At 67.5% G+C, this 57319-nt stretch carries 53 protein-coding genes and 3 pseudogenes (1 of these 56 cut by a window edge); 23 read left to right on the top strand and 33 right to left on the bottom strand.

The window, feature by feature from the left end:
* Positions 1–653: the 3' portion of an alpha/beta fold hydrolase gene (locus ABH935_RS30985; RefSeq protein ID WP_370381482.1), read on the top strand. 193 nt of this gene lie to the left of the window's left edge; only the last 653 of its 846 coding nucleotides appear in the window; its start codon lies beyond the left edge, outside the window; the stop codon is at positions 651–653.
* A gap of 115 nt (positions 654–768) precedes the next feature.
* Here the strand turns inward: ABH935_RS30985 and ABH935_RS30980 are convergent, their stop codons facing one another.
* From ABH935_RS30980 to ABH935_RS30965, 4 genes are all read right to left on the bottom strand, one after another.
* Positions 769–1335 (bottom strand): O-methyltransferase, encoded by a 567-nt coding sequence (locus ABH935_RS30980; protein WP_370381481.1) that lies wholly within the window; start codon positions 1333–1335, stop codon positions 769–771.
* Positions 1336–1344: 9 nt separating this feature from the next.
* Positions 1345–2553: a helix-turn-helix domain-containing protein gene (locus ABH935_RS30975; protein WP_370381480.1), complete on the bottom strand. Its 1209-nt coding sequence runs from the start codon at positions 2551–2553 to the stop codon at positions 1345–1347.
* Between the two features lie 122 nt (positions 2554–2675).
* Positions 2676–3491, bottom strand: coding sequence for a tRNA (guanosine(46)-N7)-methyltransferase TrmB (trmB, locus tag ABH935_RS30970; RefSeq protein ID WP_370381479.1), 816 nt, complete (start codon positions 3489–3491; stop codon positions 2676–2678).
* A gap of 55 nt (positions 3492–3546) precedes the next feature.
* Positions 3547–3981: a nitroreductase family deazaflavin-dependent oxidoreductase gene (locus ABH935_RS30965; RefSeq protein ID WP_370381478.1), complete on the bottom strand. Its 435-nt coding sequence runs from the start codon at positions 3979–3981 to the stop codon at positions 3547–3549.
* Between the two features lie 60 nt (positions 3982–4041).
* Here ABH935_RS30965 and ABH935_RS30960 point away from each other — a divergent pair, with 60 nt between their 5' ends.
* On the top strand, positions 4042–4548 hold the full coding sequence (locus ABH935_RS30960) for an NADAR family protein (protein ID WP_370381477.1): 507 nt from the start codon (positions 4042–4044) through the stop codon (positions 4546–4548).
* A 71-nt stretch (positions 4549–4619) separates the two neighbouring features.
* Here ABH935_RS30960 and ABH935_RS30955 read toward each other — a convergent pair whose 3' ends face one another.
* Genes ABH935_RS30955 through ABH935_RS30945 form a run of 3 tightly spaced genes read right to left on the bottom strand, consistent with a single transcriptional unit; the run spans position 4620 to position 7941 of the window.
* Complete coding sequence (locus tag ABH935_RS30955) at positions 4620–5399, bottom strand: ABC transporter permease (protein ID WP_370381476.1); 780 nt, start codon at positions 5397–5399, stop codon at positions 4620–4622.
* A complete protein-coding gene (locus ABH935_RS30950; RefSeq protein ID WP_370381475.1) occupies positions 5396–6991 on the bottom strand; it encodes an ABC transporter permease subunit in 1596 nt (531 codons plus the stop codon). Before ABH935_RS30950 ends, ABH935_RS30955 begins: the two co-directional genes overlap by 4 nt.
* Entirely contained in the window at positions 6991–7941 is a 951-nt protein-coding gene (locus ABH935_RS30945; RefSeq protein WP_370381594.1) for an ATP-binding cassette domain-containing protein, read from the bottom strand. Before ABH935_RS30945 ends, ABH935_RS30950 begins: the two co-directional genes overlap by 1 nt.
* A gap of 144 nt (positions 7942–8085) precedes the next feature.
* Between ABH935_RS30945 and ABH935_RS30940 the strand changes: the two genes are divergently transcribed.
* The 4 genes and pseudogenes from ABH935_RS30940 (at position 8086) to ABH935_RS30925 (ending at position 10610) form a co-directional block, all read left to right on the top strand.
* Entirely contained in the window at positions 8086–9339 is a 1254-nt protein-coding gene (locus ABH935_RS30940; protein WP_370381474.1) for a sensor histidine kinase, read from the top strand.
* 8 nt (positions 9340–9347) lie between these two features.
* A pseudogene (locus tag ABH935_RS30935) lies at positions 9348–9788 on the top strand (response regulator transcription factor); the annotation flags it as partial.
* A gap of 25 nt (positions 9789–9813) precedes the next feature.
* Entirely contained in the window at positions 9814–10503 is a 690-nt protein-coding gene (locus ABH935_RS30930; protein WP_370381599.1) for a hypothetical protein, read from the top strand.
* Positions 10404–10610 carry a response regulator transcription factor gene (locus ABH935_RS30925; protein WP_370381593.1) on the top strand — a complete coding sequence of 69 codons (207 nt, stop codon included), beginning with the start codon at positions 10404–10406 and terminating at the stop codon, positions 10608–10610. The genes ABH935_RS30930 and ABH935_RS30925 overlap by 100 nt, the downstream gene beginning before the upstream one ends.
* Here the strand turns inward: ABH935_RS30925 and ABH935_RS30920 are convergent.
* The 6 genes and pseudogenes from ABH935_RS30920 to ABH935_RS30895 all read right to left on the bottom strand — a co-directional run bounded on the left by ABH935_RS30920 (position 10583) and on the right by ABH935_RS30895 (position 15359).
* The gene (locus ABH935_RS30920) at positions 10583–11134 is read right to left on the bottom strand and encodes a YciI family protein (RefSeq protein WP_370381592.1); all 552 of its coding nucleotides are present in this window, start codon (positions 11132–11134) and stop codon (positions 10583–10585) included. The genes ABH935_RS30925 and ABH935_RS30920 overlap by 28 nt on opposite strands.
* Positions 11135–11208: 74 nt before the next feature.
* Positions 11209–11638: pseudogene (locus ABH935_RS30915) on the bottom strand (SDR family NAD(P)-dependent oxidoreductase); the annotation flags it as partial.
* A 259-nt stretch (positions 11639–11897) separates the two neighbouring features.
* Entirely contained in the window at positions 11898–12272 is a 375-nt protein-coding gene (locus ABH935_RS30910) for an ASCH domain-containing protein (protein WP_370381591.1), read from the bottom strand.
* 1094 nt (positions 12273–13366) lie between these two features.
* Complete coding sequence (locus tag ABH935_RS30905; protein WP_370381473.1) at positions 13367–13936, bottom strand: AAA family ATPase; 570 nt, start codon at positions 13934–13936, stop codon at positions 13367–13369.
* A complete protein-coding gene (locus ABH935_RS30900; protein ID WP_370381472.1) occupies positions 13933–14865 on the bottom strand; it encodes a hypothetical protein in 933 nt (310 codons plus the stop codon). Before ABH935_RS30900 ends, ABH935_RS30905 begins: the two co-directional genes overlap by 4 nt.
* A 77-nt stretch (positions 14866–14942) precedes the next feature.
* Positions 14943–15359, bottom strand: a complete 417-nt coding sequence (locus ABH935_RS30895; RefSeq protein WP_370381471.1) for a hypothetical protein — start codon at positions 15357–15359, stop codon at positions 14943–14945.
* A gap of 227 nt (positions 15360–15586) precedes the next feature.
* Here ABH935_RS30895 and ABH935_RS30890 point away from each other — a divergent pair, with 227 nt between their 5' ends.
* From ABH935_RS30890 to mobF, 3 genes are all read left to right on the top strand, one after another.
* Complete coding sequence (locus ABH935_RS30890; protein WP_370381470.1) at positions 15587–16132, top strand: hypothetical protein; 546 nt, start codon at positions 15587–15589, stop codon at positions 16130–16132.
* Positions 16133–16385: 253 nt separating this feature from the next.
* Positions 16386–16973 (top strand): helix-turn-helix domain-containing protein, encoded by a 588-nt coding sequence (locus tag ABH935_RS30885; RefSeq protein ID WP_370381469.1) that lies wholly within the window; start codon positions 16386–16388, stop codon positions 16971–16973.
* Positions 16974–17031: 58 nt separating this feature from the next.
* On the top strand, positions 17032–21714 hold the full coding sequence (gene mobF / locus ABH935_RS30880; protein ID WP_370381468.1) for a MobF family relaxase: 4683 nt from the start codon (positions 17032–17034) through the stop codon (positions 21712–21714).
* Between the two features lie 239 nt (positions 21715–21953).
* Here the strand turns inward: mobF and ABH935_RS30875 are convergent, their stop codons facing one another.
* Together ABH935_RS30875 and ABH935_RS30870 are read right to left on the bottom strand one after the other, a co-directional pair.
* The gene (locus ABH935_RS30875) at positions 21954–22856 is read right to left on the bottom strand and encodes a helix-turn-helix domain-containing protein (RefSeq protein ID WP_370381467.1); all 903 of its coding nucleotides are present in this window, start codon (positions 22854–22856) and stop codon (positions 21954–21956) included.
* Positions 22857–23080: 224 nt separating this feature from the next.
* Positions 23081–23635 (bottom strand): flavoprotein, encoded by a 555-nt coding sequence (locus tag ABH935_RS30870; RefSeq protein ID WP_370381466.1) that lies wholly within the window; start codon positions 23633–23635, stop codon positions 23081–23083.
* Between the two features lie 118 nt (positions 23636–23753).
* Between ABH935_RS30870 and ABH935_RS30865 the strand changes: the two genes are divergently transcribed.
* From ABH935_RS30865 to ABH935_RS30850, 4 genes are all read left to right on the top strand, one after another.
* On the top strand, positions 23754–24980 hold the full coding sequence (locus tag ABH935_RS30865) for a helix-turn-helix domain-containing protein (protein ID WP_370381465.1): 1227 nt from the start codon (positions 23754–23756) through the stop codon (positions 24978–24980).
* Between the two features lie 454 nt (positions 24981–25434).
* Positions 25435–25740: a hypothetical protein gene (locus ABH935_RS30860; protein WP_370381464.1), complete on the top strand. Its 306-nt coding sequence runs from the start codon at positions 25435–25437 to the stop codon at positions 25738–25740.
* Positions 25741–25743: 3 nt separating this feature from the next.
* On the top strand, positions 25744–26196 hold the full coding sequence (locus ABH935_RS30855) for an ATP-binding protein (RefSeq protein ID WP_370381463.1): 453 nt from the start codon (positions 25744–25746) through the stop codon (positions 26194–26196).
* Positions 26183–26818, top strand: a complete 636-nt coding sequence (locus ABH935_RS30850; RefSeq protein WP_370381462.1) for a helix-turn-helix domain-containing protein — start codon at positions 26183–26185, stop codon at positions 26816–26818. The genes ABH935_RS30855 and ABH935_RS30850 overlap by 14 nt, the downstream gene beginning before the upstream one ends.
* 322 nt (positions 26819–27140) lie before the next feature.
* On the opposite strand, the gene ABH935_RS30845 is transcribed toward ABH935_RS30850, so the two are convergent.
* The 10 genes from ABH935_RS30845 to ABH935_RS30800 form a co-directional block, all read right to left on the bottom strand.
* Complete coding sequence (locus ABH935_RS30845) at positions 27141–27590, bottom strand: hypothetical protein (protein ID WP_370381461.1); 450 nt, start codon at positions 27588–27590, stop codon at positions 27141–27143.
* A 205-nt stretch (positions 27591–27795) separates the two neighbouring features.
* A complete protein-coding gene (locus ABH935_RS30840; protein WP_370381460.1) occupies positions 27796–35154 on the bottom strand; it encodes a bifunctional DNA primase/polymerase in 7359 nt (2452 codons plus the stop codon).
* A gap of 54 nt (positions 35155–35208) precedes the next feature.
* The gene (locus ABH935_RS30835; RefSeq protein ID WP_370381459.1) at positions 35209–35661 is read right to left on the bottom strand and encodes a hypothetical protein; all 453 of its coding nucleotides are present in this window, start codon (positions 35659–35661) and stop codon (positions 35209–35211) included.
* A gap of 27 nt (positions 35662–35688) precedes the next feature.
* Positions 35689–36504, bottom strand: a complete 816-nt coding sequence (locus ABH935_RS30830) for a hypothetical protein (protein ID WP_370381458.1) — start codon at positions 36502–36504, stop codon at positions 35689–35691.
* Positions 36501–38333, bottom strand: coding sequence for a type IV secretory system conjugative DNA transfer family protein (locus ABH935_RS30825; protein ID WP_370381457.1), 1833 nt, complete (start codon positions 38331–38333; stop codon positions 36501–36503). The genes ABH935_RS30830 and ABH935_RS30825 overlap by 4 nt, the downstream gene beginning before the upstream one ends.
* Before the next feature lie 21 nt (positions 38334–38354).
* Entirely contained in the window at positions 38355–39494 is a 1140-nt protein-coding gene (locus tag ABH935_RS30820; protein WP_370381456.1) for a type VI secretion protein, read from the bottom strand.
* A gap of 380 nt (positions 39495–39874) precedes the next feature.
* Complete coding sequence (locus ABH935_RS30815; RefSeq protein ID WP_370381455.1) at positions 39875–41401, bottom strand: SCO6880 family protein; 1527 nt, start codon at positions 41399–41401, stop codon at positions 39875–39877.
* 5 nt (positions 41402–41406) lie between these two features.
* On the bottom strand, positions 41407–42558 hold the full coding sequence (locus ABH935_RS30810) for a hypothetical protein (RefSeq protein WP_370381454.1): 1152 nt from the start codon (positions 42556–42558) through the stop codon (positions 41407–41409).
* A 206-nt stretch (positions 42559–42764) separates the two neighbouring features.
* A complete protein-coding gene (locus tag ABH935_RS30805; protein WP_370381453.1) occupies positions 42765–43484 on the bottom strand; it encodes a hypothetical protein in 720 nt (239 codons plus the stop codon).
* A 44-nt stretch (positions 43485–43528) separates the two neighbouring features.
* Positions 43529–43843, bottom strand: coding sequence for a hypothetical protein (locus ABH935_RS30800; RefSeq protein WP_370381452.1), 315 nt, complete (start codon positions 43841–43843; stop codon positions 43529–43531).
* A gap of 200 nt (positions 43844–44043) precedes the next feature.
* Between ABH935_RS30800 and ABH935_RS30795 the strand changes: the two genes are divergently transcribed.
* From ABH935_RS30795 to ABH935_RS30775, 5 genes are all read left to right on the top strand, one after another.
* Positions 44044–44574, top strand: coding sequence for a helix-turn-helix domain-containing protein (locus ABH935_RS30795; RefSeq protein ID WP_370381451.1), 531 nt, complete (start codon positions 44044–44046; stop codon positions 44572–44574).
* Between the two features lie 64 nt (positions 44575–44638).
* Positions 44639–45163, top strand: a complete 525-nt coding sequence (locus tag ABH935_RS30790) for a hypothetical protein (RefSeq protein WP_370381450.1) — start codon at positions 44639–44641, stop codon at positions 45161–45163.
* The gene (locus ABH935_RS30785) at positions 45160–46398 is read left to right on the top strand and encodes an MAB_1171c family putative transporter (RefSeq protein ID WP_370381449.1); all 1239 of its coding nucleotides are present in this window, start codon (positions 45160–45162) and stop codon (positions 46396–46398) included. The genes ABH935_RS30790 and ABH935_RS30785 overlap by 4 nt, the downstream gene beginning before the upstream one ends.
* On the top strand, positions 46395–47621 hold the full coding sequence (locus tag ABH935_RS30780) for a cytochrome P450 (RefSeq protein ID WP_370381448.1): 1227 nt from the start codon (positions 46395–46397) through the stop codon (positions 47619–47621). The genes ABH935_RS30785 and ABH935_RS30780 overlap by 4 nt, the downstream gene beginning before the upstream one ends.
* A 13-nt stretch (positions 47622–47634) precedes the next feature.
* Positions 47635–48639 (top strand): C40 family peptidase, encoded by a 1005-nt coding sequence (locus tag ABH935_RS30775; protein WP_370381447.1) that lies wholly within the window; start codon positions 47635–47637, stop codon positions 48637–48639.
* A 15-nt stretch (positions 48640–48654) separates the two neighbouring features.
* Here ABH935_RS30775 and ABH935_RS30770 read toward each other — a convergent pair whose 3' ends face one another.
* From ABH935_RS30770 to ABH935_RS30755, 4 genes are all read right to left on the bottom strand, one after another.
* Positions 48655–49986, bottom strand: coding sequence for a hypothetical protein (locus ABH935_RS30770; RefSeq protein WP_370381446.1), 1332 nt, complete (start codon positions 49984–49986; stop codon positions 48655–48657).
* A 231-nt stretch (positions 49987–50217) separates the two neighbouring features.
* Positions 50218–50355, bottom strand: a complete 138-nt coding sequence (locus tag ABH935_RS30765; RefSeq protein WP_370381445.1) for a hypothetical protein — start codon at positions 50353–50355, stop codon at positions 50218–50220.
* A gap of 39 nt (positions 50356–50394) precedes the next feature.
* A complete protein-coding gene (locus ABH935_RS30760; protein ID WP_370381590.1) occupies positions 50395–51438 on the bottom strand; it encodes a HEPN/Toprim-associated domain-containing protein in 1044 nt (347 codons plus the stop codon).
* A 140-nt stretch (positions 51439–51578) separates the two neighbouring features.
* Entirely contained in the window at positions 51579–51935 is a 357-nt protein-coding gene (locus tag ABH935_RS30755) for a hypothetical protein (protein WP_370381589.1), read from the bottom strand.
* Between the two features lie 92 nt (positions 51936–52027).
* On the opposite strand from ABH935_RS30755, the gene ABH935_RS30750 reads away from it, so the two are divergent.
* The 4 genes from ABH935_RS30750 (at position 52028) to ABH935_RS30735 (ending at position 53919) form a co-directional block, all read left to right on the top strand.
* A complete protein-coding gene (locus ABH935_RS30750) occupies positions 52028–52411 on the top strand; it encodes a helix-turn-helix domain-containing protein (protein WP_370381444.1) in 384 nt (127 codons plus the stop codon).
* On the top strand, positions 52321–52593 hold the full coding sequence (locus tag ABH935_RS30745) for a winged helix-turn-helix domain-containing protein (RefSeq protein WP_370381443.1): 273 nt from the start codon (positions 52321–52323) through the stop codon (positions 52591–52593). The genes ABH935_RS30750 and ABH935_RS30745 overlap by 91 nt, the downstream gene beginning before the upstream one ends.
* A complete protein-coding gene (locus ABH935_RS30740; RefSeq protein ID WP_370381588.1) occupies positions 52485–53165 on the top strand; it encodes a transposase in 681 nt (226 codons plus the stop codon). The genes ABH935_RS30745 and ABH935_RS30740 overlap by 109 nt, the downstream gene beginning before the upstream one ends.
* A gap of 85 nt (positions 53166–53250) precedes the next feature.
* Positions 53251–53919: a hypothetical protein gene (locus ABH935_RS30735; RefSeq protein ID WP_370381442.1), complete on the top strand. Its 669-nt coding sequence runs from the start codon at positions 53251–53253 to the stop codon at positions 53917–53919.
* Positions 53920–54066: 147 nt separating this feature from the next.
* On the opposite strand, the gene ABH935_RS30730 is transcribed toward ABH935_RS30735, so the two are convergent.
* A complete protein-coding gene (locus ABH935_RS30730) occupies positions 54067–54717 on the bottom strand; it encodes a hypothetical protein (protein WP_370381441.1) in 651 nt (216 codons plus the stop codon).
* A gap of 429 nt (positions 54718–55146) precedes the next feature.
* A complete protein-coding gene (locus tag ABH935_RS30725) occupies positions 55147–55488 on the bottom strand; it encodes a hypothetical protein (protein WP_370381440.1) in 342 nt (113 codons plus the stop codon).
* Between the two features lie 701 nt (positions 55489–56189).
* Here ABH935_RS30725 and ABH935_RS30720 point away from each other — a divergent pair.
* On the top strand, positions 56190–56522 hold the full coding sequence (locus ABH935_RS30720) for a hypothetical protein (RefSeq protein WP_370381439.1): 333 nt from the start codon (positions 56190–56192) through the stop codon (positions 56520–56522).
* A 90-nt stretch (positions 56523–56612) separates the two neighbouring features.
* Here ABH935_RS30720 and ABH935_RS30715 read toward each other — a convergent pair.
* Both ABH935_RS30715 and ABH935_RS30710 read right to left on the bottom strand, forming a co-directional pair.
* A pseudogene (locus ABH935_RS30715) lies at positions 56613–56816 on the bottom strand (transposase); the annotation flags it as partial.
* Between the two features lie 83 nt (positions 56817–56899).
* Positions 56900–57319, bottom strand: a 420-nt coding sequence (locus ABH935_RS30710) for a ricin-type beta-trefoil lectin domain protein (RefSeq protein WP_370381438.1), incomplete at its 5' end; no start/stop codon positions are given.

Below are 57319 nucleotides of genomic sequence, written 5' to 3'. Positions count from 1 at the left end.
CGGCCAAGCCGCGCGGCGGCTACGACCCCGACACCCTGGCCGCGGACCTGCACATGCTGCTGGAGCACCTGGACCTGCGGGAGGCCACGCTCGTCGGCTTCTCCTCCGGGGCCTGCACCGCGGTGCGGTACCTGAGCCGGTTCGGGAACCAGCGGGTGACGCGGCTCGCGCTGGTCTCGGCCGCCGGGCCCTACCTGCGCCGCACCGACGCGCACCCCGAGGGTTTCCTGGAGGACGCCAAACTGCGCGAGTACCAGCGCTGCCTGACCGACGACCGAGTCAGCTTCCTGCACCGCTTCGCAACCAGGTTCTTCGAGGTCAGCCGCACCTCGGGGGCACGCCCGGTGATGCCGCAGCCGCTGCACACCCGCGTGGTCATGCTGGCCGCCGCGGCCTCGCACCGCGGCGCGATGGAGACCCTGGGCCAGGCGGCGACCACGGACTTCCGCAACGACCTGCGCGCCATCACCGTCCCGACACTGGTCGTGCACGGCGAGGCGGACGCCGTCCTGCCGGTGGAGGCCACCGGCGCACTCATCGCCGAGGCGGTCTCCGACTCCCGGCTGGTGCGGATGCAAGGTGCGCCGCACGGATTGATCGTCACCCGCGCCGCCGAGTTCAATCGCGAACTGTTGGCGTTCCTGGAGGGGTGACGGGAGCGGGCGGTCCGGTAGTGCCCACACCGGCCGCCCGCAGCCTCACCCTGTGTCTGGCCACAGAGCGGGACTCGGATGGCTCCGATCGCTCCGATCGCTCGGATCGCGCCGATCACCAGGAGACCCGCGCGGCGACGATGGCCACGCTGGTGGCGGTGGTCAGCACTTCGGTGGCCATCAGGCGCGGATGGCCGAGGTAGTGGCTGCGCAACGCGTCCACCTTGCCCTCGAAGAGCGGCGGCCAGCCGGTCGAGGGCGTGAAGTCGTCCATGATGAGCACACCCCCGGGCGCGAGCAGGTTCACGACGCGCTCGGGATCGTCGCGCTTGCCGCCGCCGTCGCAGAAGAACACGTCGAACGGAGCGTGCGCTTCCAGCAGACGCCAGTCGCCGGTCAGGACCGTGACGCGAGGGTCGTCGGCGAAGAGCGCGGCGGCGCGAGCGGCCCGGTCGGGATCACGCTCGACGGTGACCAGGCGGGCGTCCAGGCCGAGGCCGTTGTGCAGCCAGGCGGTACCGACGCCGGTGCCGGTACCGCTCTCGGCGATGACGCCGGCCGGTTTGGTCGCGGCGATGGCGCTCAGCAGGCGGCCCACTTCGGGGATGCAGGACTGGGTGAAGCCCACTTCGGCCGCTGAGCGCTCGGCCTCGGCGACGGTCAGCGGAACGGCTCGACGCATCACGGCCTCCTAACTCCCCGACCCCATCCCGGCGACCAACGCACAGTCGATCTCGTACGCCAGGCTCAGCTCCGCCACCGCCCGCGGGTTCGCCAGCAGCCGGCCGGTCCGCTCCTCCAGGCGCCGCAGGCGGTAGCGGACCGTGTTGGGGTGCACGAACAGGCGCTTCGCCGCCTCGGCCGCCGAGCCGTCGGAGTCCAGCCAGGCCCCGAAGGTGTGCAGCAGCAGGGTGCGGTCCTCGTCGGCGAGCCCGTCGAGGCCGCCGAGGACGGAGTCTGCGACCTGCGGCATGATGTCCGGCGCGCTCGCGGCGGCGGCGGAGAGGGGGTCGCGGCCGAAGACCACGACGGTGCGCCGTTCCTGCGCTCCGCGCATGGCGATGCGGGCCAGGCGCATGGCCTGGGAGGTGGACAGCAGGTGGTCGTAGGGCGGGCTGACGCCGACCCGGCCGGTGCCCTCCGCCGCCAGGGCGGTGACCATCTGGTCGAACTGGTCGGCGGCCCTCGGCAGGTGCGCGACGCCGACTTCGACGTCGTGCATCAGGCGCCAGGCGGAATCGATGCCCATGCCGCCGAGTTCGCGTTCGATGTGCGGCAGGCCGTATTCGCCGGCGTTGGCGACGCGGGCGGCGATGACGACGTAGGGGCCGACCGTCGGCAGCCGAAGCAGTTCGGCGGCCTCCCAGACGTTGGTGTCGTCCAGCCGGCCCTCCAGCAGCGCCTGCACCAGCGCCGCGCGCTGCTGTTCCTCGCGGCGGGCCTGGTAGCGCAGTTCCTCCTTGTACGCCGCGGAGCTCTCGCGGGTGAACGCGTCGAGGGTCTCCATCACCTCCGAGGCCGCGCGCAGCGCCGCCTTCGTGGACAGCCCGACGGAGTCCGCGGTAGACGCCAACTCGTTCCACAGCACGCCGAAGGCGATGCGGTAGCCGTCCATGATGACGGTCAGCGGGATGCCCTCCATCGCGCGGTCGCGGCCGGAGGCGGCAGCCGGACGGGAGTCCGGGGGCATGTAGCGGGTGATCGGCTCGAAGGCGAAGTGGATGTGGTCCTTGATCGTGATGTGGAGCGCGTCGGGCTCGATCATGCCGATGTAGAGCGGGAACTCCTCGGCGACCCGGTTGAGCACCAGGTCCGTCAACTCGTCGGTGCGGGCCAGCATGAGGCTCGCGAGGCGGGCTATCTCGGCGTCTACCGCGGTCCGGGAAGCGATCTGCTGCACACACTCAATGTAGCGAGGGGAACACGGACCGGAAGGGGAATCCGGGTCCTGATCCCCTTCGGCGGTGGTGTGGACGGCTCCTCAGCGCCTGCTCCCCGGCGCCCTTTCCGCAGTATCGACCCTCAGCTCCCGATCTTCTCGAACACCAGGTCGGCGATCGGGCGGCCGTCGCGCAGGCCGCGGCGCTCGTAGCCGGTGAGCGGACGGCCCACGGCCTCGCGCGGGGCGTAGCCGGCGTGGCGGTTGCGAAGGCCGGGGTCGGCCTGGAGGACCTCAAGCATCTGCTCGGCGTACTCGGCCCAGTCGGTCGCACAGTGCAGGACCCCGCCGACTTCCAGCCGGTCCCTGATCAGGGCGACGGTGTCGGGCTGGATGATGCGGCGCTTGCGGTGCTTGGCCTTGGGCCAGGGGTCGGGGAAGAAGACGTGCACGGCGGCCAGCGAACCGGGGGCGATCGAGTCGCGCAGCAGGAACAGCACGTCGCCGCGGGCCACCCGGACGTTCGTCAGGCCGCGCGCCTCGGCCAGCGCGATCAGGTTGCCCAGGCCCGGGGTGTGCACGTCGGCGCCGAGGTAGTCCCGGTCCGGGTCGGCGGCGGCCATCTCGGCGGTCGCCTCCCCCATGCCGCAGCCGATCTCCAGCACCAGCGGGGCGCCGCGGCCGAACAGCGCGGCGCGGTCGAAGGCGGCGTCCGGGGCCACTTCGGGGGTGTGGTAGTCGTGGTGCGGGTCCGGGATGGTGTAGCCGTAGACCGGCCAGAGCCTGGTCAGCGCGTCGGCCTGGGTGGTGCTGGCGCGGCCGCGGCGGGGGTGGAAGGTGCGTATCAAGCCGTGGCGGGCGTGGCGCTCGGGGGTGTGCGGGGCTTGCTCGGCCTGCTGAAGCTGCTGGGTCTGCGTTATCGCGTCCGTCATCACCGGGTCGCCGTGCACCTTGTCCACCCGCCCCAGCTTACCGGTGCGGCGGCCGCGACCTGCGCGGCCGCCGGAGCGGCGGTCAGCGCGGCGTGAGCACGAACAGCGGGATCTGCCGGTCGGTCTTGGTCTGGTAGGTGTCGTAGTCCGGCCAGGTCTGGGTGGCCCGGGCCCACCACTGGGCCTTCTCCTCGCCGGTGGCCTCGTGCGCGAGGTACTGCTTGCGCGTGGCGCCGTCCTGCAGCTCGACCTCGGGGTGCGCGACGATGTTGTGGTACCAGACCGGGTGCGTCGGAGCGCCGCCCATCGAGGCGACCACCGCGTAGGAGCCGTCGTGCTCGACGCGCATCAGCGGCGTCTTGCGGACCTTGCCGGTCTTGGCTCCGGTGGTGGTCAGGATGATGATCGGCCGGCCCTGCATGGTGTTGCCCTCGGCGCCGTCCGTGGACTCGTACAGGTCGACGGTCTCGCGGACGTAGTCACGGGGGCTGGGGGCGTAATCGGAGTCTGTTGCCATGATCCCCAGTGAACTCCAAACCCGGTGACTTGTCTCGGCGGCATGCGGGAGGATCAAGCCATGGCGACGAAGTATCTGTTCTTCTGGGGACACACACCGAAGAAGGCCGGGGTGGTGGGCGCGGAGTGCCTGAGCCAGTGGTACCCGGCGCCGTTCGAGGTGGACGGCGTGCGGTTCGCCACGGCCGAGCACTACATGATGTGGGGCAAGGCTCGGCTGTTCGGGGACGAGCAGGCCGCGGCGAAGATCGTGGCCGCCGGGCATCCGCAGGAGGTGAAGAACCTCGGACGGATGATCACCGGGTTCGACGAGGACGCGTGGGTCGCCGCCCGGCTGGCGATCGTGACGGCGGGGAACGTGGAGAAGTTCCGGCAGAACCCGGACCTGCTGGCGTTCCTGCTGGGGACGAGGGACCGGGTGCTGGTGGAGGCCAGTCCGGTGGACCGGATCTGGGGCATCGGGCTGGCGGCGACCGACGAGAAGGCGCAGGATCCGGCGACGTGGCGCGGGTTGAACCTGCTCGGCGAGGCTTTGATGGCGGCTCGGGAGACGTTGCGGGGCAAGTGATTGACATTGCTGGGTGAGGCTGCGGAGTGGGACGGCTGCGACAGCTGTCCCACTCCGCCGGACCACATCGACTAGGCGTCCCGCATCCGCAGCGTCAGCCCACCGAGCCCGAGCACGCCGAACGCCCACAGCGCCAGCACCCCCAGGCCCTGCCACGGAGACAGCGGCTGGCCGGCCACATCGATCGTGGCCTGCACGTCCAGCCCGGCCTGCATCGGCGCGAGCTGCAGGGCGTGGCGGTGCCAGTCCGGGTTGGAGATCACCTGCGCGAGCACCGGGAACAGGTACAGCAGTCCCAGCACCGCCCCGACGGCGGCCGCCGAATCCCGGAGCAGGGTCGTGACGCCCACGCCGAGCAGCGCGATCAGCACCAGGTAGAGCACGGAGCCGGCGGCGGCGCGCAGGGTCGCGGCGGTGGCCAGGTCGGCGTAGCCGTTGGCCGGGGTGAAGCCGTGGCCCGGGAGCAGCGCCAGGGCGACGAGCGCCGAGGCGAGCACTGCCAGCACCCCAGCCGCCGCGGTGACGGCCGCGACGACCGTGGCCTTGGCCGCCAGGACCACCTCGCGGCGGGGCATCGCGGCGAAGGTCACGCGGATCATCCCGGTGCCGTACTCCTCCCCCACCGCGAGCACCGCCAGCACCGCGACCACCGCCTGCCCGGCCATGACACCGAGCAGGCCGACCTTCGCCGGGTCCTCGCCGCAGCGGGTCCCGTCGCAGGTCACTGTGGCCGCCGAGACTGCGCTGAGCCCGACCGTCAGCAGGAAGGTCGTGGCGAGCAGCCAGGCGGTGCCGGCGACGGTGCGCAGTTTGGTCCATTCGGCGTGCAGCGCGTCGCGGAACGGGTTCACACGTCCCTCCGGCGCAGCTGCCGGTGTGCGACGGCATACGCGGCGGCCGCGTAGAGGCAGAGCACTGCCAGGCCGAGCCACGGCGAGAGCGGGTAGAACCCGTTCGTCGGTGTGTACGACGCCCTGACCTGCGGCCACGCGATCACCGTCTGCTGCACCGCGAAAGCCGCGGCCGGAGTGACGCGGGCCAGCCACTCGGCGGCGCCGGCCGGCAGGACCGAGGCGACGGCCAGCAGGTACGGCAGGATGATCACCACGATCACCGCCGCGACGGCCGCCGCCCCGCGCCGCACGATGGTGGCGACGGCCAGCGCGAACACCGCCGAGACGGCCAGCAGCGCCGCCGTGCCGATCACCATGCGGATCTCGGCCTGGGTCGAGGCGTAGTACACGTACATGCGCTTGCTGTGCTCCACGGCGCGCACCCCGGGGACCGCGATCGCGGCGGCCGCCAGGCCGACCACGAACGACACCCCGCCGAGCACCACGGCCTTGGCCGCGAGCAGCCGGCCGCGCCGCGGGCTGGCCGCCAGCGAGACGCGGATCAGGCCCCGCCGGTACTCCGAGGTCATGGTCAGCGCGGCGACCACGATCACCGCGATCAGCCCGCCGAAGGTGCCGGCCAGGGCGCTCTCGGGGGTCTTGCCCTGGCCCTCGTCCGGCACCGACGGGGCGATGTCGCCGGTTCCGGTGACGGTGAAGCCGCCGCCTGCGCTCGGCACCGCGCCGGCCACGGCCTCGGGTCCCCGTGCGGCGCCGGGACCCCCGTCGCCCGCGGCGGCGCTGCCGATCGCCGGGACGGTCCAGGCTCCGGAGCTCTGTCCGGTCACCGCGATCTGGTCGAAGGTGCCGGTGGCCAGGCTCGGGCCGGTGTTGGTCGCGGAGCCGCCGAAGGAGTTCTTGACGACCGCGAAGTCCGGCGACGTGGCGAACACGCCGACCTCGACGTTCCGCGGCAGGTTCGTCAGCCGCGCGGTGCCGATCTCGGTCCAGGTGGTGCCGTCGGCGGAGTCGTAGCCGGTGAGCGTGTCGCCGGCGCGGGTCAGGCGCAGCCAGCGCGGCGTGGCGGAGCCGACGGTCACGGCGGGACCCGCGGTGTCGTGGGTGTAGTCGTACTGCATCCGCACGCCGTGGGTGCCGGTGGCCAGCACCGCGGCGTAGGCGGAACCGAAGGTGGTTCCGTTCTTGACCAGGATCCCGGCCTTCGACCAGGGCTGGAGTCCGTCGGCCATCCCGGCGGTCGGGTCGGCGGTGGGGTCGGCGGGGCCGCCGCCGCTGGGGAAGTACTTCCCGCCGAACGCGGTCAGCCGGGCCGTGATGCTGCCGTCCCCGGTCAGCGTGCGGTGCACGAACGTGGACTCGTCGTCGACCTCCTGGCCGGTGGCGTCGTGCGGCGGCCCGGTCACGTGGCAGGCGCTGATCGCGGCGCCGTTGACGTGGTCGCAGGCGATCTGGCTGCCCAGCGGGCCGAGCATGCCGAGCCCGACGGTCAGGATCGCGGCCAGCGCCAGCCCGACCACCCAGCCGCGCACCGTGCGCAGCTTGGTCCACTCGGCGCGGACGAGATACAGGAAGCTGTCACGACCGGGCATCACGCCACCTCCCCCGCCGTCGCGGCGCGGAACTCGACCGAGTCGCGGGTCAGGTCCATGTAGGCCTCCTCCAGGGAGGCGCGGTGCGCGGAGACTTCGGCGAACGGCACGGCGCCGGCGCTCAGGACCCTGACGACCTCCTCGGCGGTCAGGCCGTCCACGGTCAGCGTGTCCGGCCCGGTGACCGCGACGGTCCCGCCGGCGTTCGCCAGCGCCGTCGTGGCCTCGGCGCGCGAGGCGGTCCGCAGCACCACGCGACCGCTGGAAGAGCGCGCGATCAGCTCGGCGACGCCGGTGTCGGCGATGACCTTCCCCCGCCCGACCACGACCAGGTGGTCCGCACAGCCCTCCAACTCGCTCATCAGGTGGCTGGACACCAGCACCGCGCGACCTTCGCCGGCCAGCGCCTTCAGGTAGCCGCGGATCCACAGGATGCCCTCGGGGTCCAGGCCGTTGAAGGGCTCGTCGAGCATGACCACCGGCGGGTCGCCGAGCATCGCGGCGGCGATGCCCAGGCGCTGACGCATGCCGAGCGAGTAGCCGCCGGCCTTCCGGCGGATCGCCGAGCCCAAGCCCGACTGCGCGACGACCTCCTCGACGCGCTTGGCGCCCAGGCCCTGCGAGTGCGCCAGCCACAGCAGGTGGCTGCGGGCGCTGCGGCCGGGCTGGAGCGCGGCGGCGTCGAGCAGGGCGCCGATGTGGCCCAGCGGCCTGCGCAGCTTGGCGTAGGGGACGCCGTTGACCAGCGCCCGGCCCTCGTCGGGGGTGTCCAGGCCGAGGACGACGCGCATCGTCGTGGTCTTGCCGGCGCCGTTGGGACCGACGAAGCCGGTGACCTTCCCGGCGGCGACGTCGAAGGACATCCCGTCGAGGGCCGCGGTGGCGCCGAAGCGCTTGCGGAGGGCCTGCACCGCTATGGCGGGCGGCGGGGCGGCGGTCCTGGTTGTCATCGCTGTCATGTCCTGAAGGCTAGAAAACCGGTGGTCAGGGAATCGTCCCGCGTGCGGGGGGTCTCGGGCGTCCCCCGCGTGGGGGACGTCGGTCCCCGGTGCGGGGGAGGTGCGCGGGGCGGGGAGTCGATCAGAATGGGCGGCGTGCTTCAGGAACGCGGTGGTAGGACCACTACAACGACGGCGGCGGTGCTCGCGGCCGCCGCGGTGGTCGAGACGCTGGTGCGCGGGATCGTCCAGCACCGGACCGAGACGTCGGGAGTGCTGCTGACGTCGCTGTTCCTGGCGTTGTGCGCGACGGCGCCTTTGGCGTTCCTGGGCCCGTTCGGAGCCGCCACGGCGGTGGTCGCGGCGTCGGTGCTGGCGTTGACGATCACCGGGGTGTTGCCGGCAGGGTCGGCGGCGGCGGTGGTCGTGGCGATGTTCCGGGTGGGATGGGCCGCGGGCACGTTCGGCCAGGCCCGTTCCCGGTGGTGGGCGGGGATCACGGCGGCGGGGTTGTCGGTGCCGTTCCCGGTGATCGCGCTGAGCATGTCGCAGGGCTCTGATGCCGGCGTGGTCGCGGTCCTGCTGACGGCGCTGGCTCCGGCGGCGGCGTTCGCGGGGAACGCGGCGCACGCGCGGTCCGAGGCGCGCGTCCACCAGGCGGCGCGGGAGGCGGTGGCACGTTCGCTGGTCGAGCACACGGCGCGCGGCGAGCGGGCCCGGATCGCCCGGGAGCTGCACGACGTCGTGGCGCACCACATCTCGATGATCGCGGTCCAGGCCGAGACCGCGCGGCTGGCCACCCCCGGGATGCCGGCGGCCGGAGCCGAGCGGCTGCTGGCGATCGGCGACACGGCGCGCGCCGGGCTGACCGAGATGCGGCGGCTGCTGGGGGTGCTGCGGGAGGACGCGGGCCCGGCGGAGCAGGAGCCGGAGCGGCATCCGCAGCCGGGGCTGGACCAGCTGCTGATGCTGGTGGACGCGGCGCGGCTGACGTCGGGGGCGACGACGCGGCTGATCGTGTCCGGGGCGCCGACCGCGCTGGATCCGGGGGTGGAGTTGGCGGCGTACCGGATCACGCAGGAGGCGCTGACGAACGCCCGGCGGCACGCTCCGGGGGCGCCGGTGGATGTGGAGTTGCGGTTCACGGCGGAGGCGCTGCGGTTGCGGATTCGGGACAGCGGGCCGGGGCCGGAGGTGGTGCCGGCGGTGGTGCCGGAGGTGGTGCCGGGGCGTGCGCAGGTGGGGGGTCAGGTCGCTGATCCGGGAGTAGCTACGGGAGGTCACGGGGTGGCGGGGATGCGGGAGCGGGCAGCGGCTGTCGGAGGGCGGCTTGCGGCAGGGCCCTCGCCGACCGGCGGGTTTCTGGTCGAGGCGGAGTTGCCTGCGGGTCCTGACAGGAGAGCGCTGTGAGCGAGGCGCTGATTCGGATCGTGATCGCCGACGACCACCTGGTGGTACGGACGGGGTTCGCCGCGCTGCTGGCGACACAGGCGGACTTCGAGGTCGTGGGCACCGCCGCCGACGGCGAGGAGACGGTGCGGCTGTGCCGGGAGGCGGAGCCGGACGTGGTGCTGATGGACGTGCGCATGCCAGGGACCGACGGGATCGAGGCGACACGGCAGGTGGTCGCGCAGGCTGCGGAACGGGGCGTGTTGGGGCCGCGGATCCTGATTCTCACGACGTTCGACCTCGACAGCTACGTCTACGACGCACTGTCGGCCGGCGCCAGCGGGTTCCTGCTGAAGGACGCGACGGCGGAGCGGCTCTTCGAGGCGGTGCGGGTGGTGGCGGCCGGGGAGGCTTTGCTGGCGCCGGGGGTGACGCGGCGGTTGATCAGCGAGTTCGCTCGACTGCGGCCTGGGAGCGGGGGCGGCGCGGGCGGAGGTGCTGGCGGCGGCAGTGCTCGCGGCGCCGGCGGAGCTGATGGCGCCGGCGGCGGTGGTGGTGCTGGCGGTGGTGGTGGTGGTGCTGGTGGTGCTGGCGGTGGTGGTGCTGGCGGTGGTGGTGCTGGCGGTGGGGTTGGTGGCGCTGCTGGTGCTGGTGCCGGTGGTGCTGGTGCCGGTGGTGCTGGTGCCGGTGGTGCTGGTGGTGCTGGTGGTGCTGGCGGTGGCGCCAGAGGTGGTGGTGGTGGTGGTGCTGGCGGTGTTCGCGGTGGGGTTGGCGGTGCTGGTGCCGGTGCTGGCGATGGGGTTGGCGGCGCTGCTGGTGCTGGTGCTGGTGCCGGTGGTGGTGCCGCTGGTGGTGGCGCTGGTGGTGCTGGCGCTGGTGGCGGTGCTGGTAGTGCTGGTGGTGCTGGTGCTGGTGCTGGTGCTGCTGGTGCTGGCGGTGCTGGCGGAGGGATGGAGAGATCAGGTCGAGGCGCGACCCCGGTCTCGGGCACTGCCTCTGGTGCCGGTCCCGGTGTCGCATCACGAAGTTCGTCTGCCGGGTTGCCCGGCCAGGGCCTCGCCGCCCTCACCCCGCGCGAGACCGAAGTGCTCCTGCTCCTCTCACGCGGGCTGTCGAACCCGGAGATCGCGGCCGAGCTGGTCGTCACCGATGAGACCGTCAAGACGCACGTCAGCAGGATCCTGACCAAGCTCGGGCTGCGCGACCGGACGCAGGCCGTGGTCGCGGCATACGAGTCAGGCCTGGTGGTGCCCGGCGGCGAGGGTCAGGAGCGTCCGCCGAACCGCCACTGATGGACGTTGACCTCGGCGTACCCGGTGCCGGGGAGCGCGGCGCGGGCGTCGTCGGCGCTCGCCGCGCGCAGCATGGCGATCGTGCCGAGCCAGGCGTCGCCGTCGTCCGACAGCAGCGGGCCGTAGGCGATCAGGCCCGCGACGTCCGGCGCGGCCGGCGCGTCGCCGACCGGACGCGGCTCGCCGAGGGCCAGCACCAGGTAGCCGTCGCCCTCCGGCGCGCCGCCGGGGAACTGCCACATGGTGCGGCCGAGGTCGTTGCGCCAGCGGCGCAGCATCACGTCGCGGTAGACGCCGGCCTGGTACCCGGGCTCCTCGAAAGCGAAAGCGCGCGCCGACGCGGTATCGGGGAGCGTCAGGATGTGGACGCTGCCGGTCGGGACTTCGTCGTCGCCCTCGACCGTCGGACCGCGCGCGATCATCTCCTGCGCGAAACCGTCCATGTAGGACCAGTGGTCTTCCAGGAGTTCCATGCGCAGGGCAAGGGACCCGGCACGGTCGCGGTGGTAGCAGAAGAAGTCCATGCGGGCAGTCTTCACCACGCGGCCCTCACCACGCGGCCCGCACCCAGCGGCCGGGGCACAGCGAACACCCGGGTTCAGCCGCCTTGGGCGAGCTCAGCGATCGGCTGCCACTGGCGCCAGTTTTCGAGGCGGCTGGCGTATTCGTTCGTGGCGACAGCGAACGGCACGGAGCCGAGGAACACCCGCAGCGGCGGCGTCTCGGCGTCAACGATTTTGAGTATCGCGGCGGCGGAAGCGTCCGGGTCTCCGGGCGGGTTGGCCGACAGCCGCTTCGCCGTCGCCTCGCGGACCGGCGCGTAGGCCTCGATCGTGGTCGCGCGCCTGGCTGAGGCCTTCGAGCGCCCACTCGGACGCGTGGTAGATCCCGATCCCGGGGAACGCGGCGATCCCGCCGATCGAGGAGACCTGCAGGATGTGGCCCTTGTGGGCCTGGCGCAGGTAGGGCAGGGCGGCATGGGTGACCCAGAGCGCGCCGAACAGGTTCGTCTCGATCTGGTCGCGGGCAGCCGGGCCTCCCACTGAAGCTCCGCCGCCGCGCGGGCGAAACGGGGCATCGACAGAGGCTTTGCGGCGAGCCGGTCATAAGCCGGATTCTGAGGAAGGATCCCGCATCTTCCGCGGAAACAGGCCTTGACCTGCATCGACGCCATCAGACTGCCGCTTCGGCATGCCATGCGGCGTGCCGGCGTTTGCACTGGTCACGAGCCTTTGGGAGTTGGAGGTAGATAGCGACTGACAAAAAATCGACAGGCTCCCTCATGGTTCAATCGCTGGCGGGCCGCTCGAGTTCGATCTCGATGGCCAGCACACCGAGGGCTTCCTTCTCCGGGCCGTAGATACGCCGGATGTTGGCGAGCTGCTGTTCGCGTGGGCTGTCGGGGTTCACGTTAGCCGGGCCCTCGGTGTCGAGCATCTCTTCGAAGTTGTTATAGCGGGCGACGCGCTTGACGACGGTCAGGACGTCATCGCGGCCGCAGATGAAGCGGATCCGGTCGCCCGGGGCAAGGGTGCGCAGGTTCGGGTACTGAACGCGAACCTCGATGGTCTTGCGGCCGGCAGCGACAAGGTCGAAGTAGCGCCGGAAGAGGTTCATCTCGCGGGCGCGAGGGCCGGCAGGCGTGGCAGGGCGGGCGGACATGATCCGGTCGATCTCCTGGGTCGTGTATGAGCGATAGAAGTGCTTGGGGTCAGCGAGCATCCGGCCGACGAGATCGACCATCGCATCGACGTAGGAATCGACGTCGCCAGGCCAGTCGGTGACGTCGAGCATCCAGGCCGCCGAGCCGGGCGGAGCCGGCAGGCGGCCTTCGCGAATCAGCGATTTGGACAGCTTGGCGCCTGTGTCGGTGAGCACCATCGGTGTGAACACCCGTGGCGGCGGCGCCAGCCCGGGCAGCTGGGCGAACGCCTCGTCGACGAGCTGGCAGCCGAACGCCCAGTCGCCGCCCTTGACCATCACCGACAGTGTCACCGGATCGCGCATGGCCAGGCGTTCCTTGACCAGGTTGCGGTAGAGCGTGGCCAGGTCAACGTAGCTGGCGTTGTCAGCGGTAACGGCGATCTCGTATTCACCATGGTCGGTGCAGACCGCAGCGAAGTCCGCGCCGCCGGATCCGGTGCGCAGTAGCCGGGTGCGCTCGGCACGCTTCTCGGCCCAACCGCATTCCGGGCAGGGAAGGCGCAGGTGAACCTGGCCATGGGAGGGAGCCAGCGGCCAGCGAATCTGCTCCAGCCTGCCCAGTGTGGCCAGGAACTCGTGGCGGAAAGCGGGGCTGGCCTGTTGCGCGCTATAAGTCTCGACTTCATAGTCCACGCCGGTGGCATCCGCCAAGGAGTCGAACATCGCCCGGTAGTACTTACCGATCAGCTCCTCCACGCCATCGTGGCCGAGGGCGTGGTAGTAGGTCTGCTGGTAGGCATGATGCGTCTCGGGGTCCAGGGTGACGTCGTAAGGAGCATTGTCCAAGGCGCCAAAGCGGACTATGGCGTCGACGTTGAAGGTGCGCTTGGTGGCCTTCGCCATCAGGAACGCCGCAGTCTGCACCAAGGAGGTACCCAGGTGCGGGGCTCCGTTGATCTGCGTGCCGACGCAAAACGCTACCCGTTCCGGCCCCATCGCCTGGAGCCGGGGGCGGACCATGTCGACGGCTCGCAGCATGGCGTTGGCCAGGACGTTGTTCGGGCTGATGATCTCCACAGGTTCGGTGCCGGTCATGAGGGATCTGCCTCTCGTCAGGCGGGCACGGGGATCTGGGCCAGGATGTAGTCCACACGCCGACCGGGATCGTCGGCCGGGACGAAGATGGGACGGTAGCCGGCGTCGTAGTAGCCCTGGACGATGAGCTCATGGACCCGGCGGATCTCGCGCTCCTTGGCCCACACCAGGTCGTCGGCAGACTCGAAATCGTCCAGGGGGTCCAGGACGAAGACAGCGTCATAGCGGTAGGTACGGGCGGCGTGCTCCAGCTCCGGATACGGCCCCAGGCCGAAGAACGCGTCCCAGCCGTAGCCGTCAGGAATGCCGCGGTTGTAAAACCGCAGCCCGTGCGCGTGATCACAGAACTCGGTGACGAACGCCTCCAGAACGTCGCGCGAGTACGCTTGCCGGTCACCGACTTGGAGGTGGCGCCCGAGACGGTCGCGGTGCTTGCGGTAAATCTCCCTTGCGGGCTCGCCGGCCGTGGCCGGGATACCGCGGGAGTGCAGCACTTCCAGGACCGCTTCTTTGCCAGCCGACGGGCCGCCAGTGATGACGTATCGCCGCGGTGGCCCCGCCGGGTTCAGCAGTTCTTCGATACTCATTTGGATCGGGCCTCCTTGGATTTCGACAGGTCACGCACTTCGCGGCCGGTCAGCGATGTGTTCCAGTCGCGCATCAGGTCCGGTCCGCCGTCGGCGCGTGTCAGCACGGCGAGGAAGTCAGCCAATCCCGCGGCCAGGTCGAAGCAGGCAGTCAGCACGCGCCGCTGGGCCGGGGTCAGGGTCGGCGTCCAGCCCGCGAAGGCAGCGATCTGGTCCGCGCCGAGCTCGGTGTCGGCATGCAACAGCACCAGCCCGTAGGCGCGGCGATAGTCCTCGGCTGCGGCCAGCACCGCAGCGTGCCGCCACAGCGCACCCCGGGACGCCGCATTCGTTTCCTCGATGCCGGCGCCCATACTCACCAGCCGCGCGATGCCGAGCAGTTCGGCACGCAGCAGGTACACCGCACCCCACAACCGGGCTACGGCCTGCTGGTGCTCGGCTGCCTCCCAGGCGAACACGTCCTCAGGCAGTGCCAGAGGGGCAACCGCCGGACGTAGCGCGGGGGGCTCGGCGTGCCGGGACGTGAAGTCCTCGGCGTCCCGGGCCAGCTGCCAGGACAGCAGGTTGATCAGCTTGGGCTCGACACGCTTGCGGAAATGGTGTTCTTCGTAGCCGGCTGCGGACGCGGCGGCCGCGCGTCGGGCAGTCAGCGTCGCGCCCGACGTCGCGGTCTCGGCGCCGAACAGCAGCCGCGCCGGGCCAGCCAGCTCGTGGTTCTCAAGCCGATCCATTTGCTCGCGCAGCAGCGCGTCCAGTGCCCGGATGCGGCTGGCCGGATCAGCGGGGTCCAGTGCGCGAGCCCTCACTCCGGCCAGTTCCAGCAGATTCGGCCCGCACACGCCGGCACGGGCCGGCAGCCCGGCGCGCAGCAGCGCCCGAACCTCCCCAGCCAGCGCCTCGGTTGTTGGTGAAGGCGGTGCAGTGGCCATGCCACATAGTGTGGCAGGGATGCCCAGAAAAAGCCCAGACTCTGGTCACAGAAAGCCCAGAGCGCCGCCATCCATCCTCAGCGGTTGGCTGCCGGGTGACTACTCGCCGAGTCTGCGATATTCGGTGGGCTCCCTGCCGAGTCAGTCCCGCAGATATTCGAGGTGCCAGGCGCCGGCGCTTTCGGACCCGACTCAACGAAGTAGTCGCGCACACGAAGCAGCGGTAGGCCAGTGAGCGCAGCGATGCCGGCACGGGTCTCGCCCAGTTGGTCCAGCTTGAGCACGGCTTCGCGGATCACCGCTTCGAACGGTGCCACTTTCGCCTCGGCGTCGTCGCGGATTCGCTGCGTCTCTGCCTGCGCTTGAAAGTAGTCAGCCAGGACCTTTTCGAGTTCCTTCTCCCGCTTGATGCGTTCCGCATCTCGGAGTGCCACTGCTTCCTGTGCTTTGGTCAGCGCCAGAGTCCGCGCTGATGCTCCAGTTCGTCGCGCCATGTTCATTACAGTAAACAGAGGTGTGCGCAGCGGCGACTCGAGCAGGCCTCAGCCAACGCCGCTGCCAGCCGCTCGACCGCCACGCTGGCCTCGCCCAAGCGAGTGAATAACGTCCCCCAAGGCGCCACAGTGCTGCCTGCATTAACTTTCATGGGTATATTTAACTTGTCGCCGAGAGGTGGAAGCCGACGCGACGAGTCCAGTAACAGCCTTGAGAGAGGAAGCTCATGAACAACGAAACGACACTAGTCACACAACGGAATGACCAGCAGGTCGTGCTGATGGCCCTGCTCTCGGTCGAGGACCGCACGATGGTGGATCGAGTCGTCTGCAGCGACACGCCTGGCTACCTGGTCGAGGACCACCCGTTGTCCGGGATGCTGCTCCGACGGATCGGCGAGGACGCCGTGGTGCGCGACTACCTCGCTACGTTCGCCCGCACCGAGGAGGGCGCGCGGCGGGTCCTGAGGCTGGCGCTCGGCCTCGCCAAGATGGCCCGTCACAAGGGTGTGGCGGCAGCTGCGGCGTTGAGCATCGGGGGATGGTGCGCGTTGAGCTTGGGCCGGTGGGAGCTGGCCGACAGCCTTGCACTGCAATCTCTCGACGCTACCCGCAACACGCTCGCAGAACGCGTCCGCGAGATGGTGGCCGGCCAGTGGTTCGCTGACGTACTCGACATCGAAAGCGATTTCGACACCGCAGCGGTAAGGCAGTGCTCAGCTCGCGTCCTCCACGAACTCACCGAGACGCGAGCATACATCTGGCTGCGCTGATCACCATGCTGCGCGCGGGACCCGGAGAACGTCTCCGAGCTCCGTGCTTTGATGTTCTGTGTCGTGCGACGTCGCGGCCGCCGAATCGTCGATGATGGAGATCGAAGAAGTCGGGGCCGGCGTAGATGTCCGCTCTCGCGGTGGAAGCTCGCCAGCCCCGACCAGTAACAGCCCTTGAGAGGTGCTGTGATGGGTGAGTATAGGTGCCCCGAGGAAAGGACCGCTGAGGGTGATCCCGGCTGGCGTTGAGCCCGTGAACGCGGCAGGCGTCGCCGACATCTGCGGCGTCACCCTCGGGACACTACGCAACGCGAAGACGTTGAAGAGCCCGGGATTCCCGAAGCCGCTCAATCCGCACCGGGGACGAGACCACGTGTGGGATCCAGCAGAGGTCACAGCGCACAAGGCAGAGCGGCCCCTGCCCCCACGCGCGGACCCCTCCCCCGACGACCTCCTCGACGACTTCGAGGCCGCCGCGGTAGTCGGCGTATCGGTCGACGTGTTCACGGACCAAGCTGCCCGGCTCGGCCTCACAGCTCACCACATCGAAGCTCACGAACTGCGCTACTGGCGCCGCGGCGACCTGTCGAAGCGCCACGGACGGGCGCCGGGGCAGCCCGGCAAGCCGGCCGGCGCGAGGGATCTCACTCCGCGAAGACGGCGGGGCACGCCGGCACCAGTGGCGGCGAAGGCGGATCAGAAGGCTGCGGCGCTCTTCGCCTACCTTGCCGAGCTGGACGACGCCGGATCCGCACGACCGGACACCATCACCCTGGCGGAACGATACGGCGTCAGCCCGCGAACCATTCAACGCTGGCTCACGCGCGAGAAGACCGACTGACCACAACGTTGGCGCTCATTCAATCGCACTCGCTTGAGCGTTAGCCTACGTGAACAACTTGCCCTATATTTCTACTAACACACCTTTTGCAGACAATCTGAACATGGGCCCGCTACGCGGGACGCGGTGCCGCAGCCGACTCGCGAAAGGCGGTGATCCGATCGTGATGACGATCCATAAGATCACCGCTGGCGACGGCTATACCTACCTGACCAGGCAAGTAGCCGCTGGAGACAGCAGCCCGCAGAGGGGCAAGTCAGCGGCCGAGTACTACACCGAAACCGGCAACCCGCCGGGCACATGGATGGGGTCGGGACTACAGGGTCTCGGCGTGTCCGGCCAGGTCTCCGAAGCGCAGATGACGGCGCTGTACGGGCAGGGCCTGCACCCGAACGCCGCCGCCTTCATCGCGAACTACCAGCGCGAGAATGTCACAGCCGAGATGTCGGAACGGCAGCTCAAGAAGGTCAACGATCAGGCGCGGAAGGCAGCCGGCCTCGGCCGGCCGTTCCCCGAGTACCGGGATCTCGGCCTCTTCGACGATCGCGTGTCGGCCAGGCTGGAAGCGATCCAGACCGAGGTCGGCCGTGCACCGACGGCGGCTGAAGAGAAGAAGGTCCGGCGGGAGGAAGCCCGGCGCCAGCGGCGGGCCGTAGCGGGCTTCGACCTGGTCTTCACCCCGGTGTCTTCGGTCTCCCGGCTGTGGGGTCTCGATCCCCGTCGGTGGGTCCGCGAGGCGATCGAGCAGGCACACCAAGCGGCCCGAGACTCAGCGCTGAAACTACTCGAAGAGCACGCCGCGTACACCCGCACCGGCTCATCCGGACAGGCGCAGATCGAGACGCATGGGCTGATCGCCGCCGTCTTTGACCACGCGGACAACCGACTGGGAGAGCCGAACCTCCACTCTCACGTCGCAGTCTCCAGCAAGGTCCTTGGGACCAACGGAAAGTGGCAGGCGCTCGACGCCCGCGGCCTGTACCGGATGACGGTGGCGGCCTCCGAGCTCTACAACACCGTGCTGGAGAACGAGCTGCACGCCCGCCTCGGACTCGATTTCGAGACCCGATCGGACACCTTGAGCAAGCGCGAGCCGGTGCGCGAGATCAAAGGCTTCCCTGCGCAGGTGCTGTCGCACTTCACCCGCCGGCGAACCGACATCGCGGTCGAGTACCAGCGCCTGGTCGCCGAGTTCCGCGCCGCTCATGGGCGCGATCCCACGCTGTCGGCGGCGCACGAACTCGCTCAGCAAGCGACGTTGTCGACCCGCAAAGGCAAGAAGCCGCCGCGGGCGTGGGCCCTGATGCGGGACGAGTGGCGCGACGACCTGATGGCGGCCTTCGGACCGCGCGCCCTCGCCGAGGTGAGCGCGGTCGTCCCCGCGCGCGGTCGGCGCTGGCCGCGGCCGATCACTAGCGCCGAGCTCGATGTGGCAGCCGTCGCCAGCCAAGTGGTAGCCGAAGTCCAGGAGCACCACGCGACATGGACCCGCTGGAGCATACTCGCGCAAGCGCAGCGAGAGCTGCGTGGAACACGATTCACGACGCCGGCCGAGCAGGAGTACGCGGTTTCCGCAGTCGTTGCTGCGGCAGTGTCCAAGTGGTCGATCTCCACCGAGCCGCCGGAGCTGGTGGCCGAGCCGACAGCGCTGCGCCGCTCGGACGGGTCGTCGGTGTTCGTCCAACACGGGGCTGAGCGATTCACCAGCCAAGCTGTTCTGGACGCCGAGGCCCGGCTGGTCGACGCTGCCGGATACCGCACCACGGTCGGGGTGGACGGGGAGACCGCCGACCGAGTGTTGGCCGCTCACGAGCAGCGAACCGGCGACGAACTCGACCCGGGACAGCAAGCGCTGGTGAAGGCGTTCGCATGCGACGGACGGCTGCTACTGGCCGGGATTGGTCCGGCCGGGGCTGGCAAGACCACCGCTATGAAGGCCCTGACCACCGTGATCGACGCCGGAGGGACCGGGCGGTTGGTGCCGTTGGCGACCTCCGCAACAGCGGCAGGCGTGCTGGCAGCGGAGTTGGGGACCGGTGCCGAGAACCTGCACAAGTTCCTGTGGGAATGGACGAAGGGACCGCACGCCAAGGCCCTGGCCGGCGAGCGGAAGGTGCCGCCGGAGATGGAGTTCTTCGCACTGAATCCGGGCGATGTTGTCTTGGTGGATGAGGCAGGCATGGCCGGCACCTTGAACCTCGACCGGCTCGTGACAATCGCCACCCAGCATGGTGCAGTCGTGCGGCTCCTGGGCGACTACCGGCAGCTCGGCGCCGTCGAATCCGGTGGCGCCCTGAGGCTCATCGCCAACGAATCAGGGGCGGTGGAGTTGTCGACGCTGTACCGGTTCGCGAACCCTTTCGAAGCCGAGGCAACGCTCAAGATCCGTGTCGGCGACACCGCCGGACTCGACTTCTATCAGGATGCCGGACGGATTCAGCACGGGTCGCGTCAAGGCATGACCGAGCAGGCGTACGCGGGCTGGAAGACGGACATGCTCGCCGGGCGCAAGGCTCTGATGGTCGCCGCGACCAATGCCGATGTCGCCGAACTGTGCGCTCGGGCACGAGCCGACCGGGTCGCCGCAGGGCAGGTCGAAGCCGACGGCGTGCGACTTCATGACGGCAACCTCGCGGGCGCGCGGGACCTGGTCGTTACCCGCGACAACGACCGCCGACTCCGCTCCGGAACACGCGACTTCGTGAAGAACGGCGATGCCTGGGAAGTGGTCAAACGTCACGCAAACGGCGCCCTGGCCGTCGAACACCTGGAGCACCACGGCCGCGTGCTGCTGCCGCCGCAGTACGTCGCGGCCAACGTCGAACTGCTCTACGCCACGACCGCCCACCGCGCCCAGGGATCGACAGTGGACGCCTGCCACGCACTGATAACCGAGGAGATGGGACGGGAGAACTTCTACGTCATCGTGTCCCGAGCCCGCCACGGCACCGTGTTGTACGTCGCCACCCATGAGCTCGCGAGCCTCGACGAAGACGAGCATGTGGACGGCGTGAAGTTCGACCCTGATGCCTACGCCGCGCGCGAGATCCTCGAACACGTGGTGGCTCGCGAGACCGCCGAGCTGTCGGCGACTGAGCAGATCCGAGCCTCGTTTGCCGAAGCCGAATCGCTGTTCAGCCTCGTACCCCGATACGACCACGCCCTCGATGTCGCCACCGACTCCCACTACCGGCAGGCAGTCGAGAAGGTGTTGCCAGACCTGGCCGAGGAGATCATCGGCGATCCGGCGTGGCACGCAGTCCTGCGGGCACTTCGCGATGCCGAGACCGCCGGATGGGACGTCCCGGGTCTGCTCACCAAGACCGCACGCAAGCGCGAATTGGCCACCGCGGACTCGCTGGCTCAAGTCATTTCGTGGCGCCTGCGCCAGGTCATCGAGATGGAATCGGCACCGCTCACCGGCGGCTCCAACGAGATTCGCTACCGCTCCGTCCTGGCCGATATCGCCCCAGCCCTGGCATCTGGAGTCGATCTGACTCCTCCGCCGACGGTCCCGGCTCCGCGTGTACGTGGCGACGATTCCGACCTGCTATACGAGTACGCCGTCCGCAGAGCCCTGGGAACCGTCCGCACCGAACAGGCCCGCGAGGAAGGCACCTGGCCGGCACTGCTGCTCGCGTTACGCCGCGCCGACGCGCTCGGGGTGGACCCCGCCGAGCTTCTGCAAGCCATGATCAACCGCAGAACACTCCATGCCGGAGCCCCGGTCTGCCAGACTGCTGCCTTGGCCGTCCACCGCTACCTTGACGCGAGAACCGCCAGCACAACCGACGACTCGCGCTCCGCTTGGCGACGGATCACGCGTGCGCTATCGCAGCTCGAACAGGCCCGCACCGAACCAGAAGCCGCGTTGACCGAGGCCATCGTGAGCCTCGAAGCCAGTGCAGACGGTTTCACCCTCGCCGCCCTGGCCAAGCACCTAGAGTCGGCTGCGCATCGTGTGAGCTACTCCCTCCTACCTGCCTGGCTCCGCAGCGCGCGACCAGTCACCGATCCGCAGTGGCGCCCGTATCTGGACGCGCGAGCCGAACTGATCCGTCATCGCGTCGACCAGTTGGCCCTCACCGCCATCGCCGAACGACCGGCCTGGACCACGCACTTCGGCATGGAACCCACCGGCTCGGCCGAGCGCGAAGCCTGGCTGAGCCATGCCGCCGCCATCGCCGCCTACCGCGACCAGTACCGGGTCACCGATGACGATCCGGATCAACCTCTCGGCCCGTATCCCGAGAGCGGACGGGTCGGCCATCGCGCCTACTGGATAGCCGCCGCATCCCTCCTGGCCCTACGCGGTGCCACCCCGACCGCAGACCCGAGCTGGGGACGACTGGCCGCCGACCGCTACCGGACTCTGGACATCGCGGAGCAGAACAGCATCGCCACCGGGCTCGCCAACCGACTCGGCCACTACTGGCTAGGAGACAACCGCGAGCCGGCTGTCGACGCCGATCAGCCTGTCTACCACCAGCAACTCGCAGCCATCCTCGTCGAACACGGACACCTGAACCTCCCCGAACCCAACCTCGCCAGCCGGCCCGCTCCACGGACCCCGAGCGCCCGAGGCCGCGCCAAGCAGCGCCATGGTCGCCCGGCCCAGACAGCTCAGCAGCAAACGTCCAGAGTCCAAAACGAGCTGTCGAACCGACAGTCATACACCCGGACTCAGCAGCCGCCCCACGTCCCGCCCGAGCAGCCGCGTGGGCCCAGGCCGGAACGCTAAAGATCCGGTACTTCAGACGAGCAGCCACAGAGCTTGAACCTCCCAGACCTCTGACCAGGTCACAGCCAACGCGCGGTCGTGGTCGGCTTCGTCACGATCCTGATCGGCGTGGTTGCGATACCGGTGGGGATACTGTTGATCATCGTCTGCGCGCAGACGGCACCGAAGATGCCCAGACGTCGGGTCGGCGGGCATAGCCTGCCCTGCCGCGAGCTATGGGCAGGCCGTGTCTCTGGTCCCTATCCCTTAGCGCCAGCAAGCGCAGGCATCACACACTCGATCGATAGACCCCGCAGAGCCGCACGCGCTTTAGCGACACCACGAGCAAGGACCTGGCCTTCCGCCACCGTCCGGGCTCCAGCAGGCTGATCTTCTCGGCACGACCCGCACAGACCAGCGGAGGGAACCGGAACGCCGCACCCTTCGCACTCGGGCCGCAGCGGGGCCGCGCACCGCTCAAGGGGCATCTTCGCGACGAGCCGCGTCTCGACGAACCGCGCCGGATGGTGCACCCCTGCCCGCGGCAAGCCAGAGGTCAGCGAGCCAACGATGTGAAGTTCAGAGGCACCGCGGCGCCGCCACTCAGTCACCAAGGGCGCGAGCCGGAGCGCGTCAACCCATCCCAGCGTCAGCCGTGGTTCGGCCCGCGCCATTCGGGCGAGTAGCTGGGCGCTTGTTCGCATCTCATCGTCGCAGGCCTTGTCGGGCCCGTTATCTGAGCCTCCCGAAGCCGACGCCAGGCGGGTGGGTTCTTCAACCCGTTCCTTCACGGGGTGATCGCCGTCTGGGCTGACCGCCAGCGCACCGGAGGCCGGGAACCCGGCGTTCGGCTCACGCTGCGACGACGCTCCCTCTGGCCTGTCGAAGACCTCTACCTCGGTGTAGATGTGCCCGTCGGGCGTGCGCTTCTTCGTCCGGGTGAGGTAGCCGAGCTTCTCCAGCTCCCGCATCGCGGAGGCCACGCGCTCCCGACCCTCCGGCGTTCGTTCCGCCAGCGTCCGGATGTCGTCACGCTTCCCGTCGGGTTGCGAGAGCAGGTAGGCGAGGATGCCGCGAGCACAGAAACTCAAGCGGCTGTCCCGAAGGACTTCATTGCCCAACGACGTGAAAAAGCGCTCGCGCGCGCTACGATGGATGCGCATTCGGGAGTCCGTTCTCCTGGTGCCACGCCCCGGCGGTGTTGGTAGCACCGGCCGGGGTTCTTGCTTCTCAGCTGCCGAAGATATTACCCACTGGGCGTCCCGATTCGCCGGATCTCGCTTCCCCATGAGGAAGCACGCCGAGATTTCACCCGATCGCGTGAAGAGGCTTCAGCTCGGCCGACACATGCCGAATGCGATATCGCGTGGCCGGCCGAGAGCAGGTTTCAGAAGCCCGCCAGGACCTCGTCCTTCGCGACCGCAAGCGCGGAATACACCGCAGTCCACGGGAACGTGGCGGCCCCTGGCCTCCCTGAAGCAGGCAGCGGAAGCGCAGCTCGATCGAGCACGAAGCGCACGCCAGCCTCGGCCAACAGCTCGACGCTTCGGGGAAACGCCGGATGCTTGACAAGCTCCTGGTTCGGCCAGGGCGCCAAGATGACCGGCTTCCCCATGCCGACGGCTTCGTTGATCAAGCCCAGCGCCAACGTGTCAGAGATGCCTGCGGCTACCTTGTTGACGGTGTTGAAGGTCGCCGGCGCAACGACGAAGGCATCTGCATCCGGCAAGACGTCAGGCTCGTTAGGCTTCTTATAATCATCGCGAACGGGATAGCCGGTCAGCTCCTGCAGCAGAACGGCGTCAAGAAACCGCATTCCCATGCGGGTCCCAATCACGCAGACGTCCCATCCCTCACCCTGCGCATGCCTCACGAGATCCGGCATGAGCTCCGACGGGTAGCCACCGCAACCGATGGCGTAAAGAACGGGCTTCTTCGGCAAGACAGTGTCCTTCCAACCGCACGGCCATAGATAATCAGGGCACGAGGGTTCCGGGGCGGACGTCGCGCATCGTAACATCGGTACCACCTACCGTTAACCATGCCCCGGGTGGTGTCCGATGCCGTCGTCCGAGAAGCGTAGCGCCGACCCGCTCACCACTGGCGAACGTGTGAAGTGGCACCGGGAACGACGCGGTATGCGACGCAAGGCGCTAGCCGAGTTGGTCGGGCGATCCGAGGAATGGCTCCGGCTGCTCGAAGTCGAGGGACGCGGCGCCGAACGGCTCTCCAACCTGGTCGACATCGCACGTGCGCTCGGCATGAGCGATGCCTCGATGCTCGTTGGCTTCGACCTCCGCCCCCGGAGCACAGGCGGAGTGCCTGAGCATCCTGCGGTCGCCGAGGTACGCCTTGCCCTGAGCCTCGCCCTCCTCGCGCCAGCAGTCGATGGCCCGCGATGCACCATGCGCTCGTTGCAGGAGCGTGTTCAGCACGCGTGGAATGGCTGGCGAATGTCGCGAGCGCAATACATCGCACTAGGCGCCGTGCTGCCGGACCTGCTCACCGACGCTATCGCGCTGGCGCATTGGGCGCCGGAAATCGAGCGTCGAGCAGCACACAAACTACTCACCCACGTCTATCTACTCGCCCAACGCTTCGCATTCTGCGTAAGCGCGACGTCGCTCGCGACACGCTGCACCGATCGCGCACTCCTGGCTGCCGACCAGGCCGATGATCCGGAGCTGCTGGCTCTTGCCGGCTGGGCCGCCGCCATGACGTCGCTCGCCGCCGATGAACCCGGTGAGGCCGCGGCGATCGCACTTTGCGCGAGAGAGCACGTCCCCGGCACGAGCACCCCCCGTGAAGCTGCGCTGCGTGGCTCCCTCCTACTCTTCGCCGCCATCGGCGCCGCACGAGTCTGTCGCCCCGCCGATGCGTGGAGGTACTGGGACGAGGCGGCCAGGATCGCCGAGCAGTTGCATCACGGCTACCAGCACCCGCATACGCAGTTCAGCAGCGCGAACGTGGCGGTCTACGGCGTGGCCCTCCACGTCGAAACCGGCAACGCGATCGTGGCGGCGGACAAGGCCGCCCGCCTCGATCCCAGCGAGATCCCATCGACGAATCGTCGGGCCCAGCACTTCATCGACGTAGCGCGCAGCCACCATCGGGCCGGCAACGCCGCTCAGGTGCTCCCGGCCTTGCTCGCGTCCGTCGCCGAGTCCCGCGAGACCATCGTCTACAGCTCCGATGCCCGGGACCTGGTTCTGGCCCAGGTCCGCGCCTCCAAGCCCGACCAGGTGCCGCAGCTGGCCCAGCTCGCTCACCTGCTCGACATCGCGTAGGTATCAGTCTCAGACCACCCAACACTTTGTTGGATCGACCGAGGTAGACAGCTCTTACCGTCAAGAACGGGATACGGCACACAACCCGCCGCGAATCCCAACGTTCGAAGAACGACGGAGGAGCGGATGCAGGCAACGCTTCTAGCGCTGACGGTCTGGTGCTACGGCTACTACCCCACACGGTCAGTCGCCCGCGGACGGCACGCGTCCCAAACCCCCTCGAAGGTGTCGCTCTTCTGCGCCGCGCAGCTGCTGGCCGGCGCTCTCCTATGGGGACGCGCTGGTCGGCAGCAGTACGGCAGTCCCGGCCGTCATCGCGTCTCGGAGCACCGAGTACGACGGACGACCTCCACGGTGCCACCGAGGCCGCATTCGCATGCCCGTGGCCAACACCCGGCGTTCTGGCGTCACCAGCAAATCAAGTCTCGGTCTTCACGATCAAGGATGGGTGCTCATGGCTGACAGCGCAAAGGACAGAATCCTCGAAAGAATCATGGAAGAAGGCCACACAGACAGCTACGGCACGTTGCTGTACCTCGTAGCTGTCATGGGTGTCGACCCAATGGCACTGGGCCCAACCAACTCCGTGGAGCTCACCACATGGTCAGGACACCTCGACGGTTTGAAGGGCTCACTGCTTTGTCTGGCGATGTATGAGCGGAAAAGCACGCCGCAGAAAGCTGCGGAGACTGTCTACCGACACATTGTGGAAGCCGCGGCCGACCTCAGGCACGGCGATAGCGCTGGAAGCGCGGAGTGAACCATGTCGTACTGGTCCAGGGATTTTGCGGGGCTGCCCGAGCACCTGACGGAAGTACGGGAGTTCACGCGCATCGTTGCCGGCGACCGTGAAGGCGCCGATCTGGTGGAGATGGTCGCGTCGGAATTGGCCGGCAACGCGATCCAGCACAGCAAAAGCGGCGTGCCCGGCGGGAAGTTCACGCTTCAAGTCGCGGACTTTCACGACAAATGGCAGGTCCGCGTGATCGACGAAGGCGGGCCTAGAGTGCCGCACCTATGCGAACTCACGTCGGTAAAAAGCGCCGAAGACCTCGACACGCTCGGCGATGAGGTTGAGGCCGGACGTGGTCTGGCGATGGTCGCAGCGGTGTCGTCGGCATGGGGGGTGGTCGGCGATCGAGACTCCCGCGCAGTGTGGGCGGAGATCATGGCATCGGGAAGGGCGACGGTGGGAACTGCCCGTGGAAGTCTCTAGAAGCACCGACATCGTCGCCCAAGAGCCAGGATCGCGGGCTCGGACCCTGCAGGTCGACGACACGGCCAGGCTGACATACGGACGAGTGATCGGGCATCTGCGATCTGCCCGAACCGATGCCGATCTTTCCCAGAACGCGCTGGCTGAAGGGCTGCCGTTCAGGGGACGCGCGATCTCCGAGTGGGAAACCGGAGCTGTCGAGCCGACCTTGGAACACCTGATGCAGTTGGCGCATAAGCTCGACAGCCACCTGGTGATCCTCGGCTTGTCCGGCGACCTGCGAAGCCGGCCGATACGCCGGCGTGCCGGCGAGCCCTGGCACATTTTCGAGCAGAGGCGGCTGGCCCTTCCGTTGCGGAACCGCCGCTCGGCGCTCGGGCTGTCGCAGGATGCACTCGGCTTTCACGTCGGCGTCAGCCGGGACTCGATCCAACGATGGGAGCTCGCACGTGTACCTCCCCGGCCGATGGCGCTGATCGTTTGGGCACAGAAGCTGGGGTACACCCTCGCCATGCAGCCAATCGATAACTCCAAGGGAGGGCCTGGCACTGGTAGTCGGTTCCAGCAGTTGGAGCATGGGCCAGTTCGACGACCGGAAATGCGAACTCCTCTGACAACGTGACCCGCGAGCTCACCAACGCGGGCCCCTCCGTGCCTCGACTCGACAGATGGCATCTTAGTGAGACCGGGCGCTGGAGCGGAGTGACGAGTTTGACTCGGCAGGTGGTTGTGGCAACAAAATGCCAGGGCTCTCTCGGCATCGATGAGCCGAAGCCAGCTGTCGATGCACCCGTGTGGCGTGATCTGCCGGGGGCAGGACCCGTCCGGCGCACCTCGGCCGCCGAGACAGCTAGCCTCGGGAACTTCAAAGCCTCGATTTCCTACTGCATCGACGACTTTGAAGTCATCGCCTAGCTCGTGCGGCGGCCGTGGCTGGCGGCCGGTCAGCCGCCCAAGTTGTCCAGGTACCAGTTCTGGGCGGGGTTGTCGGGCTGGGACGTCATGAGCGCGGTCCGGGGCGGGAACATCCGCATCAGGCCGAGGTCGACCACGAGGCCGTCCTCATCGTCGGGGGTCAGGTTGGCGGGGACAGCGATGACGATGTGTTCGTCGTCGAAGCCGGGCCGCAGCTCCCACCGGGTCGGCTCGGGGCTGGCGATGACCGGCATCATGGGCTGCGGGGCGCCGGGGTAGCCCAGGAACAGCGGGGGGCCGAACGCCGCCCGGATCATGACGGTGCCGTCGTCGTTGTTCCGGATCTGCCAGACCGGCGGGGGTCCATAACCGCCGGGGTCCGGGGTGACGAGCACGGGGGATCCGGGGGCCGGGGCCTGGACGGACAGAAAGCCGAGCTGGTCCTGGAAGCGGTAGACGCCATCGGGCACGGGAGCCATGGGGGACCTCGTCCTGTCGGGTAGGCGCCGGCCGGTCCGGCGGGCGCATCCGGCAGGCGCCTACCCATGCCCCACGGACTAAATCAGCCCTTTGCGAAGCGCCACCCTTTCGGGGCGCCGCGCGCCTGTAGTGCCAACAATCGTGGCCCGGCGTACCAGCAGGTTTCGGCCGTTTCGATCTTGAGGTGCCAGGTATCGAGCCACGTCACACCCTCGCCGATGCCTGCGGAGAAGCTGGCGGCCGGTATCGCATCGGGTTGTCTTGCTGGCCGTGTGGGACGTTGACACCACGAGGACTACGCGGAACTGCATCAGTCCCGGACGGCTGACCCAGCCTTGTCTGAGCAAGTCGGGCGACCTCCTGTGCCCTCGCTTGAAGCGCTCGCACCTCCGCGCCCTGCTGCGCGGAGGGCGCGGTGGAGGAAGGCACCGACGCCGGAACAAGGCTGGGTCCAGCAACTGGATTCTGATCAATGCCGGTGGCGCGAAGGGCGGAAGCATGACCCTCAGCCGCTCTCGCAAGGGCCGCGAGTGCACTTGGAGCGTCGGCGTGAACATCCTGCGCGGCTCGACGGCTGAGTGCGTCCGCATGGTCGGAGATGGCGTCAGCGCTGCGGGCGACCACGGCACGGATTCCCGGGTCCTGGACCTGACGGGCGAGCGTGTTGACCGTCCCCCAGAGAGCTGAGATGCGCTGCCACTCGTAGGTGGCGGCGTGTGCACGTACCTGGCCGCGCGCGTTGATGTACGCCTCGCGCAGGCTCGCCAAAGACTCGACACGAGGTTGCCGGGGACCACGTCGTTCGAGGCGGTCGGAGGCGCGGGTGGCCAGGTTCGCGATGCCCAGGGCAGCCCGGGTCGCGAGCGCGTTCAGAGGTCCGCGCACGCGCATGTCGACGGACAGCTCAGCCCAATACCTGCCAGCGACTGCCTTGACCATGTCCCAGAGGTTCCGCATCGCATCGCGGATGGTGCTGATGCCCGTCCATTCCGGGGCGTCGTCTGGGATGCCCGCTATCCGGGCGTCGTCATACGCAGCGTCCACCGGCGCCAGAACGTCGTCGGCGGCGTCAGCCGAGGGCTCGACGGCGGGTGCCGATTCGTCAGCCGCGGTGCTGGCGCTGTCGCCCTGGCCGCGTGTGGCGACGGTCTGCGCCACGACGCTGGCGGCCTCGTCCATCGCGGGCTCAAGACCGTCGGCCCCGTCGTGATCAGTCCAGTCGGCCAGGACCTGATGAGCGTCATCGAAGCTGGCGCGAAGATCGCTCCAGATGTCTTCGAAATTCTCAGAAGGTGCTGCGGCGCGGTCTGGTTCGATGACTGTGTCCGGCGGTGCGTCCGGCGTGCTCGTCATGACGTCGTCCTTAGGCTGGGGGCGGTTCCGCGGAAGCGGATCTCGGTCAGGAATGGAGCGCGGTCGGCTGATACCGGCAGCGAGGCCGGACGCGATGGTGTTCGCGGCCTCACCAGGTGACAGGCCGGCCCGCTCAGCCGCGCGGCGCAGTTCATCTGCGACATCGCGCTGATGCAGGACGCCGCCGCCGACGAGACGGCCCATCCGGAACGCCTCCCTGTTGAGGGTGTCGTTGCGCGTCCCCTCCGAAGCTGTGGCAACGGTGTCGGCGGACCGGCTGAGAGCCGTGTCGCCGTAGGCGCTGCGGCGTCGGTCGGTAGAGGGGGTACGAGGAAGAGCCGGCGCAGGTACCGGGTCCGCGGCCACCCTTCGCTTCGAAAGTTCGTCGACAATCCAGGCGGGTAGCGACGCGACAGCCGCCTCGCTCTCGACCCGGTAGTCGCTTCCTTCGAAGACGGAGCCTGGCGCCACGATGAAGCCACCGTGGCCACGGGTGTCGATCAGCGGACCGAGACCGGCGGTCGGGCTGCCGGCGGTGTTGCGCAGTACGGCCCCTTCAGGCTGGCGGAAGTAGAGATGACGACCGCCCCGAGCGCTGGCGACAGTGAAGGTGTCGGGCAGCTGGCGGCCGCCCGCCAACGCCGTCAGCGTTTGCTGGCCGTGTAGCGGTCCACCAGGCTTCTTCGCCTTGTCCAGATCGATGACGAACAGGTTCGACGGGCCGCAGGCGATGGCGATGTTCGCGCTGGGTACGGCAGTCCACCAACGAACGATCATCTCGGGATCAGTGCTCGCCTGGTTCTCCCAGTCATTGAGCATCGGCTTCTTGGTGCCTGGCTTGAGCGGGAAGACGTGGAATCCCTGATCGGCCAAGGCGAGTGCGTGTTCAAGCATCTCCGATCGCTCCTCTGCTCGGGACTGTTGAGGGGTACGGGGCGTCAGCTGAAGCGCGGGTCGCGGCTCCGGCTCCGGCTCCGGCTCCGGCTCCGGCTCCGGCTCCGGCTCCGGCTCCGGCTCCGGCTCCGGCTCCGGCTCCGGCTCCGGCGGCATCGTGCGCGGTTCGGGCGCAGATGTGAATCCGGACTTGGACTGCGGCGGTTCCGGCGCAGGATCTTGTTCCGCTGGGCCGGGCGGCGGCCCCGGCGCTGCGGGCAGCACTTCGACAGGCAACCCCGGCCCGGTAACAGGCTCTGCGGCGACATCAGGCCGTCCCAAGGCTGCCGGCTCCAGGTCTGGGTCGCCAGCGTGGATCTGTCCTTCGGTCGCGCCCAGGGCCGCCGGTTCGTACTCCGCATCCGCTCGCGAAGCAACGGCGGACATGGCCGTAAGCATTCGACGAAACAGCGCGTCTCTCTCACTCTCCGCACCGGCCCCAGCAGCCTTCTCCGCTGCGCGCTCGACTCGGTTCCGACGCGCTTCCTCGTCCTTCTGGGCCTGCTCGCGGATCGCCACATCGAGCGCCGCGCGACGTGCGCGCGCCTCGTCCAGGGCAGCTTGGTCGGCAAACGGCTGACCGATGGCGGCTTCGTTCTCAGCGATCCGCTGCTGAAGCACTTCGATGTTCGCCCGCGTCTCGGCGGCGGTTTGATGTGCGCCGTCGACCGCGGCCGCGATGGCATCACGAATGCGCCACTGCTGGCCCTTGGCCGTCCAGGCGGCATTCAGCGGAACGTCCAACCGGCGGTTGTCGCCGGTGACGACGCGCGCGGACAGCAGTTCCTCCAACCCGTTCCGGGTGCAGGCGAAACCGACCGTCATACCGCGCCAAAGCACCTCGCGGTCGCAATAGCCATTGGCGATGGTGTACTCGGCCAGCCCGCCGAGGACCGCGGGCACATCGTCCGACGAGATCGCGTTTCCGTCAGCACCGCGCCACAGCGACTCAGCGCCGAAGGCAGCCGCGAACTGGGCGACGCTCTCCAGCGCCTGGCAGCTGCTCGCCGCTGCGGAGGCCTGCATGGTGAATGTCTGGATGTCAGCGCGGAGTCGACGCTGGTTGCGCTGATGGCTGGACGCCAGGCTTGCGAGGCTCTTGACCTTGACGTTCAGCTCGTTCAGCTCGGCGAGCATCGGATTGCCGGTGGCGACAGCCTTGATCTGGCCGTAGTCCAGCGCGACGTCGCCGATGTCCTCGACAGTGCGCGCGGTGACCTGACCGGAGAGGATCGGGCGCAGGGTCCTCTCCTTGCGTTCGAGGGTCTGCCACATGAAAGCGTCGAAGGAGTCCTGGGTGACGTAGCGGTAGATGTCCACGTTCGAGTTCAGGTTCTTCGGTCGCCAGACGCGTCCTTCGCGCTGCTCCACCTGATCAGGCCGCCAAGGTGCGTCGACGTGATGCAGTGCGATGGCGCGACGCTGGATGTTGACACCGACTCCGAGCTTGTCGGTAGATCCCAGCAGGACGTTGATTTCGCCCTTGTTGCACTGGTCGAAGAGCACCAGGCGCTGAGCATCGGTGGCGACCTCATGGATGAACCGGATGCTCCGCGCCGGCACGCCGGCGACGATCAGCTGGTGGCGAAGGATCCCGTAGACCTGATTTCCCTTGTCCTTGTTCGGTGTACCGAGGTCGCAGAAGACCAGCTGCAGCCGACCCCGCGCACCCGAACCGTCGCCGGCGAGCTCGAGGTCCTTCGTCTCGTGGTAGATGCGAGCGACGTTCGCCGCGACGGCGCCGACCTTGCCAGGGCCCTCAGATTCGAGGCCGACGAGAGATTCGTGAAGCGCGACCTTGCGCCCGTCGGAGCAGATCTTGAGCATGTTGTCGACGTTGGCCGGCACTCCCCCGGCACGGATGTCATCCGCCCGGTCCGCCAGATCATGCACGTAGTCGCGCACGACGTCAGAAGCATCGACGACCACGATGTGCCGTTGGGCGTCTGGCCGTACGACGGGAAAGTCCTCGGGCGCACGCAGCTCGGCGAACTCGGCGACGGTGTGCATCAGCTCGGGGATGTTGATGATCTCGACCGGCCGGCGGTTGAGCCGGAATCCGCCGTCCGGGGTGATCTCGACTCCCGTACCGAAACGCACAAACTGCGCTGCCCACGCATCTGCCGAGGCCAGCCCGAGTTCCTCCAGGCGCTGCGGCTGGAGGTAGTGCTGGAGGACGAACAGTTCGAGCAGCGAGTTGGAGACCGGGGTGCCGGTGAAGCCGGTGGCCACGGGCTGGCCGGGATGCCGGCTGCGCTGCCAACTCAGCTTCATGTCCAGGTCTTGGGCACGCTTGGATCCGTTGACCGCGAAGCCGTCAATGTGCACCGGGACACCGAGGTTCTTGAAGTAGTGCATCTCGTCGACGAGCAGATAGTCAGTGCCAAGATGCTCGAAGAAGACCCCGTCGTCGGTAGCGTGGTTCAGCAGCGTTTTGGCTTGCGCATCCAGGTTGTCGACCATCTTGGCGATCTGCTTGATCTTGCGTGGCTCGGCGCCCTCCGCCTTTGCCGAGATCAACGCACTTCTGTAGTCCGCAGCGAGCGTCGTCATGTACTCGGCCTTGACCGTCGGGTGGACAGGCATCGAGGTGAACGACGGATGAGACATGACCACCGCGTCCCAGTCCTCCATCGCACAGCGCGCGGCGAACAGCTTGCGTCCACGAGCAGTCGCAAGATCCTCCTTGCCTGCCATGAGGATTCGGGCGTTGGGAAACAGGCGCTTGCCGTCGCGGGCGATCTGCTCAAGCGTGGACGGCACCACGATGATCAGCGGTTTGGACACCAGCCCCAAGGCCTTGAGCTTGATGGCGGCCATGAACATGGTCGCCGTCTTGCCGGTGCCCACCGGGAACGGGCACAGCGCGTCGTCCCCCGAGATCATCCGGGCGACCATGTCGCGCTGGTGCGGATACGGCTCGAACTCGGCGTCCAGACCAGGGAAGGTCAGGTGAGCACCGTCGTACTTCCTGGGCACGACTGCGTTGAAGACCTGGTTGTAGGCGTGGGTCAGACGGTCGGCGCGATCGGGGTCTTCCCGCCACCAGTTGGCGAACCGCGCGGCGATGGCGTCGAGACGGTCGTTCGCAGCGATGGTCTCGTCCTGGTTGCGCACCCGCTTGTCGTCGATGACGTCGTAGACAACAGGGGCCTTACCGTTGAGACCGTATTCGAGGAGCCGATAGGCGTTGAGCCGGAACGTCCCCCAGTCAGTGGTAGCCGCCGTGGACTCCTCCGCACGCCGACTCGCGGTCACGCTCCAGGTGTTGGTGCGTGGCTCGCGCCAGATTCTCACCGGAAACCCAAAGAGTTCCCGGGCGAATTCCTGCACGTCGGCGGCGGGTATCCACGGCGCACCCAGGTTGGCCTCAATCTGCTCAGGTTCGAGGTCCGCGGGGATGACGGCTTCGAGGGCCGCGATGTTGCGCCGGAAGCGATCCTCACCGAGGGCGACTGCGGTCTTCGCCTGCCTCAACTTGATCCGCACGTTCCCGGTCAAGTACTCGTCAGCCGGCGCCCAGGCGTCGGTGTCTGGGTCGATGAACGCGACTTCGGTGATTTGCCGCGCTGCCTCCTCGGCGTCCATTCCGAGTAACGCAGCCACGCGTCCAAAATCGAAGCGACCGAGCTCGTCACGGCACAGTGCGATGGCCTCGGCCGGACTTTCGGCGTGAGCGGCCCGCTCGCGTGGCCGGTTGACGCGACGCGTGAGCAGAGCGGCCTTGACCGCAGTGCGGGCGTCGTCGTCGAAGTTCTCCAGGGCGAGAACCGTGACGAAGTCCGGGTCACGGCGGAACCCGCCCATTGCCGGCCGGCGCCGCGAGGAGGTCACTGAGCCGTCTTCGTCGGGCTTCCCCTCTACGACCGTGTATCGGTTGAGGTACCCGTGCGCCTTGACGTAAGCGTCGTAGAGACGTGCCGCTTCGGCTCGAAGAGGAGCAAGGACTTCGTCGGGACGGCTGTGGTCGGACTCCGCGTCCAGCAGGGCCAGAGCCGCGTCGCGGAGCGCGACCAGCTTCGGCAACTCCTTGCCGGGCCGCTCAACCACGACGAGCGCACCTTCGACGACTTCGTGCACCACGCCCTCGCCCAGGTGGAATGAGCCTTCCTTCTTGCCGTCGGCACGCAGCTCGAAGGGGGCGGACTCACGGGTGATCGGCGAGGCTCCGACATCTACCCGCCACCGCCGGCCCTCCTCGGTCGCCCGGCGCACGATTTCACTCCCAGCGGCCGCCATCGCGAGCTCAACGGGCGGGTCGTCGGGACGAGAATCGACCCGCAGAGTCCGGCCCCAACGCGGCGCGCTGTCCTCGGCCAATTCGCCGAGCACCATGTTCGGGTTCGACAGAAAGTAGTTGTTGACCTGCTGACCGCCGACCGACGCACCGGGTGTGATCCACTGATCCTGATCGGGAAGAGGCTGCTCACCTTCGCGACGACGGCGCAGCACCAGAACGTCGACGAGGGGTTCTGTGCCGCCGGAGGTGAGAGCGCCGTTGGGCAGGCGTATCGCACCGAGCAGGTCGGCCTCGTGCGCTATCAGGGCCCGGGCCATCTGGCCGGTGCTCCCGGCAGCGTCCATGGTGTACCGCGAGGTGACCAGCACCGCGACGCCACCAGGTCGCAACGTCTTCACCGAGCGGTAGATGAAGTAGTTGTGCAGGTTCGCGGTCAGTTCGCGCGGCGTGGTCGGGTCGTAGACCTTGGTCTCGCCGAACGGCACGTTACCCAGCACCGCGTCCATGCCGTACGACGGCAGCGACGTCTCCTCCAGTCTCTGGGCATGGATCGTGGCGTCAGGGTGCAGGACGCGAGCGATGGCAGCAGTGGTGGGGTCGCGTTCGATACCGGTCCACGCCGCGGGTATGTCGTCGGGGGTACCGGCGATGAACGCGCCGGCTCCGCAACCTGGTTCGAGGACCTTCCCGCCGTCGAATCCGAGGTCAGTGAGGATTCGCCAGCACGCCGACGTGATCTGCGGCGGGGTATAGAAGGCGTTATAGGTCGCCTGAACTCCGTGATTGTAATGATCCTTGGGCACTAGGAAGGCGATACGCTCGCCGATCTCCTTCCAGCTGCCGGTCCGCGAGCGCTCCAGAGCCGGGGCGAGCGGGCCCCAGCCGGACCATCCGCGCAGAATGGTCAGGTCTCCCGACGTAGGAGATTTGTGCGGAGCCTGGCGTATCCGATCCAGCCGTTCCAACGCGGCAAGGCTGAAGCGAGCGCGGGTGATCGGACCGGTGTCCGCAGTCTGGGTGGTGGTGGATTCGGCCATGGTGCGGCCTCCGTGTGGTGCGGTCCGGCGGCGAGCCGGCGCTGTGCGGGCAGCTCAGATCGCGTAGAAGGCCAGGGAGGCTTCGAACTCGGGATCGTCTGTCTGGTGCGAGCGGTACGGGCCGTCTTCCTGGCTCAGCGAGACGCCCGGCATCGCCAGCAGCAGGGCGAGCCAGGTGCGGATCTCGTTGGCCGGCAGGACGGCCCCGAAGCCGGGCCGCCAGATCGTGGGCAGGCTCTTGCCGTCGCTGCGATGAAGGGCCAGCAGGGACCAGCCGTCTTCCTCGTTCCAGCGCAGTTCCACGCGCTCGGCGCTGACGAAGGTGTGGTGCCAGGGCTCGTCGAAGTCGTCGTCGGGCGGGAGCAGCGTCATCGCCGCTGTGCGCAGGACGCCGGCGTTGAAGGCCGCGTCGCCGACTTGGATGTCCTCCAGGAGCAGCGCAACCCGCACCGCCTCGATGTACGCCTGGTGGTCTGCCCTGCCGGTATGGATTTCGGTGGTGGTCATGGGAGTTCTCGCTTTCGGTTGCGTGTCTCAGTCGGTGGAGACGGGCTGGCGGCTGAAGGTGTGATCAAAGGCGAGGTCCACGTCGTCGGCGCGGAACCACATCGCGTCTTCGTCGTCGTCCTCACGCGGGCCGAAGGCCCACCAGGAGCCGTCGTAATAGGTGAAGGCAGCGATGGTCTCGTGCTGCGGATGTGCCAGGCCTGCCTTGGTCAGGGCACGCATCTGTGCCGCGGTGACGACGTTGATTTCGGGCATGCTGATCACCCCTTGTTCGGATGAGGGCTGGCACAGGTGCTGCGGAACGCCGGCAAGAGGATCGGGGTACGCCCACCCACGGATTCGCTCAGGACTGAGGTCGGTGGTCGGGTTCGTGTGGCCAGCGCGGCAGCCACCGGCCCACCAGATGGAAACGTGCCCGAGGAAGGTGACAAGGGCCTGATGCCAGTAGACGGCTGACTGACCGGCGCCTTCGGGCCCATACGCTTCCATCCGCCAAGCACGCAGAGCCCATAGTTCTTCGATCAGTTCGGGATGCCGTGGCCAACAATCGGGTAGCCGGTCTTCGAGCACCAGGCGGTAGCGACCGACGAGCCACGCAGTCCAGCCGCGTAGTTCCTCCCACGCCAGCGTGTACTCCGGCTCGGTCATCGCGTGCCACTCGACCAGGGGGACATGGGCGTCGCTGGCTCCGGGCCGGCCCTCGCCAGGTCCCGCGGCTTCCGACGCGACCCGCGGTTTGCGAGTGAGGCGGCTGGCAGTCTGCCGAGGCCTGCCACGAATCCGACGTCCGGCGCTCGGCGCGACTGAAGGTGGCGATGTGTGACGGTCGTCGAAGCCGTTCACGGGGTCCGCTCCTTCACCGCCATCGCAGAGAGGTCGGCGAGTGTGGCGTACGCGTCCCTTTCTGCTTGGGCGTACAGCGCCGCGTCGGGGCCTTCGTAGTGGCGGGTCATCCGGATCTTCACCGCCGGAGTGGTGGCGTGGATGACAAGCGCCTCGCGCTCGGCGGAGCTGAGCGTACGGATGTCCTCGGCCGTCATGGTCTTGTACTGCTGGATCGAGGTCCCGGTGGTGATTGAGCCATCGTCCGAGCGCTGGTAGGTGGTCATGTGCCGGTCGTACTCACCGACCAAGTTCTCCGAGAGGTCACGCAATTCGTTGCCGGAAAGGCCGCCGAGGATGAGCTTGACGGTGGCCGCGCCCCAGAGCATCGCTGCCTGCTCCGCGCCCCAACGGGCTTCGGCCTGGGCGCGGGACTGGAGGATGGCGGCGATGAAGATGCCGGAGCCGCCGGCGAACGACATCAGGTCGGGCAGGGACGGGAGCGGGACGACGTTGGCAATCTCGTCGAGGAACAGACCGAGTGGCGGGTCGAGGCGACCGCCGTGCATCGTGTCCGCGATGCGCTTCGCGGTCTCAATCAGCTCGTCGACGAACACCGCGATGAGCGGAGCGAGAGCACTGGCCTGCTTCCTCTCGACCAGAAGGTAGATAGTCCCCTTCGATCGCAGGAAGGACTCCAGGTCGAAGCACTCGGACTCGGCCTCCGGGCAGAACGTGGCCTGCGCGGTCGGCGAGAGCAACGGAGCGAGCGCGGTCTGGACCGTGGTCCACAGGCCGGACTTGGTCTCCGGCGGCGTCCGATAGAGGCCGTCCAGCAGCTGGGCGCTGCCGGATGCAGCATCCGGGTGATCGCGCAGGAGCTTTACAGGCGTATCGTCTCGGTCGTTGAGCGACCAAGTGAGCACGTCGAGCATGGAGCAGCTGGCGAGCGCCGCAGCATGCAGCCACAGGGTGAGCAAGTTGGTGGCGTTGGCGCCGAAGTATCCGGCGTTCGACGAGTCCTGCTTCTCGCTGCGCCCAACGGTGACCATCACCTCGGCACGCTCACGGGCTTTATCCAGGTTCTTGCAGCCGGAGGTCGGCGACCACCGGACCATCGCAGGCCACGACGTCATTCCGGTCGGAGCCATGACCGCGACCGGTCCCTGGCCCGCTCGCAGCGCCGCGGTGGCCAGCAACACGTCCATCCGCATCGACGTCACCAGCGCCGATCCCGGCCAACGGTGCACCCAAGGAATCACTACCTGCGAGGACTTGCCCTGACGGGGAGCAGCGATCACAACGACGGAGTCCTCGGTGGAGACTGCCAGCTTCACCTTCTCCGGAATGGAGTGGCCGAGCGGCAGCCCGACGTCGGTCAGCCTGAACGGCGTCTTCCTCAGGCTCGGGCGTACCACCGGCCCGCGCTTGGCGACCGCCGTTGCAGCCAGGTGGACCGTGAGGTCTCTGCGCGTTGCGAATCCGTCGTCGCGTCGTCTGAACTGCACCCATACGCGAAGCCCGACGACGGTCAGTCCGGCACACGCGGCAAACAGGAGGACGCCGGCGCAGTAGAAGAACACCGGTCCCGGAAGCATCGCAGCCGCGTCAGCCGGCCAAGCCGCACGTGGATCACGCAGATGCCTGGCCAGGTGCAGCACGATCGGCAGACTCTGTGCAGGCGGGACGCGAGGCACGGTACCGTGCGCCAACAGCCCGGCCGCTTCGCCCCACAACCAGGCGCCGGCGCCAGCGACCGCGCAGAGTCCGACAACGAGCACGATGACAAAGTCCTTGCCGTCGTGCACCAGGTGTCGAGCGGGAGAAGGGACTGCGGAACGCGTAGCCATCACGAACCAACCTCCTTCCGTCTACGCGGACATCCGCTGGTTGGTGTAGAACCACTCGCGCTCAAGCGGTGTCAGCTCCAGACGAACCGCGGCCGAGTGATGCCGACCGACCTTCCACAGAGCGTGGCCGATGTGCGTCGCGCCCCAGGAGGCGATATGGGAGCACTCGGGGCCCGTGAGCCCTATGGCGTCGCGGGTCATGGCGAGCGGCGCGACGTCCTGGGCCAGGCACACTCGCACGTCGCAGCTGGCGATGAGGTTCGCCGCGATGGCCGCTTCCGGGCTGCCGGCGGCACCGACGGTCTCGAAGTCAGCCAGCCTGTACGTGGCGAGAACCTGGATCGTGCCGGTGGCACGGGACAGACGCAGGTCGCCGTCGAGCTTGCGCACCATCGCGGGAATCCGCATCGCGCGCCAAAGCTCGTCGCGCACGACGAGGCGGACCGGCCCCGCCGGATCGTCGATCGCGGACTGGCCCCAGGACGAGACGCAGGCGAGAGTCATCGCGATCGTCTCGTCTCCGCGACCGTCGAGGCGGGAGAGGTCGACGGTCTGGATCGGTGCGGTGAAGTCGAGGGCGACAGTGGTGGGGCCGTCGAAAAGGCCCGAGAGCGAGCCGTGGACCATCGCGCGCAGCGCATCAGCGACCTGCCGCACCATGTCGCGGAGTTCTTCGGCGTCCCCACCGCGTACCCGCAGGTCCCGCGCCATCTCGCCAGTCGGGTCACGAAGCACCGCCCACACTTGCGGCAGCGTCGGGTCTACCAGGGCGGTAGCCGCACCGGCCTGACCTGTCGCCTCGTGGATGGCGAGGGAAACGGCAGCCTCTTCCGTCGGCGACAGCGGGCGGCCGAGCTTGGTGGACAGCAGAGCGTTGAGGAGCGTGAGCCGCCGTCGGTGGATCTCGGCCAGGCGCTCCTCCAACTCGACGGGATCACTGGGCAGATCTTCACCCAGCGGGCCGGCGTCGAGGGGGTTGAGCCGGGCGGGAAGTCCTGGCCCCAGCTGAACTGGCTCCACGCCGAGCCCATGGGCGAGTTCCTTGTACTCGTTCTTCAGGTCGCCGAGGACGAGAGTCTTGACGCCGTAGGATATCAAGCGCAGAGAAAGGGCCTTGATGTACGCCGACTTGCCCGCCCCGGGTATGCCGGTGAACAGCACGTTGGGGTTGGTGATCAGTCCGTGGTTGAGCCAGGCGATGGGATGGCAGGAGAACGCCGCGCCGGTGAGCAGGTTCGTGCCGACGTACGGGCCGACCGCCGGGACGCTACCGCCGTACAGGAACGGGTAGAGCCCAGCAAGCTGCGCAGTTGCGGCCCGATAGACCCGAGGTGGCGGAGCAAGGACGGCACGGCCGGAGTAGGGGCGATTGATCCCGCGCCGCGGAGCCCTACTCGGCGGGCACGGCTCAGCCCGACCGATCGCGGAAGGCGGTGTAGAAGCAGCGGGAGCCAGAGGTCGAAGCTCAGTAATCGAGATGGCCGGAAGGCTTGTCACTGCGGCGAGCTGGTGACGCTTGCTGACGGTCGTACCCATCGTGGTCACCACCGCTTCGCCGGAAGGCCGAGACCGACGGGAAGGGTCATGGCGAAGCCGGTGTCCTGAGCACCGTACATCCGCCGCAGTTCGATCCCGATGAGAGCGGCGCCGGCTTCTGCCTGCGCACAAGCGTCCGGCAACTCGTTCGGGTCGTCGACTGTCACCGTGAGGTAGCCGGTGAAGCGGCACAGACCGGACCCGTGGGCGTGCTCGGCGTCCTGCGCCGCGGCCCGGTCGAGCGCCACCTGTTCGGAGGCGGAGACGGCCTGACCGGTTCGAGCGCGCAGCCGGATACCGACCTCACGCTTCGTGCGCTCGACCATCACCGCCTTCTGCGCTGCTCGCGGCCCGAGCGGCTCGATGACGAACGAGAACGAACGCCTGTGGGTCGCGTCCGCGAGCAGCGATGCCAGCGCGGTCGCGTAGACGGGGGAAATCGGCCACGCGTGGATCGAGTAGGTCACGGAGACGGCGCCGTCGTGTCGATACGACGACCAGGAGTTCTCGGCCGCTGCCGGGCCTGCGGCCGACGGATCAAGGCCGGCCTGGACGGTGGGCAAGTCGCCGCGGCCGACCTGCTCGTCCGCCTCCGCGCGGCGCTGGTCGAGCAAGGTCGCCGCATGCGGGTCGAACCCCGTGCGAATGGCCTCTGAGAGCGCTGGCGTGTCCAGCCAATGGGGAATCTTGATGCCGGCTCCGGCGAGCTGTGGACTCAGTGCCCGTACTTGCTGCCCGAGAACTCGAAAGGCTCCCTGGTCGCCGCCACCTGCCGCACGGATCGCGGTCAAGGCGCGTCTGGCGTCCAGGGACATCGCCAGCCACATCTGGCGACGGCACGTGGCCGGTGTCGCGGCGAGCAGCGCTTCGTTCGCCATGACAGACGCGAGCGGAGCGGCGGGATCGAGGTGCGCGGTGTGCCAGGAACGCAGCGCTCCTCCAGTCTCCGGCACGGTGCGCGAAACGAACTGGAGCCTGGCTATCGGCTGTTCCTCGGTGCACAGCGAGGCAAGCACCTCGCCCCAAGCCTGGACCATCGCCTCAGCACGATCCGCGTCGAGCAGTCCCAACCCGGCGGGGTCGACCAGCGCAACCGCCGTGTAGGTACATGCGTGCGGGTTGTGCAGGACCGCGATCTCCCTGCCCACGCCGTCGTGAGCCGCGAGGATCCGCAGCGGAGCGAGCACACCGGGCAGGTCCAGGCGGGCCGGTTCGAGACCGCGCTCCGGGGCGAAGGCTCCGGACAGGAATTCGGTCTTGTGGCGGAGCCTCAGAAAGCTGAAGGAGACCGCGGTGATCACCCATTCGTCGAGAGTGCGGCCCGCCACGTGCACGTAGGCGCACCCGGCGAGCAGGAGGGCGAGCGGCCAGAACACGATGACGCCGGCAAAGTTGCCGGAGGCGAGTGGTTGCAGGCCGAGGAAGACGCCCGCTCCGACGAGGGCGGCGCGGCGACCGGAGAGTCCGAGCAGGAAGTGCACCTTCTCGTGCTGCCAGCCGACGTAGGTCCGGGCAGGAACACGTGAGTCCATGTTGATCAGACCTTTCCGTTGTTCGTGGCCTTGCCGGTCGGACCCCCGGTTGCAGAGTCCGATTGCTCGCCGCTGGAGCTGCCCGACCGAGATGAGATGGCGCCGCGTGGCATCCGGACGGAGCCGTACATCGGATATCCAGCGGGGTACGCCGAAGGATTGGCGCCCTCCAGCCCCGCGTGACCGGCCTGCTGCTCCATCCGCGAGCCCACCGCATTGATCGTCTTGTGCAGCGCTTGGAGCGCGGCAACCGCGACTCCCGCAGGCCCAGCGGACGCCCCGGCTCCTGCAGTGCTGCCCGCGCCGGCCCCGGCGCCTCTTGCGGCGTGGGCCGACATGGCTTGGCGCTCGGAGAACTGGCCGAACGCAGCCGGGTCGACGCCCGGCCCGCCACCGGCCGTGCGGTTGGCGACCGCGCCAACCACCGCGCCCGCGCCCATCGCTCCGCCCATCGTGACCGAGGTGAAGGTGAACAGACGCCCGATGGCCGGCCAGGCGAACACGGCCATGAAGAGCACGGCCATCCCGGAGATCACCCCAGTAATGCCGGTGGCGTTTCCAGTGGTATCGAGGCCGATAGCGAAAACAAGTGCGATGACCGGCTTGACCATGGCCAGCTGGACTCCGCCCTTGGCCAGCTTGCGCCACCACTCCGTGGTCGTGGAGCCGATCTGGCCAGCCGCGCTGATCGGCGCGACCGCCACCATGACGCAGAACACGGCGTTGCGCAGCACGAGCTCAAGCCACAGCGTCAGCACGACACCGATGCCGATCAGGCCGAACAGCAACAGCAGCACCGACGGGATCGCCGGTCCCGTCGGCGTACTGACTGCCAGCAAGGTGGTCAGCCGCTCGGTGAACCCCGTCATGCTGCTGCCGCTGGACGACACGATCCAGTTCGCCAGGTCGTCGGACGCCGCCATGATCTGGCTGGAGACGGCAAGCGTGAGCAGCGAGGCCAGCACTGCCTTCGGTAAGCCGGTCAGCGCTTGCGCCAGCGGTGCGCCTGAACGCGTCCACACCACAGAGCCGGCCTGCACCATCAACAGGACGACCGCGACAATCATGCCGAGGGTCAGGCTGATCGCGTACACGCCGTGGATGGACCCGAGATCGGGATCAGGCATCGAGACGAACACGCCGCCGAACCACTTCAACACCGAGGCGAAGGCGTCCGCGAAGGAATGGCAGATCGAATCCCAGGCCGAGCTGGCGACGTCACCGACCGCGGATTCAGCACCGGAGGCCACCGCACCGGCTGCCTTGCCGGGTAGCGCAGCCACATCTGAAAGGCACTTGCCGATGTCCCCGTCGAGACAGCCGCTGCCCGATCCGGGAGGCTCGAAAGCCACGCCAGAGAGATTCATGACGCACCGCCGGTAGCTGCGATGAGGGCGAGCCAGCCCTGTTTCACAGCGGCCTGAGTATCGGGGATGGCGGCCAGCGCGGAGTAGTCCTGGCCAGTACGGCCGATGGCCCCGATCTTCCAGTCCCCCGCGATCCAACGCATCTGCACCGGGAACACGCCGGTGGTTTGGGCCGTCCCGCCTTGCGCGTTGACGAACGTGCTGTCGGTGAGCAGGAGGACCAGGACGTCGTCCGCCGCGACGTTCCGAAGCTGATACATCTGTGCCGTGGTCTGGAACGTCACCGGCGGATCCAGTGACCCGTCGGACCGAAGCTGCAGCTCGGACCGAAGCTTGAGGATGCTCGTGGCGAGGCTCGACGGCAGTGCGGTGTTGCCCGGGTCGCCGGCCACGCGCATCACCGACGCGGCGTAGTCCGGATCGAGCGTGGACGCCGCGGCGTCGACGTACTCCGATGCGGCACTGACTGCGCCGATGGGCGTGTGCGGAAAGCCGACCTCGATGCCGTCGGCAGCACGGGCACCGTGAACCAGCGAAATCGGACCCGAGGGAGCCGCGGCAGAGGGCGGAGCGGGCACCAGGATCGCGGGCTTAATCGCGACGTGCCCGTCGTCATGACCCCAGATGAGCGGAACGGTGATTGCCCCGATGACCAGCACGACGCCGGCGGCGAGAGCTCCCGGAAATAGGCGCTTTGCGCCGATAAGGTTACGCATTGTGACTCCTGGTGGTGGCGATACGCCTGTGATCGAGCGCGGACCTAGCCCAAGCCGTACGCGGCGGTGATCAGGGTGACCGCCACCGAGACCAAGACCGCGCCGATGACGGAACCGAACAGAGTGACCTTTCCGCGCTCGGCCATCTCGGCCCGACGCGAGGTGTTGCCGAGGGCGATCATGCAGCCGCCGATGACAACCGCCCCCGCACAGCAGGTCAGAGCGCCCCACTTGAGCCATGAGAACAAGGTGCCGATCGCGCCCGATCCGACCGGCGCCGCCGGCGGCGGGTCGGGGATCACGCCCGCGGCGTGATCGATCAGTTGGAGTACGGCCTGCTGAATGGAGATCTCGATCATGACCTTCACCTGCCTCCGAGTCGATCGGCGAGGCCTGGGGGCCTCGCAACTGTTCATCTCTGCGAACACTGTGAATCCACCATAAGCTGTGACATATCGGACACGTCAACCGGAGCGAACGGGGTAAGCTGAAATGACCCAGCAGTGTTCACCTGAGCGGACAGCATTCGGGCAGCTGGCACGCCGAGAAGGGACCGTCGATGAGCAAGCAGGCCAAGGGAGCGGGCGAGGAGCCGGCGACGCCTGCTGCGACCGGCGAACCGACTGCGCCCGACGAGCAGTCACCGCAGCTCAGCACGGCCAACCCGGGCGTCATCGCCGAGCGGCTGCAGTACCTGTTCGAGAACAAGCGCAAGCCCGACGGCAAGAAGTACTCCTATCGGGAGGCCATCCGGGCGATCGAGGCCTCAGGTGGAGCGTCGATCTCGGTCGGCTACCTGTCCCAGCTGGTCAACGGGGTCAGAACGAACCCGATGATGGACGCGATCCAGGGTCTTGCGAAGTTCTTCGGGGTGCCGCTGTCGTACTTCGACGAGCACGAGGACACCGAGGAGACGAACGAGCAGCTCAAGCTGGTCGCCGCGCTGCAGCACGCCGGAGTCCAGGACGTGGCGATGCGCACGGTTGGGCTACCGCCGGAGAGCGTCAAGCTGGTCTTGAGCATGATCGACCGGGTGCGCGAGGTCGAAGGACTTCCTCCGGCCGAATCGCCTTCGAACACGGACGAGTAGCGCTGGATCGTAGGTCCATCCCGCTGCGCGAACTCGCGCTGCCGCCAGCTCCGGGCGGACTGCGGTGAACCGGGACCAGTCGCGCCGCGAGTGCTCCGCGCTGGTCGCTGGCCTGGATTTGCCCGACCCGTTCGAACTTGAGGACTTCTGTACGCGCCTTGGCCGGCACATTGGCCGAAGCCTCGTCCTGATGTCGCACTCGATGGTGATCGGCGGTCTCTGCGGCGCCTGGATGAGAACGGCCAAAGCCGACTACGTCTTCTACGAAGAAGACACCTCGCTCCTGCACCAACAGCACATCGTCTTCCACGAGATCGGGCACATCCTGCGCGCCCACGTGCCCGGCAAGGAGCTCAGCAACGATCTGGCGCTGACCATCGCGGCCGGCGCGAGGGTCAGCGATGTCTTCCGCGTGCTCGGCCGCGATTCATACGCCGAGGACGACGAGTTCGAGGCCGAGCTCATCGCCACGTTGATCCTGCGCCGGATCGGACGTCAACCGCTTCGAGAAGTACCGCAGGCCACGGATCCCAGCGCCGATGACGTCATCGCGCGCATCACGACCTCTCTCTCGCGAGGTGAGCGATGAACACCACCCTGTATCCGCTGACCGCGCTGTTCGCCTGGACGGTCGTACTCTCCAGCACCAAGCGGTTCCGCGCCATCCTCAGGGAACCGGCGCGTCTTGCCGCCTGGTTCCTCTATCTTTCCTTCGCGCTGATTTTCACCGCCGGGTGGTCAGAGGTCTGGAACCGGACCGATGCTTGGACAGGCCTGCCCGAGTCGAACACGCTCATCACCATGTGCCTGGTCGTGTGCTACAGCGCCAGCCAGCTTGCCCTCCTACAACTGTGGTCCTACAGCCCGGATCGGGCGCGGCGCCGTATCAAGGTCACAATCTCGATCGTGACTGTGGTGCTCACCGCGATGATCACGCTGTTCGTACACAGCGACTCCACGCACCATCTCCAGCAGTCGTTTAAGGACTGGTACGGCGGATCGGTCGAGTACGACACCTACCTCTTCATCTACCTGACGACCTACACGACCGCCGAAGTCGAGGTCATCCGACTGTGCCGCCGGTATGCGAAGGTGATGAGCCCCAGCTGGCTCCGCACCGGGCTGATCACCGCGAGCATCGGCGCAGCCATCGGACTGTTCTACAGCGTCACTCGGTTGGCCGACATCACCGCCGCCCTTGCCGACGTCGACATCTCCCCGTTGGAAAACGTCGCCGAAGTCGGCGCTGGACTCGGCGCACTTCTGGTCATGATCGGTCTGACCCTGCACTGGTGGGGACCGCGCATCTCCGCGCTCGCTCAACGTTCACGGCGCTTGATCGCCTACATCCGGCTGCGCCCGCTGTGGGCGTGCTTCTACACGCTAGACGCCTCCATCGCCTTTGATGACCGCCGGTCCGGGAGCGCCTTAGCCAGGGCCCGCACCGCGATGCGCCTGCTAGGTGATGTGGAGTATTACGTCGCGCGGCGCGTCGTGGAAATCCGCGATGGGATCCTCACGCTCCGGCCCTACCAGGACCCTGCATACGCGGAGCACGTTCGCACGCTTTTCGCCAACCGCGGTCTCGTGAACGACGACCTGGACGCCGCGGTCACCGCCGAACAGATCCATGCCGCGCTCGACGCCCGTGAAGCCGCGGCCCACGGTGACCGTACTTCGTCGCCCACAGTGGGAAACTCCCCCGCCGACCTCGACGCCGAACTGGCGTGGCTGTTGAAGGTCACCAAGCACTTCACCAAGCGGTCGGCGACGCCGCCCGAGCTCGTTAACACCGACTTGACCCCGACCGGAGGTATCGCATGAGTGCCAGCCTGCCCTTCACCGAGCCGATCGAGATGGCCCCGCATCTGTCCGGCTGCCCGTACGACGCGTACGCGCAGCTGCGGGAGACCGGCGGCGCTCACCAAGCGGTCAAGCCCAGCGGCGGGGAAGTCTGGGTGATCAGCCGCTACGACGACGTCAAGGCGCTGCTCTCCGACCCGCGCATGTCCATCGAGGCCCGCAACTCCCGCCACGGCTACCAGGGCTTCGGTCTCCCGCCGGCCCTCGACGAGCACCTGATGAACGTCGACGACGAGGCACACGCAAGACTTCGCCGCCTAGTCTCCTCCGCTTTCACCCCCCGCCGCGTCGAGGCGCAGCGCGAGCGTATCCAGGCCGCCGTCGACCGGCTCGTCACCGCGATCGCCCCGGATGGTCGTGCCGACCTCGTTGATGCGCTCGCCGTCCCAACGCCCGTGGTCGTCATCTGCGACCTGCTCGGGATCCCGGAGTCGGACGGCGCCGCGTTCCAGGCCTACACCCGCTCGCTGATGACGCCGAACGACCCGAACCGCCCCTCCACCCGCGAACTCGTCGCAGGCATGCACACCTGCCTGGTCGACCTGATCGAACGCAAGCGCGCCGAGCCGGCCGACGACCTGCTCACCGCGATGATCGCCGCGCGTGACGGTGACGACCGGCTGACCGAGAACGAACTGACATCGCTGGCGTTCCTCATCCTGTGGGCCGGCTTCGAGACCACCGTGCACCTGATCTCCAACAGCATCGCCACCGTGCTCAGCGAACCACAGCTGGCGGACCTCGTCCGCGAGGAACCTGATCCGCACACACCCCGCATGGCCGCACTCGTCGAGGAACTGCTGCGCCGAGACGGACCCATGCTCACCGCAATCCGGCGCTTCCCCGTCGAGGACATCCGCGTCGGCGAGCGCACTGTGCCCGCCGGCGAGACCGTCCTGCTCGCGATCGGCTCAGCCAACCGCGACCCGCAGTACATCACCAACCCCGACGACATCGACCTCGAACGCGCCGCCGCCGGACACCTCGGCTTCGGCCACGGACCGCACTACTGCCTCGGCGCCCCGCTCGCACGCATGGAAGTACGCACCGCCTTGTGGACTGCGATCCACCGACTGCCGAATCTCGCACTCGCCATCCCCGAGCACGACCTGCCCTGGAAGCCCGACCACCGCCAGCACGCCGTCACCGCACTGCCCGTCACCTTCACGGCGCAGCCCGCCTGATGAGGAGAGCACAATGCCCGTCAAGCCCGCCATAGTCGCCGCAATATCCGCGCCCCTGCTCGCCGTCGCCGCAGTCGCGGCCGTAGCAGGGGCCATCATCACAGCACCCGACTCGACCACGACCTCCATATGCACGGCTGGCTTCCGCGGGGGTCCGACCCGCATCGGAAGTCTGAGCGCTGCGCAACTGGCGAACGCCCAGATCATCGCCCAAGTCGGCATGAACATGAGGGTCCCAGCGCCCGGCGAGACGATCGCCATAGCCACCGCCCTCCAGGAGTCCGGCCTCCAGAACCTCAACTACGGAGACCGTGACAGCCTGGGGCTGTTCCAGCAACGCCCGTCCCAAGGCTGGGGCAGCCCCGCACAGATCCTGACTCCGACGTACGCCGCCCAGCAGTTCTACAGCAGACTGCTCCAAGTCCCGGGCTGGCGCTCGATGTCCACCACCGACGCCGCCCAAGCCGTACAGCGCAGCGGTTTCCCCGACGCCTACGCCAAATGGCAGGACGAAGCCCAAGCCCTCGCTACGGCATTCACCGGCGCATCGAAGTGCACACCAGAAGATTCGAGCGACATCACCGTCGCCGCAGGCGCCGCCAACGCTGCTCGCTACCACATCCCGGTCGGCCTCCCCGCACCCATAGTGACGGCCATCAGCTTCGCACTGGCACAAATCGGCAAGCCCTACATCTGGGGCGGAACCGGCCCCGACGGCTGGGACTGCTCCGGCCTGATGATGATGGCGTACCGCGCCGCGGGCATCGCCATCCCCCGCGGCAGCGTCGCGCAGTCCACCGTCGGCCTACCGGTCTACGACACGAACCACCTGCTTCCGGGCGATTTGCTGTTCGTCCCAGGATCGGACGGAACCGTGACCGCACCCGGGCATGTAGGCATGTACCTGGGGCAAGGGATCTTGGTGGAGGCGCCACACAGCGGGCTGAATGTCCAGCTGAGCCTGCTGGCCGGCTACTGGAGGGAAAATCTCGTCGCGATCCGCCGCGAGATATATTGACCGCCTACGCAGGCCCTACGCCGCCCCTTGGCCGAGAAGCCAGTTGACCAGAGAGATGCGGCACACCCGATAAAGGTTGTCTAGCTCCTCGCCTTGATCGAGTTGGCCAGGATAAAACCCGCCGAATTCCTCTCGAAGGTCAAGGTGTAGAAGCGCCGATCCGTGAACAATCTTCGATCGCATGTCGTAGAACGAGTCACGGTCTGGTCGATCCGGAACGTAGGTCTCCAGGAATTCCCGGAACGTCTTGCTGATCGATGGGTAGTGGTCTGCGCGACAGTCTGGGCACTTGTGCGGGCCATTGCCGGTGGGTAACAGCGACTCGATGGCAGCAACCAGGGCGAAGAAGCTCGAAGAGATCGAGTAGCCGTGGAAGAAGTACCCCATGTTGAACCAGTAGCAGGCTCGACGGTAGCGACTGGCTTCCTTCTCGTCCAACGCGTAGTAGTTGTCGAGGAGCTGCGTCAGGACTGCCGGGACTTGCAGCACGTCGTCAACGCCGATCCCGCGAGTCCGGTAGTACGCCTCATGGTCAGCCAACACTGTGATCGCATCAGCCTGGTCGAGCTCTGTGAGCTCAGGCCCGCCGATGACGTGTCCGGCCACGCCGTAGAACTCTTGGGCGTACATCACGTCCGTGAGTTGGAAAGGCTCTTGCTGGGTTGGTCGGCGTCGCAAGTGGAGTGCAGCGAGCAGACGCTGCAAGTTCGTTGGCTGCGGCTCTGCCGTCCTATCGGGAGGTGGAATCACCCAGTGCTTTGTGCCGCGGTCCACGTTTGGCTTGAACTTCGGCCCGATGACCAGTACTGGCAGCAGAAGTCGTAGATGCGTCGTCGCCTGCGTGCGCCGCTGAATCTTGACACCAAAGTGGTCCAGTGATCTGTACCGTGCCTCGACAATGAAGGGCCAATCACCAACGACAGTCGAAGGTACGGGAGCATTCGGTGGTGGTGGCACGATCTGGAACTGATCTCGGTACTTCCACCAGCCAGCGACTGGACGCGAGGAGAAGCTGAAGAACGACGCCAGATGATCGGCCTGCGGACCTTGCGCAATTTTTAGGAGTTCCCGCAGTTGCACGACGTCCGCCTCGGTGAGGCTTGCTTCACGCCGTAGCTCCCTGACGGTATCTGGGTGCTTCTTATTGCCGGCTGCCACGTAGACGAGCGACAGGGCGTGCCCCGTCTGATTGAAGTAGTTGACTACCCGATCGCCTTCGTAGCCTTGCAGCTTGAAGACCTCAACCAAGATCGCTCGGAGGTCCTGCACATCGAGCTGCACTAATTCCCTCAGGAAGGCGTCGACCTTCGTGCCCTTGAGCTGGCCAACGTAATCCGGCATTGCCATGAGTTCTCCTCCCTGTGGAGGATCGTCTCACGGGCGGTCATGCTCGGTGGGGAGTTCTCGTCGTCCTGGACGGGGCGCCGGAGCATGACCTGGACCCGCTCGCGGAGCTTCTTTACCCGGGCCACGGCATCGGCCATGAGGCCGAGAATTGGGTCTCCGAGTCCGCGCCGGCATGATGTGATGTCTGGTGGCGGGCATCGGTACAGTTGCACGAGCCGGACCGACGTCGCGCTACATGAACGCGGAGAGCACCGCCTGCAAGATCGCGCGCAGCCCGTCCCAGTCCTGTGTCTGGATACTTGCTGGGTTCTTTTGCGCCTCGGCGTACTTGGCGCGGAAGGCCCGATGAATCTCATCCTTCCCGGTCACCTCGCCCTGGTAGCAGGACGAGCCGGACAGGTACGACCGCTAGTGCACCGGGCGCAACTCCCCAGTCGGCCCGGCGAGTACGTCTCGCCCCAGATAGAGCTCAACGCTCGCCGCCAGGCCGTTGACGTCCGCGCGCGATATCGAACCTTGAGGTGCTTCTACCGTGGGTGGCCCCAACGTGGGGTAGTCCGCCGCAAGGGCAGTATCTGGATAGCGCATGACCCGGATGCTTGGCGGAAGATCTGCCGTGTTGAGCGACCGCAGCGCATCAAGCGCCGCCGCATCGTTGTCGAACAGGGCCACAACCCTGTTCGCGATCCCGGCAGCCGCGAACGCCTTAACGAGCCGGACCAACGCCCCGGCACCGCCCTCAGGCTTTTGTTCGTAGTCCAGGAAGCGGATCAGGTCTGTCAGGTGTGGATACAGAACCCCCAGGGCCACAGCCAAGAACTCCGAGTCGGTGCGGCCCTCGGTCAAGACGACCGTCGCGGAATGGGCGGCGGCCACATCCCGCATCGATTCGAGGGCAGCCGACGCGAGCTCTGCTGGATCATTTACCCAACCACCCTGCTCCAGAGCCGTAGCATCCAAGATCACTTCTTGCGCGTCGGGCATCACCAGAAGGTACAGACGTAGCAAGAAGCGCTCATCCCAGTCGTCCACCTGGGACAGGAGCCATGCCCGGCTGCCAGTGCGGAACCGGTCGTCGGCTGCGGCAGCGTCAGCGTCAGCGTCAGCCTGAGCCTCCCGGAATCGCTCGATCCATGTATCCGCGTCGAGCGTACGGAGCAGGGTGTCTGAACGTTCGACTTCGGCGCGGTACTCATCGGAGAGCGCGGATAGGAACTCTTCGTCGTGGCCGGCTTCTTCGAACTGCTCGTTCAAGACGGCGCGGACAGCGTCGGCATCCACGCCCATGGCGTCAAGGCGGTCGGCGACCGCACCGGCGGATGCGCGGAACTCTATAACCGGGACGTCGTCGTCGTTCTCATCGGAGTCAACAGGCGTGTAGTAGTCGATCGCGGGGACGGTACGTACGCGCAGCATGTCGTCTCGGAACACCGCGAGCAGTTCGGTATCGATGCCGTTCCTTGTGGGTGTGGACGTCGCCCCGCGCAGTCATTTCCCCGATGACCGCCGCGCACCGTGGGAGCGACGGCTTCGTGTCCTACGCGCCGGAGCCACCGGCTACGGCCAACCCAACCAGCTGTGCTCGACCGTCGCTACTTCTTCACGATCAGAACGTGGATGTTCGGATTCTTCTCGATGTCGCCGCAGAACTGCCGCACGTCCCGAATGAAACCGAGGTCGTAGATGACGAACCCCGTGCGGTCGTACCGGCCCGCGTAGCCGATGATGTCGTCGTTGATCTCGCCGATGAGTTCCTTCTCGCGCTTGTCGTCCTTGCAATACTTCACCTCGACAGCCAAGCCCAGCCGGTTGAAGGTGAAGTCCGGAATGTAGCGCTTGGTCGAGTACGGGACGGTGTCCTTCTCGCGCAGGTAGTCCAGCGCCTTGGCCCGGAAGATGGTCTCCAGCACGTCCTGGACGTCGCGCTCGCTGCGGGGGTCCTGGTAGATGGAGACGCGCAGGTTCGCGTCGACCAGGTCGATGATCTGCTCGTGCTACTGGTCCTTGGTGCCGAGCTTGCCCTTGAGGGACTGAGGATGAAGTGCTGACGTTTCGCCAGGTTCGCCATGGTGACGGCGGCTTGGCGGCTGTTGCATGTTCGGACTATGAGGTACCCGGACAGAGGCGGTCGACCGTGAAGGCCACGGCCGCGCGGGAGGCGCTGCGGTTCGCCGCGGCTGAGCGGTTCGAGCGCGGAGATGACGTCGGACAGATCGCGCGCGAGCTGAGCGTGACGCGCAAGTCGGTGAACGAGTGGAAGCGCGCCTGGCGGGCCGGCGGAGCCGGGGCGCTGGTGTCGAAGGGTCCGGGTGGGCCACGTGCCGGCTGGACGAGGTGCAGCTTAAGACCCTCGCCCAGGCGTTGGAGGAGGGCCCGGCCGTGCACGGCTGGGTCGAGGATCAGCGCTGGACCCTGGCCCGGGTGACGCGGCTGATCTTCGAGTTGTTCCGGGTCCGTTACACCCCGCGCGGTGTGTCCTACCTGCTGCACCGCATCGGCTGGAGTCCGCAGATGCCCCAGCACGTCGCCGCCGAGCGCGACGAGGACAAGGTCGCCACCTGGGTGAAGGAGACCTGGCCGCAGGTAAAAGCACTGCCGCCCGGCTGAAGGCCTGGATCCTGTTCGAGGACGAAGCCGGGCAGTCGCTGCGTCCGCCCAAGGCTCGCACCTGGTCCCGGCGCGGCCAGACACCGAAGATCCTGGTGTCGGGCAAGGGTTCGGGCCGGGTCAACCTGGCCGGGATGATCGCGGTCCGGCCCGGGTGCCGCACCCGCCTGATTTACCGGGCGATCGCCTACCACGGCCGCAGAAACGAGAAGAAGGGCTTCAGGGAGCGTGACCTGGCCGGGATGCTGGACGCCGCGCACCAGCAGCTCGGACGCGCCAACATCGTCTTGGTCTGGGACAACGACACCAGCCACCGCGACGCGGCGATGAAGAAGCTGATCGCCGAGCGCGACTGGCTGACCGTGTTCTACCTCCCCACCTACACGCCGACCTTGAACCCGGTGGAAGGCGTGTGGTCGGCGCTGAAACGATCACTGGCCAACCTCGCACCACACGGCACTGACGCCCTGGCCGCACTGGTCAAAACCCGGCTACGCATCATGCAGTACCGGCGCGACGGCCTGCTCGACGGCTTCATCGCCGAAACCGGCCTCGGCCTCGAACCACCGTAGAACGTCAACCATTCATCCTCAGTAGTACTCGAATGGGAGACGCTGCCCTTCTCCCACTCTAGGATCAGAGGGAAGCTAGTCCTGCGTGCTTTCGTTTCTCGAAGGGCTTGTCGCCGTGGCTGGTACATGCTTTTGCGGCTTTGACGCGGTCGCGACGTGCTTGCGGTGCGGAGAGCGCCGATGCCACCGCCACTACTCTCTGAGCGGACCTGCCGGCCCGGCCTGCGACGTGTGCCGCGCGGTCGACGCGCAGAATGAAGCTGACGCGAAAGGCAAGCAGGCGCGGGCCTTGATCCAGCGCTTTCTCGCGGCCCCAAGCCTGGCATCGGCGCCGGGCGCGCTGGGCGCCTCGAGTTTGGCCACAGATCAGAACCCGGCGGTGCTGGCTGCTATCGCCATGTTGGCCAAGAAAGCGCCCACCCTGCGCGTGCTGACAGTCCAGCTTGAGCCCCATCCCCGCTATAACGAATCCCGCGCCAGCCGGACCGAGCCTGTGACCCGGATCCTTTCGTTGGCTCGCGCTATCACAACCAACGGGATACCTATCGTGTCCGAGACCGGCCAGGCCTTCCATCCCATGAGTGATTTCGAGGATGCGGTCGAAGTCCGCCGATGCACGGTCTACATCGCCAACCAGTCCGGTACCTTGCCGACGTTCCGTTACTTGCGACGTGAGCAGGGTGGGTGGTACGACTCGCAGCCGCAGCCGGCAAGGTGGAGTTTCAGTGGCCAGGTCAGGTTGTACCGGAGATAGCCTGCGGTTGGTCAAAAGTCTTGGCTAGGGCATGTCTCGCGGAACTCGTGTGCGCGATAGCTGACACTCAGTCCGGGCACTCACCTGTGCCTGTCGGTCAGCGGGCGGCCCGGAAGACTTCAACAGCGTCGAGCCTGGCACGGTCGCTTAGGGCAGCGGACGGAACTGCGGGTCATGCGGGTCCAACGTTGCCTCATCATCGAAGTCCGGTGGGATGTGAGACGGATGCCACTGCGCGCGGTCCCCCGAAGAGGCGAGATGGGGATGCTTCTGTCCCTCGTTCTTAGGCAGCTCAGTCCCCTCGACCAGGGCAATCAGGCTCAGCTTCACGAATTTCGCATAGTTGCGGAGGTCGCCGACCGTCTTGCCCGGCGTCACCTCACAATCTTTCTGTCTGACGCTCAGGAACAGGTGGACGAGCGTCCGGTAGCGCTCTTCAACCTCGGCGTTGCCGAGCATCGGGGCATCGACATGGGCACCTGATACGAGCTCACGAGCTACTTCCTCAAGTGTCACCCAAGTAGGGCTGGGAGCCTCGCGCGCATTTCGTTCTTCGATGAGGGGAAGGTTCCTCCGTAACAACGCCACGTATCCGAGCAGGACAGCGGCGCGCCCAGCCTGACGCTCGTGGAGCCGTTCCGCCGTGGCGAATTCGCGCTCTTCGACGACTCGTCGTTCTGCAATTTCGCGCTCCTCAAGCAGCCGTTCATTAGCCGCTGCTCGCTCTTCGGTAAGGCGACGCTCAGCTTCAACACGCTCCCTCTCGAAACGCTCGTCCGCCTCCTGCTTGTCGGACATGCGAAGTCGGTCGTCACGCTTCGTTCCTCGTACGGCGATGACGATGGCAGCAATGGCCGTTAGGAGCGTAGCCGCGAAGATACCGAGAGTGCCCCAAGCCGTGATGTTGTCGGTTCGAGCATCTGCGAGTACGTACATGCTCGCCTACGTTACTCGAGGTCGGGCGAGGTCGACGGCAAAGTGAGGACTCCAGCTCGATGGAGCTGGAGTCGATCGGCGTGAGTTGCCGTCAGGCAGCTACCTGCCCAACCTTGCGGAACGTCAGCCCTTCATCATCAATAGCTGGCGATGGCGGAAGAATACGGCACGGTTCGAATACATGTACTCCACCAGTTTAATTAGTTGTAGGTTCCCGTTGAATCTTTCGCTTTCCCATCGAGTTTTCGCCTAGGTTTCGCCTGCGAAAGATCGGTGGGAGGGCAGATCGGGCTACAGGTCTGGCCACACATGCCCAGGCAGGTATGGGCTCTGGCCGGTGAACAGCCAGGAGCAGAGGTCGAACATCCTGTGCTTAGCGTCCTCGAAGTACTCCTGCGGCTCGGGGCGGTGGAAGGACTGGTCTTCGCGGACGAAGCCTTCGGCGAACCAGAACGCGTCAGCGATCCATCGGTCGATCCGGTCCTGATCGGCCAGTTCCTCGCAGACCTCGCGCATTGTGCGCTGCAACCGGTTGAAGGCTTCGCGGTCCCATACGCGTTCGATGCGAGCGCGTAGGAGGAATGTGCCGTTCTCCGCGTCGTATTCATGCCGCAACGCTTCGATGGATGACATGCAGCTCAGGATGGCAGGCGGGCCTGACAGACCTCGCCGAGGCGGTGATCCGGAACAACACGCGGCGCAACCCCAGCCCGCCCAAGCCCTTCGAGGACATCGCCGTCGAACGGATCCTTCTCAGCCAGCCGCTCCGCACGCTCCTTCGCGACGTCATCGACCAGGACTGGGCCGAGTTCTACGGATGGGAGGTCACCGCACACCGGCATCGGCGGCACCCTCTATCCGCTGCTCAAACGGCTGCACAGCGCGGGATGGCTAACCAGCAGACCTGGAGACGAAGCATCCTGGCTCGCCGGGGCGCCGCCTGGCCGCGGCCCTGGACGGCGGCGCACCTACTACGCCTTCACCACGGAAGGCAGGAAGGCAGCGCTCCGCCAACTCGAAACCCACGCGATCACCCGGTCTGCGCCAGGCTAATCTGCGCACGTGAACCAGCCCGCGAACGTCGACGCCCTGGGAAGAAATCGACAGCCTTCCAGGCTTCGTCGCCTACCTACGCCTGCTTTCGGCGGAGGCCGCGGTCAGGCCCTGGCCGAACGCCACGATCCCGGACTTCCTCACCGCGATCGCCACCTTGCTGGCCCTCACACAAGAGAACATCGCGCTCGGCAATCCCGCGTTCGCCGAGCCCATAATGACGGACTGGTGGGAAGTCGCCTGCCTGCTGAGCACCGCCCGGGACGAAGCGCCAGCCCTGCTTGGCTGACGGGCCGGACATCCAAGGCGAGGCCAAGGAGGTGGACGGGCTGGACAGCCTGCTGGGCTACGTCCGATGGCTGATCGACGACTTCCTCCTCGGTCAAGCCGAGACAGCCGAGCGCACCCGAAACAACAAGTGGTCATACTTCGGGAAGTGGGCTCGCGGTTCGCTGCCAGCCTGGCTGGGCGCATGGGCCGCCTGGCTGGAAGACGCCTACCTCAAGCCCCTACCCGCGCTGATGGTGAAGCACGGGATCACACGCGAACCGATCGAGACGGTGAGCTGGCGATCCATCGCCATCCAACTCTCCGGCGCCCGAATCTACGAGTGACACCGCGACGCCCGAGGAATGCGAAACCAGCTCCAACCCGACCAGGCCGCGTGAAGCCGCCTCGGCGATCAGCACGTCCATCAGGTGCTAGAACACCCCGGCCTTGGACCACGCGTTGAACCTCGAGTAGCGCGTGGACCAGGGTCCGTAGCGTTCCGGCACATCACGCCAGCCTGACCCGGTGCGGAACCGCCACATGATCCCGTTGAACTGGTCCCGCACCCGCCGCGGCAACCGCCCGCTGGCCGCTACCGGCAAGTGCGGCTCGACCAACGCCCACTCGGCATCCGGCACATCGAAACGCGCCACACCCGAGTTCTACCAGCACCAGCCAGCCCGCCACCGGACCACACCTAGATCTGAACTGCGAACAGCTCCTAGCTCAGATGCCAGGTTTGGGCGGTGTCGTTGGCGGTGCAGTCGTAGATTTGCAGCTGGGTGCCGGATCCGCCGAAGTTGGTGTCGTCCAGGCATCGGTTGGACTGTGGGTTGTACAGCTGGCCGTTGGGCTGCGGGGTCCATACCTGCGCGCCGCTGTTGTTGCAGGTGTACAAGTCCACCGCCGTGCCGTTGGCGGTGTTGCCCTGGTTGACGTCCAGGCACTTTCCCAGAACGTGCAGGGTGTTGCCGGAGGACACCGCGGTCCAGGCCTGGGCCGGGGTGTTATCGCAGGTGTACACCTGGACCGGGTTGAAGTCAGCCGTGTTGCCGTCCCGGTCGTCCAGGCACAGGCTGGAGGACACGCCCGAGACGACCGTCCGGGGCAGGCTCCAGGTTTGGGCGGTGTCGTTGGCGGT

The sequence above is a fragment of the Catenulispora sp. GAS73 genome (assembly GCF_041262085.1).
GTDB lineage: Bacteria > Actinomycetota > Actinomycetes > Streptomycetales > Catenulisporaceae > Catenulispora.
Note: the sequence above shows the minus strand (reverse complement) of the source record. Positions and strands in the feature narration are given on the sequence as shown.

Bases quoted from the DNA above. Each gene is read 5' to 3' on its own strand.
- ABH935_RS30960 (WP_370381477.1), top strand. From the start codon at position 4,042: ATGGCGACGAAGTATCTGTTCTTCTGGGGACACACACCGAAGAAGGCC.
- ABH935_RS30730 (WP_370381441.1), bottom strand. From the start codon at position 54,717: ATGTCCGACAAGCAGGAGGCGGACGAGCGTTTCGAGAGGGAGCGTGTT.
- ABH935_RS30770 (WP_370381446.1), bottom strand. From the start codon at position 49,986: ATGGCAATGCCGGATTACGTTGGCCAGCTCAAGGGCACGAAGGTCGAC.
- ABH935_RS30840 (WP_370381460.1), bottom strand. From the start codon at position 35,154: ATGGCCGAATCCACCACCACCCAGACTGCGGACACCGGTCCGATCACC.
- ABH935_RS30895 (WP_370381471.1), bottom strand. From the start codon at position 15,359: ATGGCGCGACGAACTGGAGCATCAGCGCGGACTCTGGCGCTGACCAAA.
- ABH935_RS30815 (WP_370381455.1), bottom strand. From the start codon at position 41,401: ATGGACTCACGTGTTCCTGCCCGGACCTACGTCGGCTGGCAGCACGAG.
- ABH935_RS30725 (WP_370381440.1), bottom strand. From the start codon at position 55,488: ATGTCATCCATCGAAGCGTTGCGGCATGAATACGACGCGGAGAACGGC.
- ABH935_RS30875 (WP_370381467.1), bottom strand. From the start codon at position 22,856: ATGCGCATCCATCGTAGCGCGCGCGAGCGCTTTTTCACGTCGTTGGGC.
- ABH935_RS30950 (WP_370381475.1), bottom strand. From the start codon at position 6,991: ATGCCCGGTCGTGACAGCTTCCTGTATCTCGTCCGCGCCGAGTGGACC.
- ABH935_RS30980 (WP_370381481.1), bottom strand. From the start codon at position 1,335: ATGCGTCGAGCCGTTCCGCTGACCGTCGCCGAGGCCGAGCGCTCAGCG.
- ABH935_RS30965 (WP_370381478.1), bottom strand. From the start codon at position 3,981: ATGGCAACAGACTCCGATTACGCCCCCAGCCCCCGTGACTACGTCCGC.
- ABH935_RS30865 (WP_370381465.1), top strand. From the start codon at position 23,754: ATGCCGTCGTCCGAGAAGCGTAGCGCCGACCCGCTCACCACTGGCGAA.
- ABH935_RS30920 (WP_370381592.1), bottom strand. From the start codon at position 11,134: ATGGACTTCTTCTGCTACCACCGCGACCGTGCCGGGTCCCTTGCCCTG.
- ABH935_RS30775 (WP_370381447.1), top strand. From the start codon at position 47,635: ATGCCCGTCAAGCCCGCCATAGTCGCCGCAATATCCGCGCCCCTGCTC.
- ABH935_RS30855 (WP_370381463.1), top strand. From the start codon at position 25,744: ATGTCGTACTGGTCCAGGGATTTTGCGGGGCTGCCCGAGCACCTGACG.
- ABH935_RS30945 (WP_370381594.1), bottom strand. From the start codon at position 7,941: ATGACAACCAGGACCGCCGCCCCGCCGCCCGCCATAGCGGTGCAGGCC.
- ABH935_RS30795 (WP_370381451.1), top strand. From the start codon at position 44,044: ATGAGCAAGCAGGCCAAGGGAGCGGGCGAGGAGCCGGCGACGCCTGCT.
- ABH935_RS30805 (WP_370381453.1), bottom strand. From the start codon at position 43,484: ATGCGTAACCTTATCGGCGCAAAGCGCCTATTTCCGGGAGCTCTCGCC.
- ABH935_RS30835 (WP_370381459.1), bottom strand. From the start codon at position 35,661: ATGACCACCACCGAAATCCATACCGGCAGGGCAGACCACCAGGCGTAC.
- ABH935_RS30780 (WP_370381448.1), top strand. From the start codon at position 46,395: ATGAGTGCCAGCCTGCCCTTCACCGAGCCGATCGAGATGGCCCCGCAT.
- ABH935_RS30845 (WP_370381461.1), bottom strand. From the start codon at position 27,590: ATGGCTCCCGTGCCCGATGGCGTCTACCGCTTCCAGGACCAGCTCGGC.
- ABH935_RS30860 (WP_370381464.1), top strand. From the start codon at position 25,435: ATGGCTGACAGCGCAAAGGACAGAATCCTCGAAAGAATCATGGAAGAA.
- ABH935_RS30910 (WP_370381591.1), bottom strand. From the start codon at position 12,272: ATGTCCGCCCGCCCTGCCACGCCTGCCGGCCCTCGCGCCCGCGAGATG.
- ABH935_RS30890 (WP_370381470.1), top strand. From the start codon at position 15,587: ATGAACAACGAAACGACACTAGTCACACAACGGAATGACCAGCAGGTC.
- ABH935_RS30825 (WP_370381457.1), bottom strand. From the start codon at position 38,333: ATGGCTACGCGTTCCGCAGTCCCTTCTCCCGCTCGACACCTGGTGCAC.
- ABH935_RS30900 (WP_370381472.1), bottom strand. From the start codon at position 14,865: ATGGCCACTGCACCGCCTTCACCAACAACCGAGGCGCTGGCTGGGGAG.
- ABH935_RS30905 (WP_370381473.1), bottom strand. From the start codon at position 13,936: ATGAGTATCGAAGAACTGCTGAACCCGGCGGGGCCACCGCGGCGATAC.
- ABH935_RS30800 (WP_370381452.1), bottom strand. From the start codon at position 43,843: ATGATCGAGATCTCCATTCAGCAGGCCGTACTCCAACTGATCGATCAC.
- ABH935_RS30785 (WP_370381449.1), top strand. From the start codon at position 45,160: ATGAACACCACCCTGTATCCGCTGACCGCGCTGTTCGCCTGGACGGTC.